The organism is Pseudarthrobacter sp. NPDC058119 (assembly GCF_042884655.1).
Classification (GTDB): domain Bacteria; phylum Actinomycetota; class Actinomycetes; order Actinomycetales; family Micrococcaceae; genus Arthrobacter.
The window spans coordinates 228,232-284,971 of record NZ_JBHVTN010000002.1 but is presented as its reverse complement, the minus strand read 5'-3'; the positions used below and the strand labels follow the sequence as shown (position 1 = coordinate 284,971).

54 protein-coding genes and 1 tRNA gene (2 of these 55 running past the window's edge) are annotated in these 56,740 nt (G+C 66.3%); 14 read left to right on the top strand and 41 right to left on the bottom strand.

Annotated elements, in window-relative coordinates; translation table 11 throughout:
- Both galT and galK read left to right on the top strand, forming a co-directional pair.
- Positions 1-185: the 3' end of a galactose-1-phosphate uridylyltransferase gene (gene galT / locus ACFVTD_RS06345; protein ID WP_387559740.1), read on the top strand. Its footprint begins 976 nt before the window's first position; 185 of the gene's 1,161 nt are visible here — the last part of the coding sequence; the start codon falls outside the window, past its left edge; it ends in the stop codon at positions 183-185.
- Positions 182-1,366, top strand: coding sequence for a galactokinase (galK, locus tag ACFVTD_RS06340; protein WP_387559737.1), 1,185 nt, complete (start codon positions 182-184; stop codon positions 1,364-1,366). Before galT ends, galK begins: the two co-directional genes overlap by 4 nt.
- Before the next feature lie 89 nt (positions 1,367-1,455).
- On the opposite strand, the gene ACFVTD_RS06335 is transcribed toward galK, so the two are convergent.
- The 28 genes from ACFVTD_RS06335 to ACFVTD_RS06200 form a co-directional block, all read right to left on the bottom strand.
- On the bottom strand, positions 1,456-2,388 hold the full coding sequence (locus ACFVTD_RS06335; RefSeq protein WP_387559734.1) for a Bax inhibitor-1/YccA family protein: 933 nt from the start codon (positions 2,386-2,388) through the stop codon (positions 1,456-1,458).
- 148 nt (positions 2,389-2,536) lie between these two features.
- On the bottom strand, positions 2,537-3,244 hold the full coding sequence (locus ACFVTD_RS06330) for an ABC transporter ATP-binding protein (RefSeq protein WP_387560511.1): 708 nt from the start codon (positions 3,242-3,244) through the stop codon (positions 2,537-2,539).
- A complete protein-coding gene (locus ACFVTD_RS06325) occupies positions 3,237-4,217 on the bottom strand; it encodes an ABC transporter ATP-binding protein (protein ID WP_387559731.1) in 981 nt (326 codons plus the stop codon). Before ACFVTD_RS06325 ends, ACFVTD_RS06330 begins: the two co-directional genes overlap by 8 nt.
- Positions 4,214-5,461, bottom strand: coding sequence for a branched-chain amino acid ABC transporter permease (locus tag ACFVTD_RS06320; RefSeq protein ID WP_387559728.1), 1,248 nt, complete (start codon positions 5,459-5,461; stop codon positions 4,214-4,216). The genes ACFVTD_RS06325 and ACFVTD_RS06320 overlap by 4 nt, the downstream gene beginning before the upstream one ends.
- On the bottom strand, positions 5,458-6,465 hold the full coding sequence (locus ACFVTD_RS06315; protein WP_387559725.1) for a branched-chain amino acid ABC transporter permease: 1,008 nt from the start codon (positions 6,463-6,465) through the stop codon (positions 5,458-5,460). Before ACFVTD_RS06315 ends, ACFVTD_RS06320 begins: the two co-directional genes overlap by 4 nt.
- 152 nt (positions 6,466-6,617) lie before the next feature.
- Positions 6,618-7,850, bottom strand: a complete 1,233-nt coding sequence (locus tag ACFVTD_RS06310; RefSeq protein ID WP_387559722.1) for a branched-chain amino acid ABC transporter substrate-binding protein — start codon at positions 7,848-7,850, stop codon at positions 6,618-6,620.
- Between the two features lie 247 nt (positions 7,851-8,097).
- Positions 8,098-8,171: transfer RNA gene (locus tag ACFVTD_RS06305), tRNA-Leu, on the bottom strand.
- A 107-nt stretch (positions 8,172-8,278) separates the two neighbouring features.
- Positions 8,279-9,745: an NAD(P)/FAD-dependent oxidoreductase gene (locus ACFVTD_RS06300; protein WP_387559719.1), complete on the bottom strand. Its 1,467-nt coding sequence runs from the start codon at positions 9,743-9,745 to the stop codon at positions 8,279-8,281.
- 34 nt (positions 9,746-9,779) lie between these two features.
- Positions 9,780-11,186, bottom strand: a complete 1,407-nt coding sequence (locus tag ACFVTD_RS06295; protein WP_387559716.1) for a S8 family serine peptidase — start codon at positions 11,184-11,186, stop codon at positions 9,780-9,782.
- A gap of 3 nt (positions 11,187-11,189) precedes the next feature.
- Entirely contained in the window at positions 11,190-12,137 is a 948-nt protein-coding gene (locus ACFVTD_RS06290; protein WP_387559713.1) for an exopolyphosphatase, read from the bottom strand.
- Positions 12,134-12,805: a DUF501 domain-containing protein gene (locus tag ACFVTD_RS06285; RefSeq protein WP_387559710.1), complete on the bottom strand. Its 672-nt coding sequence runs from the start codon at positions 12,803-12,805 to the stop codon at positions 12,134-12,136. Before ACFVTD_RS06285 ends, ACFVTD_RS06290 begins: the two co-directional genes overlap by 4 nt.
- Before the next feature lie 27 nt (positions 12,806-12,832).
- Entirely contained in the window at positions 12,833-13,498 is a 666-nt protein-coding gene (locus ACFVTD_RS06280; RefSeq protein ID WP_387559707.1) for a septum formation initiator family protein, read from the bottom strand.
- 146 nt (positions 13,499-13,644) lie between these two features.
- On the bottom strand, positions 13,645-14,928 hold the full coding sequence (gene eno / locus ACFVTD_RS06275; protein WP_387559704.1) for a phosphopyruvate hydratase: 1,284 nt from the start codon (positions 14,926-14,928) through the stop codon (positions 13,645-13,647).
- A 118-nt stretch (positions 14,929-15,046) separates the two neighbouring features.
- A complete protein-coding gene (locus ACFVTD_RS06270; RefSeq protein ID WP_387559701.1) occupies positions 15,047-15,637 on the bottom strand; it encodes a MazG nucleotide pyrophosphohydrolase domain-containing protein in 591 nt (196 codons plus the stop codon).
- Positions 15,638-15,716: 79 nt separating this feature from the next.
- Positions 15,717-16,853, bottom strand: coding sequence for an adenosine deaminase (locus tag ACFVTD_RS06265; protein ID WP_159632554.1), 1,137 nt, complete (start codon positions 16,851-16,853; stop codon positions 15,717-15,719).
- Between the two features lie 53 nt (positions 16,854-16,906).
- On the bottom strand, positions 16,907-17,632 hold the full coding sequence (locus ACFVTD_RS06260; protein ID WP_387559698.1) for a DedA family protein: 726 nt from the start codon (positions 17,630-17,632) through the stop codon (positions 16,907-16,909).
- A gap of 134 nt (positions 17,633-17,766) precedes the next feature.
- Entirely contained in the window at positions 17,767-18,396 is a 630-nt protein-coding gene (locus ACFVTD_RS06255) for a DedA family protein (RefSeq protein ID WP_387559695.1), read from the bottom strand.
- A gap of 5 nt (positions 18,397-18,401) precedes the next feature.
- Positions 18,402-19,718: a thymidine phosphorylase gene (locus ACFVTD_RS06250; protein WP_387559692.1), complete on the bottom strand. Its 1,317-nt coding sequence runs from the start codon at positions 19,716-19,718 to the stop codon at positions 18,402-18,404.
- A complete protein-coding gene (locus ACFVTD_RS06245; RefSeq protein ID WP_387559689.1) occupies positions 19,715-20,167 on the bottom strand; it encodes a cytidine deaminase in 453 nt (150 codons plus the stop codon). The genes ACFVTD_RS06250 and ACFVTD_RS06245 overlap by 4 nt, the downstream gene beginning before the upstream one ends.
- On the bottom strand, positions 20,164-21,684 hold the full coding sequence (locus tag ACFVTD_RS06240; RefSeq protein WP_387559686.1) for an ABC transporter permease: 1,521 nt from the start codon (positions 21,682-21,684) through the stop codon (positions 20,164-20,166). The genes ACFVTD_RS06245 and ACFVTD_RS06240 overlap by 4 nt, the downstream gene beginning before the upstream one ends.
- Positions 21,681-23,078: an ABC transporter permease gene (locus ACFVTD_RS06235; RefSeq protein ID WP_387559683.1), complete on the bottom strand. Its 1,398-nt coding sequence runs from the start codon at positions 23,076-23,078 to the stop codon at positions 21,681-21,683. Before ACFVTD_RS06235 ends, ACFVTD_RS06240 begins: the two co-directional genes overlap by 4 nt.
- Positions 23,071-24,666: an ABC transporter ATP-binding protein gene (locus ACFVTD_RS06230; RefSeq protein ID WP_387559680.1), complete on the bottom strand. Its 1,596-nt coding sequence runs from the start codon at positions 24,664-24,666 to the stop codon at positions 23,071-23,073. Before ACFVTD_RS06230 ends, ACFVTD_RS06235 begins: the two co-directional genes overlap by 8 nt.
- Positions 24,667-24,891: 225 nt before the next feature.
- Positions 24,892-26,004 (bottom strand): BMP family protein, encoded by a 1,113-nt coding sequence (locus ACFVTD_RS06225; protein ID WP_387559677.1) that lies wholly within the window; start codon positions 26,002-26,004, stop codon positions 24,892-24,894.
- Between the two features lie 267 nt (positions 26,005-26,271).
- Positions 26,272-27,288, bottom strand: coding sequence for an NADP-dependent oxidoreductase (locus tag ACFVTD_RS06220; RefSeq protein WP_387559674.1), 1,017 nt, complete (start codon positions 27,286-27,288; stop codon positions 26,272-26,274).
- Positions 27,285-27,716, bottom strand: coding sequence for an organic hydroperoxide resistance protein (locus ACFVTD_RS06215; protein ID WP_387559671.1), 432 nt, complete (start codon positions 27,714-27,716; stop codon positions 27,285-27,287). The genes ACFVTD_RS06220 and ACFVTD_RS06215 overlap by 4 nt, the downstream gene beginning before the upstream one ends.
- Before the next feature lie 43 nt (positions 27,717-27,759).
- Positions 27,760-28,194: a MarR family winged helix-turn-helix transcriptional regulator gene (locus ACFVTD_RS06210; RefSeq protein ID WP_387559668.1), complete on the bottom strand. Its 435-nt coding sequence runs from the start codon at positions 28,192-28,194 to the stop codon at positions 27,760-27,762.
- A 130-nt stretch (positions 28,195-28,324) separates the two neighbouring features.
- Entirely contained in the window at positions 28,325-29,542 is a 1,218-nt protein-coding gene (locus tag ACFVTD_RS06205; RefSeq protein WP_387559665.1) for an amidohydrolase, read from the bottom strand.
- Positions 29,543-29,641: 99 nt separating this feature from the next.
- On the bottom strand, positions 29,642-30,775 hold the full coding sequence (locus ACFVTD_RS06200) for a mannose-1-phosphate guanylyltransferase (protein ID WP_387559662.1): 1,134 nt from the start codon (positions 30,773-30,775) through the stop codon (positions 29,642-29,644).
- Positions 30,776-31,050: 275 nt separating this feature from the next.
- Here ACFVTD_RS06200 and sdhC point away from each other — a divergent pair, with 275 nt between their 5' ends.
- The 5 genes from sdhC to ACFVTD_RS06175 all read left to right on the top strand — a co-directional run bounded on the left by sdhC (position 31,051) and on the right by ACFVTD_RS06175 (position 35,536).
- Entirely contained in the window at positions 31,051-31,431 is a 381-nt protein-coding gene (sdhC, locus tag ACFVTD_RS06195; protein WP_387559659.1) for a succinate dehydrogenase, cytochrome b556 subunit, read from the top strand.
- 3 nt (positions 31,432-31,434) lie between these two features.
- The gene (locus ACFVTD_RS06190) at positions 31,435-31,896 is read left to right on the top strand and encodes a succinate dehydrogenase hydrophobic membrane anchor subunit (RefSeq protein ID WP_387559656.1); all 462 of its coding nucleotides are present in this window, start codon (positions 31,435-31,437) and stop codon (positions 31,894-31,896) included.
- Positions 31,897-32,004: 108 nt separating this feature from the next.
- Positions 32,005-33,804 (top strand): succinate dehydrogenase flavoprotein subunit, encoded by a 1,800-nt coding sequence (gene sdhA, locus ACFVTD_RS06185; RefSeq protein WP_387559653.1) that lies wholly within the window; start codon positions 32,005-32,007, stop codon positions 33,802-33,804.
- 1 nt (position 33,805) lies between these two features.
- Complete coding sequence (locus tag ACFVTD_RS06180) at positions 33,806-34,588, top strand: succinate dehydrogenase iron-sulfur subunit (protein WP_387559650.1); 783 nt, start codon at positions 33,806-33,808, stop codon at positions 34,586-34,588.
- 174 nt (positions 34,589-34,762) lie between these two features.
- Positions 34,763-35,536: an alpha/beta hydrolase family protein gene (locus tag ACFVTD_RS06175; protein WP_387559648.1), complete on the top strand. Its 774-nt coding sequence runs from the start codon at positions 34,763-34,765 to the stop codon at positions 35,534-35,536.
- A 35-nt stretch (positions 35,537-35,571) separates the two neighbouring features.
- Here ACFVTD_RS06175 and ACFVTD_RS06170 read toward each other — a convergent pair whose 3' ends face one another.
- From ACFVTD_RS06170 to glyA, 10 genes are all read right to left on the bottom strand, one after another.
- Positions 35,572-36,543, bottom strand: coding sequence for a YihY/virulence factor BrkB family protein (locus tag ACFVTD_RS06170; RefSeq protein ID WP_387559645.1), 972 nt, complete (start codon positions 36,541-36,543; stop codon positions 35,572-35,574).
- Between the two features lie 58 nt (positions 36,544-36,601).
- Positions 36,602-37,306 carry a 2'-5' RNA ligase family protein gene (locus tag ACFVTD_RS06165; protein ID WP_387559643.1) on the bottom strand — a complete coding sequence of 235 codons (705 nt, stop codon included), beginning with the start codon at positions 37,304-37,306 and terminating at the stop codon, positions 36,602-36,604.
- Between the two features lie 4 nt (positions 37,307-37,310).
- The gene (gene trpS / locus ACFVTD_RS06160; RefSeq protein WP_387559640.1) at positions 37,311-38,354 is read right to left on the bottom strand and encodes a tryptophan--tRNA ligase; all 1,044 of its coding nucleotides are present in this window, start codon (positions 38,352-38,354) and stop codon (positions 37,311-37,313) included.
- Positions 38,355-38,370: 16 nt separating this feature from the next.
- The gene (locus ACFVTD_RS06155) at positions 38,371-39,204 is read right to left on the bottom strand and encodes an exodeoxyribonuclease III (protein ID WP_387559637.1); all 834 of its coding nucleotides are present in this window, start codon (positions 39,202-39,204) and stop codon (positions 38,371-38,373) included.
- Positions 39,205-39,214: 10 nt separating this feature from the next.
- Entirely contained in the window at positions 39,215-39,778 is a 564-nt protein-coding gene (locus ACFVTD_RS06150; RefSeq protein WP_387559634.1) for a hypothetical protein, read from the bottom strand.
- Positions 39,779-39,878: 100 nt separating this feature from the next.
- Positions 39,879-40,208 carry an SHOCT domain-containing protein gene (locus ACFVTD_RS06145; RefSeq protein WP_387559631.1) on the bottom strand — a complete coding sequence of 110 codons (330 nt, stop codon included), beginning with the start codon at positions 40,206-40,208 and terminating at the stop codon, positions 39,879-39,881.
- A 150-nt stretch (positions 40,209-40,358) separates the two neighbouring features.
- Positions 40,359-41,024, bottom strand: coding sequence for a response regulator (locus ACFVTD_RS06140; protein WP_387559628.1), 666 nt, complete (start codon positions 41,022-41,024; stop codon positions 40,359-40,361).
- Positions 41,021-42,157 (bottom strand): sensor histidine kinase, encoded by a 1,137-nt coding sequence (locus ACFVTD_RS06135; RefSeq protein WP_387559625.1) that lies wholly within the window; start codon positions 42,155-42,157, stop codon positions 41,021-41,023. Before ACFVTD_RS06135 ends, ACFVTD_RS06140 begins: the two co-directional genes overlap by 4 nt.
- A 172-nt stretch (positions 42,158-42,329) precedes the next feature.
- The gene (locus tag ACFVTD_RS06130) at positions 42,330-43,232 is read right to left on the bottom strand and encodes a bifunctional methylenetetrahydrofolate dehydrogenase/methenyltetrahydrofolate cyclohydrolase (RefSeq protein ID WP_387559623.1); all 903 of its coding nucleotides are present in this window, start codon (positions 43,230-43,232) and stop codon (positions 42,330-42,332) included.
- Between the two features lie 3 nt (positions 43,233-43,235).
- Positions 43,236-44,534, bottom strand: coding sequence for a serine hydroxymethyltransferase (gene glyA / locus ACFVTD_RS06125; protein WP_387559620.1), 1,299 nt, complete (start codon positions 44,532-44,534; stop codon positions 43,236-43,238).
- Positions 44,535-44,809: 275 nt separating this feature from the next.
- Here glyA and purU point away from each other — a divergent pair, with 275 nt between their 5' ends.
- Entirely contained in the window at positions 44,810-45,670 is an 861-nt protein-coding gene (purU, locus tag ACFVTD_RS06120) for a formyltetrahydrofolate deformylase (protein WP_387559617.1), read from the top strand.
- Between the two features lie 71 nt (positions 45,671-45,741).
- Entirely contained in the window at positions 45,742-46,269 is a 528-nt protein-coding gene (locus ACFVTD_RS06115) for a gamma carbonic anhydrase family protein (protein ID WP_387559614.1), read from the top strand.
- Here ACFVTD_RS06115 and ACFVTD_RS06110 read toward each other — a convergent pair.
- On the bottom strand, positions 46,266-48,002 hold the full coding sequence (locus ACFVTD_RS06110; RefSeq protein ID WP_387559611.1) for a flavin monoamine oxidase family protein: 1,737 nt from the start codon (positions 48,000-48,002) through the stop codon (positions 46,266-46,268). The two genes, ACFVTD_RS06115 and ACFVTD_RS06110, sit on opposite strands and share 4 nt — an antisense overlap.
- Entirely contained in the window at positions 47,999-49,429 is a 1,431-nt protein-coding gene (locus ACFVTD_RS06105; RefSeq protein WP_387559608.1) for an amino acid permease, read from the bottom strand. The genes ACFVTD_RS06110 and ACFVTD_RS06105 overlap by 4 nt, the downstream gene beginning before the upstream one ends.
- A 260-nt stretch (positions 49,430-49,689) precedes the next feature.
- Between ACFVTD_RS06105 and ACFVTD_RS06100 the strand changes: the two genes are divergently transcribed.
- Complete coding sequence (locus ACFVTD_RS06100) at positions 49,690-51,294, top strand: PucR family transcriptional regulator ligand-binding domain-containing protein (protein ID WP_387559605.1); 1,605 nt, start codon at positions 49,690-49,692, stop codon at positions 51,292-51,294.
- A 7-nt stretch (positions 51,295-51,301) separates the two neighbouring features.
- Here ACFVTD_RS06100 and ACFVTD_RS06095 read toward each other — a convergent pair whose 3' ends face one another.
- Complete coding sequence (locus ACFVTD_RS06095; RefSeq protein WP_387559602.1) at positions 51,302-52,159, bottom strand: nitrilase-related carbon-nitrogen hydrolase; 858 nt, start codon at positions 52,157-52,159, stop codon at positions 51,302-51,304.
- Between the two features lie 227 nt (positions 52,160-52,386).
- Here ACFVTD_RS06095 and ACFVTD_RS06090 point away from each other — a divergent pair, with 227 nt between their 5' ends.
- From ACFVTD_RS06090 to ACFVTD_RS06075, 4 genes are all read left to right on the top strand, one after another.
- A complete protein-coding gene (locus tag ACFVTD_RS06090) occupies positions 52,387-53,577 on the top strand; it encodes an ROK family transcriptional regulator (protein ID WP_387559599.1) in 1,191 nt (396 codons plus the stop codon).
- Between the two features lie 131 nt (positions 53,578-53,708).
- On the top strand, positions 53,709-55,268 hold the full coding sequence (gene mmsA, locus ACFVTD_RS06085; protein ID WP_387559597.1) for a multiple monosaccharide ABC transporter ATP-binding protein: 1,560 nt from the start codon (positions 53,709-53,711) through the stop codon (positions 55,266-55,268).
- A 44-nt stretch (positions 55,269-55,312) separates the two neighbouring features.
- Positions 55,313-56,596, top strand: a complete 1,284-nt coding sequence (mmsB, locus tag ACFVTD_RS06080) for a multiple monosaccharide ABC transporter permease (RefSeq protein ID WP_387559594.1) — start codon at positions 55,313-55,315, stop codon at positions 56,594-56,596.
- Positions 56,597-56,644: 48 nt separating this feature from the next.
- Positions 56,645-56,740, top strand: partial view of a substrate-binding domain-containing protein gene (locus tag ACFVTD_RS06075; RefSeq protein ID WP_387559591.1) — the 5' portion only. 999 nt of this gene lie beyond the right edge of the window; only the first 96 of its 1,095 coding nucleotides appear in the window; its start codon is at positions 56,645-56,647; its stop codon lies beyond the right edge, outside the window.

Here is a 56,740-nt window from a genome sequence, read left to right as displayed (position 1 = left end):
CATCCCCGCGCAGGGCCGCCGATAAGCTGAAGTACCTGGCCGGGTCGGAAGCGGCAATGGGCGCCTTCATCAACGACACCACCCCCGAAATCGTGGCGGAACGGCTCCGCACTGTTGCCGTCCCGCCGTCGTCCACGCCTGCTGCTGCCGCCCTCGCGGCCAGCACGGAAGGAGCACACGCGTGAACACCCACGACCACGACCACGACGCCGGGGCCGCCGCGCCACAGGAACTGGCGGCCCGTTTCGAACAGGAATTCGGGGCCGTCCCCGACGGCGTGTGGCAGGCGCCGGGACGGGTGAACCTCATCGGCGAACACACGGACTACAACGAAGGCTTCGTGCTGCCCTTCGCCATCGACCGCACCGCCCGGGTAGCCGTGGCCGTCCGGCAGGACTCCGCAGTCCGCCTGTTGTCGACCTACGGCGACCAGGGCATGGTCACCACCTCGCTGGAGTCACTGCGGCCCGGAACTGCCAAGGGTTGGACCAAATACCCCTTGGGCGTCATGTGGGCCCTCCGGGAACGGGGGATCGACGTCCCGGGACTGGATCTCCTCCTCGGCTCCAACGTCCCGCTGGGTGCGGGCCTGTCGTCGTCGCACGCCATTGAATGCGCCGTCATCACGGCACTGAATGACCTCACCGGCGCCGGGCTGGCGGCCGAGGACATGGTGCTGGCAACCCAGCGGGCGGAGAACGACTTTGTGGGTGCGCCCACCGGAATCATGGACCAGTCCGCGTCGCTGCGCGGCTCGAAGGGCCATGCGGTGTTCCTGGATTGCCGGGACCAGGCGGCGCGCCTGGTCCCGTTTGAAACCGAACCCGCCGGCCTGGTGCTGCTGGTGATCGATACCAAGGTGTCGCACTCCCACGCCGACGGCGGCTACGCCTCACGGCGGGCATCGTGCGAGCTCGGCGCCGAGGTCATGGGGGTGAAGGCCCTGCGCGACCTCAAGGTGGCGGACCTTGAGGAGGCCAGCGGGTTGCTGGACGAGGTCACCTTTCGCCGGGTGCGGCACGTGGTCACCGAGAACGACCGGGTGCTCCAGACGGTGGAGTTGCTGGGCGGGCCCGGCCCGGGCGCCATCGGCCCCGTGCTGGACGCCAGCCACGCGTCCATGCGGGACGATTTCGAGATTTCATGCCCTGAGCTGGACCTGGCCGTGGACGCCTCCCGGGCCAACGGTGCCCTCGGTGCCCGCATGACCGGCGGCGGGTTCGGCGGGGCAGCCATTGCCCTGACCCCGGTGGACGCCGAACAAAACGTGCGTGACGCCGTCGTAAAGGCTTTCGCGGACGCCGGCTTTGCGGCCCCGGACATCTTCACGGTCTCCCCTGCGGCCGGAGCCATGCGGATCGCCTAGGCAGGCCTCGCTTTAACTGACCGTGGGCCCCACCGGTTCGGTGGGGCCCACGGTCAGTCAAAGTACGACGGCGGAAGTTGCCGGAGTGCCTAGTCGTCGCCGCGCAGGATGGCCAGCAGGCGGATGATCTCCACGTACAGCCAGACCAGCGTGACCGTGAGGCCGAACGCTGCGGTCCAGGAGAAGCGCTGCGGGGCGCCGCTGCGGACGCCTGCCTCAATGCTGGTGAAGTCCATGATCAGCGAGAAGGCGGCGAGGCCGATGGCCAGCAGGCCGATGAACACGCCCAGCGGGATGCCGAAGATCTCAACGGAGGTACGCAGGCCAAACGGGCTCTGCACGGCACCTGTCCACATCATGACCATGTTGATCAGCGCAAACACTGCATAGCCGATAACAGCGATCATGAAGAACCGCATGGCCTTCGGGGTGGCCCGGACCTTGCCGCTCTTGAAGAGGAGCAGGGTCACGGCGAAAACGGAGAGCGTACCGATCACGGCCTGCAGCCCGACGCCGGGGAACATGCCATCCAGGATCCGGGTCAGGCCGCCCAGGAAGAGGCCTTCCAATGCCGCGTAGGCCAGGATCAGCGCCGGCGACGGCTGCTTCTTGAAGGTGTTCACCAGGGCCAGGACGAACCCGCCCAGGGCACCGACCACCATCAGCAGCGAGGCCAGGCCCTGCGCCACCACCAGGGTGACTGCCGCGCCGGCAACCACCGCGGCGAGGCAAGCGGCGGTCTTCATGATGACGTCGTCGAAGGTCATCCGGCCGGTGTCCGCCGGGCCCGCCGACGGCTGGCTGTACATCTGCCGCAGCTGATCGTCCGTCATGCTCTGCGGCTGGGTGCCCCAGCCCTGCTGGCCGTAGGGTGCCTGGCCATACGGCTGCTGGCCGTAGGGAGCCTGGCCGTACGGCTGCTGGCTGTAGGGAGCGCCATAGGGAGCCTGCGGGACAGGCGGTGCCTGGGTGGCTCCACGGAAACTCTTTCCGTTGAAGATCGGGTTGCCGCCAAGTGCCATTGCGGTGTTCCTCCATGTGGGTGTGGGTGATGGGCTTTTTGTTACGCTACCAATTCCCACGCGGGGGCCGCCCTGAAAGTTCCCAGGGGGCCCGGTTGCAACCGAACCGTGACCGTCGCCATGGTTGGTACCGGGCCCCATCGGGGGCCTACCCTACGCCCAGGTACGCCTCCTTGATGGAGGGGTCCTCCAGCAACTGCTTGCCGGTGCCACTGTGGGTGATCTCCCCCGTTTCGAGCACGAAGGCCCGGTGCGCTCCGGCAAGGGCCTGGTTGGCGTTCTGCTCCACCATCAGCACCGTGGTGCCCTGGTTGTTGATTTCCTTGATGATCTTGAAGATCTGGCGGATGAACTGCGGCGCCAGGCCCATGGACGGCTCGTCGAGCAATAGCAGCTTCGGGTTTGACATGAGGGCGCGGCCAATGGCCAGCATCTGCTGCTCACCGCCGGACATGGTGCCGCCGAACTGCTTTTCGCGCTCCTTCAGGCGGGGGAACAGGTCGAAGACACGATCCAGGTCCTTCGATACGCCGCTTCTGTCCTTGCGCCCAAAGGTTCCCATATCCAGGTTTTCCATGACCGTCATGCCCGGGAAGATGCCGCGCCCTTCAGGTGCCTGGGAAATCCCATGGACCACCCGGATATGGGCCTTCATCCTGGTGATGTCCTGGCCGCCAAAGGTGATCTTTCCTTCGGTGCAGTTCAGGAGGCCGGAAATGGTGCGCATGGTGGTGGTCTTGCCGGCACCGTTGGCACCGATCAGGGCCACCACTTCACCTTCCTCGACGGTGAATGAAATGTCGCGCAGGGCCTGGATCCGGCCGTAGTGGACGGATACGCCCTCGAGCTCAAGCAACGTCATCTTCAGGCTCTCCTAGGTAGGCGGCAATGACGCGCGGATCCTCACGGATTTCGCGCGGCAGTCCGTCCGCGATCTTCTTACCGAACTCCAGCACGACGATCCGGTCTGTCACGCCCATGACGAGCTTCATGTCGTGCTCAATCAGCAGCACGGTGTAGCCCTCGTCCCTGATGGTGCGGATGAGCGCCATCAGTTCTTCTTTCTCTGCAGGGTTGAACCCGGCAGCGGGCTCGTCCAGGCACAGCACTTTGGGATCGGTGGCCAGCGCACGGGCGATTTCCAGCCGGCGCTGGTAGCCGTACGGCAGTTGCCGGGACAGGACGTGGGCGTGGCTGCCGATGCCCACGAAGTCCAGCAGGGCCATGCCCCGCTCGATGGCCGATTTTTCCTCCTTGATGTGGGTGGGCAGGCGCAGCAACGCGCCACCGACGCTGGTGCGGTGCCGTGCGTCCAGGCCCACCACCACGTTTTCCAGGGCCGTCATTTCGCCGAACAGCCGGATGTTCTGGAATGTGCGCGACAGGCCCAGCCGGGTGATCTTGTGCTGCTTGATGCCGTTCAGGACCTGGCCTTCCAGGACCACTTTGCCGCTGGTGGGCTTGTAGACACCGGTCATGGCGTTGAAGCAGGTGGTTTTGCCGGCACCGTTGGGGCCGATGAGCCCCAGGATCTCGCCCCGCTTGATGTTGAAGCTGATGTTGTCCAGGGCCACCAGGCCGCCGAACTTGATAGTCAGGTTCTGCACCTCGACGATGTTGTCGCCCACCTTGACCGCGATGTCGCGGTCGGGTGCCACTTTCTCCGCCAGGTCCTGGTCAACCCCTGCCTCGGCCAGGGCTTCCATGTCCATCTCGGGCGCGATGGGGGCCGCCGAGCCATCCTGGACCGTGCTTTCCTGGGCCGCGGCGTCGTGGTCCGGCTGCTCTTCAACACTGCTGGAGCCGGCGTGCCTTTCCTCGGAGCTCATGCCTCCGCTCCTCTCTGTCCGGCGACCGGTGTTTCAGGGCCGGCCGGTGGATTGTCTTTGTCTTTCGGCTCCGCACCCTCGCGGCTGGTGATCCTGTTCAACGCCGTCCTGCCGTAGGCGAGCAGCCGCTGCCGTGCCGGAAGCAGTCCCTGGGAACGGAAGATCATGATCAGCACCAGCGCGATCCCGAAGATCAGGTATTTGTATTCGGCGATGGCCGTGAACCTGAGCGGAATGTAGCTGACCAGGGCCCCGCCCAGGATGGCGCCCACCTTGTTGCCCGCACCGCCCAGGACGACGGCGGCGAGGAACAGGATGGACGTGGTGACGTCGAACTTCTGGTTGTTGACGAACCCTACCTGGCCGGCGAACAGGGCACCGGACAGGCCGCCGACGGCAGCGCCGATGGCGAAGGCCCACACCTTGTACTTGAAGGTGGGCACGCCCATGATTTCCGCGGCGTCCTCATCTTCGCGGATGGCGATCCAGGCCCGGCCCACCCGGCTGCGTTCCAGGTTGCCCACCAGCAGGGTGACGATGATGATGATGGTCAAGGTCAGCCAGTACCAGGGCACACCGTTGGAGTTGGAGAAAATCGGCTGGCCGTCAGCACCGTCCCCCGGCGGGTGGCCGACGTTCTGGAAGCCCACCTGGCCCTTCATGGCGGGGATGATCGTGGCAAGGATGCGGATGATCTCGCCGAAGCCGAGCGTCACGATGGCCAGGTAGTCGCCCCTGAGCCGGAGGGTGGGCACGCCCAGCATGACGCCAAAGAACATGGTCACGGCCATGGCCACGGGAAGCGTCCACAGGTAAGGGATGTGCAGGTAGGGCGAATCCGGGCTGGTCAGCATGGCGGCAACGTAGGAACCTACCGCGAAAAAGGCGACGTATCCCAGGTCCAGCAGGCCGGCGTAGCCCACCACGATGTTAAGTCCCACCGCGATCAGCGCAAAGCGTGCCATGTCGAAGCAGGCGAGGGCGAAGTTGTTGCCGGGTTCGGTAGTGAGGATCGGCGGATTAATCAGCGGCAGCAGGTAGGCCAGGACCACTACTATCACCAGGAAGGCCCACTGCTGCTGGCGGGACAGGGCGTGCCACCGGTCGGAGAAGTAGCCGGGCTTGCGTTTGCCCTGCTGCCGGAGGGAACTCCTGCCCGGGGATTTCGAGGAGGCTTCGCGGTCCTCCGCAGCCTGCGCGGCGGCGGCTGTCCGCAGCGGCGTGGGGCCGTCCGTCATGCTCATGCTTTGCTCCTTCCAAGGGAGGTGCCCAGGATGCCTTCGGGCCGCAGCAGCAGCACGAGCACCAGCACCACGAACGCCACGACGTCGGTCCACTGCGAGTTGCCCAACAGGATCTGGCCGTAGTTGCCGATCAGGCCCAGCAGCAGGCCGCCGAGCAGGGCGCCTCGGACGTTGCCGATGCCGCCGAGCACTGCGGCCGCAAACGCCTTGATGCCAAGGACGAAGCCGCCGCTGTATTGGACACCGGACGGAATCTTCATGACGTAGAACAAAGCGGCGGCTCCTGCGAGCAGGCCTCCGATGACGAAGGTGGTAATAATGATGCGCTCTTTGTTCACACCCATCAATGTGGCGGTGTCAGGGTCCTGGGCGACCGCGCGGATGCCGCGGCCCGTGCGCGACTTGCTGATGAACCTGTCGATGCCCACCATCATGATCACTGCGGCAATGATGATCACCAGCTGCTGGGAGTCGATGATGGTGCCGAACACATCGAAGATGGGCGTGGGACGGAACATGGTCAGGGCAAGCTCGGGGCTGGGACCGCGCCACAGGTAGATCAGGTACTGGATGGTGAAGGAGGCACCGATGGCCGTGATCAGGAACACCAGGCGCGGGGCGTTGCGCTTCCGCAGCGGTTTATAGGCGATGCGTTCCAGAAGGAAGGCCGTGACCGCAGAGGCAACCATCGCCAGGACCAGTGCAAGCAGCAGGTTGAGGATGATGGCCCAGATGTCCAGCCTCGGAACCGAGGGGCCAAAGCCCAGGCTGCTGAGGGTGAAGAAGACGGCGTAGCAGCCGACGATGAAGACTTCCGAGTGGGCGAAGTTGATCAGGTTAAGCACGCCGTACACCAGGGTGTAGCCGAGTGCTACGAGTGCGTAGATGGCTCCGAACGTGAGGCCGTCAAAGGTGGCACTCCAGAAGTTCTCGGCCAGGGACGGTATGTCGAAGGTGATCCAGTCGTTTTCCGTCGGGAGTAGTGGGACAAGAGTGGAAAGCATGGGAACGTCCTGATCCAGTTGCACGCGGCCTTGTGGGCCCGGCCGTGGGACTTGTGTCTAGTGACCTGGGTTGGTCGTGGGATGCTTCCAAGCGAAGAAAAGGCTGTGGGGGCCGCATCTGCTGGCCCCCACAGCCGATTCCTGCCGGAATGCTACTCCCCGATGGGGCCGACGGGAACGATCTTTCCGTTCTCCACCTTGTAGCCATAGACGGTCGGGGCCTGAAGCTCGCCCTTGGCATCCCACTTGTAATGCTTGCTCAGGCCGTCCTTGTCGTAGGCCTTGACCCAGGCCAGCAGGTCCGCACGGCTCTGCTTGCCTGCGTCGATGCCGGACAGCAGGACCGTCGCGGCGTCATAGCCCTCAATGGAGTACGTTCCGGGTTCGGCTCCCTTGGAAACGTCCTTGTAGGCCGTGGCGAATTCCGGGATCAGCTCACCCGGGAGGCAGGGGCAGGTGAAGTACGCGTTGTTGGACGCGTCACCGGCCTGCTTGATGAACTGGTCGTCCTTGACGCCGTCAGGTGCCACGAACGTTCCGGTGAAGCCCTTTCCAACCAGCTGCTGGTCGAACGGTGCACCCTCGGCGTAGTAGCCGGAGTAGAACACAGCGTCAGCTTTGGCGTTCATGATCTTGGAGATCACCGCGGAGAAGTCCTTCTGCCCCGTGGTCACCTTTTCCGTCCCGGCCAAGGCACTGCCAAGGCCGGCCGATGTGGAGGTTCCCAGGCCGATGCCGTAATCGGAGTCGTCCTGGACCAGGTAGACCTTCTTGGCCCCGAGCTTCCCGGTGAGGAACTTGGCGGCGGCCGGGCCCTGCACGGCGTCATTGCCGAGGCCCCGGAAGAAGGTGGTCCAGCCGTTGCCGGTCAGGCCGGGGTTGGTGGCCGACGGCGTGATGTGGACCAGGCCCTTTTGTTCGAAGATGTTGCCTGTGGCCTTGGATTCACCCGAGAACGGGAGGCCGATGACACCCACGATGTCAGTTTCGCTCACCAGCTGGGTCACGGGGCCGGTGGCCTTGTTGGGGTCGCCTTCGGTGTCGAACTTCTTGAACTGGACCTGGCAGCCGGGGTTGGACTTGTTGTGCTGGTCGATGGCCAGCTGGATGCCATTGAAGATGTTGACGCCGAGCTGGGCGTTGGGCCCCGTCTGCGCGCCTGCGTAGGCCAGCGTGGTGGTCGCGGGGCAGGTTGCCTTGCCGTCACCGGCCGGCTTCACCGCACCGGCGGGGACATCGACTTTCGAAATGGCGGGGATGTTCACCTTGCTGGACGAGCCAGAGCTTTCGGTGGTGCCGGGGCCCGCCTGGTTGGCACAGCCCGACAGCAGCATGCTGAATGTGGCTGCCGCTGCCAACGAGGTGAGGACTTTCTTTCGGTACATTTGTCTGCCTTCCGAAACAGGGCCATGCGATGCGCGTGCGGATCAATGGGGCGCCTCGGCGCCCCGAATTGGACCAGGAATTCCTGATTTAGGTTCAAGCTAATGCATAGACCGCAGCGAAACTAAGTGACAGAGGTCACAGCCTTATAACAGTCGTTTCCTATGTGGAATTAAACGCAGGAAGACGCCTGCTGTGCAGGCGTCTTCCTGGTTCCGGGCCCGTGGCAGGCCCGGAAGGGACGATCTGTACCCCAGGTGGGACTCGAACCCACAACACGCGGATTTTAAGTCCGCTGCCTCTGCCAATTGGGCTACTGGGGCGCCGGGTCAATGATACCTGCCCGGGGCCTGTTGGCTGGAAACGCCGACGGCGGCCGGCCCCGAGAAGGGGACGGCCGCCGTCGAACGGGGTGAAGGGGCTGGACGCCTTACTTGGCGTTGGCAGCCACCGCTTCCTTGGGAGCGGCGGAGGCGGTTGCGCTGGAGCCGCCGGCCGGCACTGCTGCGGGAGCAGCGGCGGGCTTGGGGGCCGGAGTGGCCGCCGAGACGAATGCGCCGCGGGGGTTGTCCAGGTCCATGAGCTGCGTCGTGTCGCGTCCGGCGAAGAACCCGATGATCCAGTTGAGGATTACGCGGAACTTACGCTCCACCGTTGGCATGGCCATGCCGTGGTAGCCGCGGTGTGCCAGCCAGGCGAGGCCGCCCTTGAGTCCGATCCGGCCGAGCAGGTTGATGTTGGCAACACCCTTCCACTCGCCGAAGCCGGCCACAGCACCGAGGTTCTTGTGCTTGTAGTCCTTCAGCGGCTTGTCCCAGCGGGAAGCCCACAGGTTCTTGGCGAGGCGCTTGGCCTGGCGCAGGGCGTGCTGGGCGTTGGGGACGCAGGTGCCGTCCGGCAGGCCCTTGCCGGTGAGGTCCGGAACAGCGGCGATGTCGCCGGCTGCCCAGGCGTTCTCCACAATGCCTTCGTCGCCGGAGATGCGCAGGTCCGGCAGGACGCGGACGCGGCCGCGGGGCTCGAGCGGGAAGTCGGTGGAGCGCACCATCGGGTTCGCCTGCACACCGGCGGTCCACACCAGGGTGTCGGCCTCGAATTCCTGCGCGGGGGTCTTGTCCGGAAGGTTGATCAGCTTCAGGGTGCCTTCGGCGCTGTCCAGCGAGGTGTTCAGGAGGACCTCGATGCCGCGGCTGCGCAGGTGCTCAACCACCCAGTCGGCCTGCTTGGCGGTGACCTCGGGCATGATGCGGCCCATGGCTTCGACCAGGACGAAGCGGACTTCCTCCTGCTTGATGCGGGGGTTGTTGCGCACGGCTGCGCGGGCAAGGTCTTCCATTTCCGTGATGCACTCGATGCCGGCGAAGCCGCCGCCAACCACCACGAAGGTGAGGGCACGGGCGCGTGCGGCGGGGTCCGTCATGGTGGAGGCAACCTCGATGCGCTCCAGCAGCTTGTTGCGCAGGGCAACGGCTTCCTCGATGGTCTTCAGGCCGATGCCCTTGTCCGCCAGTCCCTTGATGGGGAAGGTGCGGGTAATGGCGCCGGCTGCGAGCACGACGTCGAAGTAGGGAACCTCGAAGTTTTCGCCGCCGTCGGCAGGAGCCACCACGGCCGTCCGGTTGACGTGGTCGATCGACGTGACGCGGCCCTGGATGAGCTCGGTCTGCTTGAGGTGCTGGCGGTGCGAGACCACCGCGTGGCGGGCCTCGATGTTGCCGCCGGCAACCTCGGGGAGGAAGGGCTGGTAAGTCATGTAGGGCAGTGGATCAACGACGGTGACGATGCCACCGGCATTCGCGATCTTCTTCTGCAGTTTCAGTGCTACGTAGAGGCCGACGTACCCGCCGCCGACGACGAGTACCCTGGGACGGTCCTGGAGCTGTGGGGTGGTTGCCATTATTCAAGGATACAGGAGTTTGTGAAAATCTTCACTAGCCGTCGGACGGCTCCGTAACCTGCGGATTCCGGCGTGGTTGCACGCTTTCCATCACCCCGGTATCAGGTTCTTCAACGGCCGGTGGACCGTTGCGGGCGGCCCTGCGCAACTGGATGGCAGCGGCGGCGATAATCACCACGAACAGGACGGCAAAACCGATCACGACGGCGGCGCCAATGGCACTGTCCCGCTGCGAGGGGGCCTTGGCTGCCGGAACGGTGGCTTCCGGCAGCGTGGGTGCGGCGCTGGGCACCGGCGTCGCGGTTGGCGCCGGGGCTGCCGGAGCGGCATTGCCGCGCCTGTGCACGCGGATCCACTCGGCGATGGTGCCCAGCGGGTTGCCGGTGGCCTCCGGAACGTCGGCCTTGAGCGCTGCCTCGGCATTGAGGATGCCGTAGCCGTACAGCGGGTCCTTGCCGGGGGCCCCGGCGTCCTTGGCCGTGGAGACGATCCTGTTGATGACCTGTTCGGCGCTCATGTCCGGCCACTTGGACCGGATCAGGGCGGCCACACCGGCCACGATGGGGGTGGATCCGGACGTTCCGGCCCATTCCGCGTAGCCGCCGCCGGGGAGCCCGCCCAGGAGGTTCTCGGCGGGGGCAGCCACCCCGATGCTGATGCCCTGCGACGATGCGTCCACACTGGCCACGTTCTTGCGGTCCAGGCCGGCGACGGTGAGCACGCCGGGAATGGTGGCCGGGGCGCCTACCTGGGTGTTGCCGCCTATCCGGTTTCCGGCGGCGGCCACTATGACCACATCTTTCTGTTCGGCGTAAAGGAAGGCGGCGTCCCAGCTTTGCGGCCACTGCGGCGTGGTGCTGCCGAGCGAAATGTTGATGACCTTGGCGCCGTTGTCCACAGCCCAGCGGACCGCCTCGGGAATCTGGTCCTGGTCGCTTTTGCCGGACGGGTTGGCCGAACCCAGCCACGTGGAGACGGAGAGCAGCTGCGCTTCGGGTGCCACGCCCATGATGCCGTCCGGGGGAACTACCGGTCCCGGGCTGGGACTGGGGCTGGCGCTGGCAGGTTGGTGCCCGCGTCCGGCCAGCATGGTGGCCACCAGGGTGCCGTGCTCGGGCTTGGAGCCGACACTCTTCTGGCCGTCCGGCTGGCCCGAGCCGGATGCGTCGTAGCCGCCCATGACGGCGCCTTTGAGGTCCGGGTGCTGGGCGTCGATGCCGCTGTCGATGACGGCCACTTTCACGCCGGCGCCCTTGGACACCTCCCAGGCTTTGGTGATGCCCGAGTCCGCCAGCCAGTATTCCTTGTCCCGCCATTCATCGGCATGTGCGGACGGGGCGGTGAACAGGCCGGCGCAGAGGCAGCAGGCGGCCAGGAAGACCGCCATTGCGGCGGCCGCGGCACGGGAAACAAATGGGGTTGAAGCTGGGGTGGAATGCATGGGCTACCCGATGCTCAGTGCGATGCCGTCAAGAATGTCGTGCTCGCTTGCCGTGGCTGCGGTGATTCTCCCGCTGCTCAACTCCCCCATCCGTTCCAGGATGCGCCGCCACACCAGTCCCCCGGCACCGATGACGTCGACACGCCCCGGGTGCATGTACGGCAGGGCCGCCCGGCGGGCACGGGTCATGTCCAGCAGGTCGGTGGCGGCATCGCGGATTTCCGCGATGGGCAGCTCCGCCCCGTGGATGGCGTCCGGCGAATATTCCGGCAGGCGGAGCGCATGGGCGGTGATGGTGGTGACGGACCCGGCAACACCGACGACGGCGGTGGCCTGTTCCAGCGGCACGTCACGGCCGGCGCGGGCCATGGCTTCGTCCACGTCGGCTTCGGCTGCGGCGATCTGCCCGGCGGTGGGCGGATCGTTGCGCAGGTGCCGTTCGGTCAGCCGGACACAGCCGATGTCCACGGATTTGGCGGCCGTGACGCCCGCGGCGGTGCCCACGACGAACTCGGTGCTTCCCCCGCCGAGGTCCACCACGAGCACCTGCTGGCCATCGAGGACCGGCAGGACGCTGCTGGCCCCGGCAAAGGACAATGCCGCTTCCTCGTCGCCGGAGATGACCTCCGGTTCCACTCCCAGAAGATCCCTCACGCCGTCCACGAAGACATCGCGGTTGCGCGCGTCGCGGCTGGCGGAGGTGGCGACGAAGCGGACCCGCCCGGCGCCGTGCTCCTTGATGAGGCGGGCATAGTCGGCTGTTGCGGCAAGGGTGCGCTCCAGCGCCTCCGGGGCCAGCTCACCGGTGGCGTCCACGCCCTGCCCGAGCCGGACTACGCGCATTTCGCGGTGGACGTCGGTGAGGGCCGTGCTGCCGTTGCTGCGGTCGATGTCGGCAATCAGGAGCCTGATGGAATTGGTACCGCAGTCAATGGCGGCCACGCGGGTCACTCGGGCACTCCTGTGGTTCCGGCGGATTTCCGGACCGGGGCGGGACGGCCCACGATCTCCGGCAGCCCTTGGGGCCCGTGGCGGCTCAGGTCGCGGGACGGTGCCTCACCGGCGGTGTCCCAGGCGCCGTCGCAGTAGCACTTGTCAGCGGTCCACCACTCGCTGATCATGCCGATGGCCTGGTCGCCCAGGGGGTTGACGCCGCTGCCCGCTGCCAGGGAGTGGCCCACCAGGACGTGCAGGCACTTGACGCGGGTGGGCATGCCGCCGGCGGAGACGCCGTCGATTTCCGGAACCGGGCCGATGCCCGAACGCTGCCCGATGGCTTCGCGGGCGGCCAGGTACTCCTCATGGGCTGCCCGGTAGGCGGCGGCGAGCCCGTCGTCACCGGCCAGCTGGTCGTTCATGCTGTTCATGACCCCGGCAGCTTCAAGCCTGGAGACCGCGGACGTGATCACGGGGTGCGTCAGGTAGAAGGTGGTGGGGAACGGGGTGCCGTTGCTGAGGCGGGGCGCGGTGGCCGCCACAAGCGGGTTGCCGCAGATGCAGCGGGCCGGAATTTCCACGACGTCGCGGACGGGGCGTCCCAGCTGCCTGCTCAGTACTTCAAGGTCGTGTGCTGTTGGTTGGCGGGATTCGTCCCGGGCGGCTGCCGTGTTGTGTTCCACTGTCGCGGGCCGTCCTTCCTGTGCGGTTCAGTCTGTGGCCGCGCGCCTGATGGACTCCCACAGGGAATCCACCCACGGCAGATCGGCGGGGTCTTGTGCTGCTGCGCCGGCGGGGCTACTGCTTTCTCCGGCCGGCTCATCGCTGCCAAAAACCCAGTAGCCGGTTTCGCCCGGCATAACCATGTTAATGCGGTCGCGGGCCTGCTGCTTGACGTAGTTGGGGTCCTGCCAGCGCGAGACCTGCTGGCGAAGGGCGTCGCCCTGCGCCGTGCGTGCGGCGATATCGGCGTTGAGGGCGTCGATTTCGGCCTTCTTGTCGAAGAAGATCTTGACCGTGGGCGCCAGCATGATGGTGATGGCCACCATGACTACTGCCAGAGCCAGCATGCGGCCGGAAAACGCCTTGGCGGGGACGGGATGCTGTTCCTCGTCGGCGCGGTCCGGATCCTTGCCGTCAATGACGTTGCTGCCCTTGCGCCCGGGGGCGGGCTTCGGCGCCTTGGCCCCTCCGGCCTTCCCGGTGCGCTGCCCGTGCTGGTCCTTCGATGGTGCAGGGGCCGGCCCGGCATTGCCCTTGGCCGGCCGGAAATCCGCCCGGATGACGTCGGCACCGGCGGAGGGTCCGTCGTCGGCCGTGTCCTTGGCTGGACGGTTTGGGGCGACCTTGGGAACTTTGGGGCGGCGGGTAGCCATGACACTCCTGAAACGCAGCCTGCCGGGCCGCCACTATCTGTGCTGGACAGTCCCAGCAGGCGAACTTTGCTGGAACAAATGCTGCTGTAAACAACAGCGGTGGCTATGGTCTTTCAACCATAGCCACCGCTGAAGGGTTTAGGCCGTTACTGGCCCTTGAAACGCGGGAACGCGCTGCGGCCTGCGTAGCGTGCGGCGTCGTCGAGTTCCTCTTCGATGCGCAGCAGCTGGTTGTACTTGGCCACGCGCTCGGAGCGGGCCGGGGCGCCCGTCTTGATCTGGCCGGCGTTGGTGGCCACCGAGATGTCGGCGATGGTGGTGTCCTCGGTTTCGCCGGAACGGTGCGAGGTGATGGTGGTGTAGCCGGCACGCTGGGCCAGGCTGACGGCGTCCAGGGTCTCAGTCAGCGAACCGATCTGGTTGACCTTGACCAGCAGGGAGTTGGCGGTCCGGGTGTCGATGCCGCGCTGCAGGATGGCGGGGTTGGTGACGAACAGGTCGTCGCCCACCAGCTGGACCTTGTCGCCGATGGCGTCGGTGAGGGTCTTCCAGCCGTCCCAGTCGTTCTCGTCCAGCGGGTCCTCGATGGAGACCAGCGGGTAGGCGTCGACGAGTTCTGCGTAGTAGGCGCTCATCTCGGTGGCGGACAGGGCCTTGCCCTCGAACTGGTAGGCGCCGTCCTTGTAGAACTCGGAGGAGGCAACGTCCAGGGCCAGGGCGATGTCCTTGCCCGGGGTGTAGCCGGCGTTCTTGATGGCTTCCTGGATCAGGTCCAGTGCAGCGCGGTTGGACGGCAGGTTGGGAGCGAAGCCGCCTTCGTCTCCCAGGCCGGTGGACAGGCCCTTTTCCTTGAGGACGGACTTGAGGTTGTGGTAGACCTCAACGCCCCAGCGCAGGCCCTCGGAGAAGGTCTCGGCGCCGATGGGGGCAATCATGAATTCCTGGATGTCGACGTCGGAGTCGGCGTGGGAGCCACCGTTGAGGATGTTCATCAGCGGCACGGGCAGGACGTGCGCGTTTGGGCCGCCCAGGTACTTGTAGAGCGGCAGGTCGGCGGAGGCTGCTGCAGCGTTGGCGACGGCCAGGGAGACGCCGAGGATGGCGTTGGCGCCCAGCTTGCCCTTGTTGGGGGTGCCGTCCAGGTCCAGCATGGCCTGGTCGATGCTGCGCTGGTCGGTGGCGTCGAAGCCGGTCAGGGCGGGGGCGATCTGGTCGATCACGGCGTCGACGGCCTTCTGCACGCCCTTGCCGAGGTAGCGGCCCTTGTCGCCGTCACGCAGTTCAACGGCTTCGTGCTCACCGGTGGAGGCGCCGGAGGGAACCGCCGCGCGGCCAATCTGGCCGTCCGACAGCAGGACTTCAACTTCAACGGTGGGGTTGCCGCGGGAATCAAGGATCTCGCGGGCGTGGATGGCATCGATAAGCGCCATGAATTTGCTCCTTATGGGCGATTAACGGGGGGAATCAGGCAGAAAACTCGACGTACTCGTCACGGTCCAGCCTAGTCGAGAGTGCTCCGGGTTACTCAAACCGGTCACGGCCGGGACGTCATGATGGCGCGTGGTCACTTTGGTCCCGCTGGCCACGCTGGTAGCGGCGGACGGCGTCCCGCAGGGCGCGCTCGGCGTCCATGCCGCTGTCCCGGGCAGAACGGACGACGGCGAGCAGCAGGTTTCCGAGCTCCTCCTCGCTTTCAGGCACGGGAGTCCCCGCGGGGAGCCCAAGGCCCGCCCGCGCGGCACGGTCCAGGGACTTCTGCGCCCTGGCCAGGGCCGGGAGGGCCTGCGGGATGCCCTCGAAGGGATCCTGCCGTTCCGGCTTTTCGGCCCGCTTTACGGCATCCCACTTCTGCTCGATCTCCGCCACGGTGGCCGGGAAGGTGTCCTGCAGGGATCCGTCGGGCCGGAAGACATGGGGGTTCCGGCGGATCATCTTGGCACCCAGGCCGCGCGCCACGTCGTCGAACGTGAAGGCGCCGCGCTCCTCCGCAAGGCGTGCGTGCAAAACCACCTGGAGCAGCACGTCGCCCAGCTCTCCCTGCAGTTCGGCGTCGGGGTGGCCTTCCTCGATGGTCTCGGCCACTTCGTAGGCTTCCTCGAGGAGGTACGCCACCAGGGAAGCGTGCGTCAGGGCGCCCATCCAGGGGCAGTGTTGGCGCAGCTGGGCAATTCGGCCCAGCAGTTCTTCGGTTGGAGAACTGCCGGGCCGGGAATCCGGATCAGCCAAGGTTGGCGTAGGCGTCGTTGATGTACTCCACCAGCGCTTCCTTTTCCTCCAGGGGCAGGAAGGATGCCTCGGCGGCGTTCAGCGTGAGCTCGAGCAGGTCGTCGAGGTCGTAGTCGAAGGTTTCCACGAGCAGGTTGAACTCATCGGTCAGGGTGACCCCGCTCATCAGGCGGTTGTCGGTGTTGATGGTGACGTTGAAGCCCAGCTGGTAGAGCATGTCCAGCGGGTGGCTTTCGATTCCTTCACCGAACTCCGCAATGGCGCCGGTCTGCAGGTTGGAGGAGGGGCAGATTTCCAGTGCGATGCCGCGGTCGCGGACCCAGCTGGAGAGGTCGCCCAGGGTCACCAGCCCAACGGTGTCGCCGGCTTCCTCGTCGTCGTCGAACTCCACCATGATGTCCTCGGCGATGCGCACCCCATGCCCCAGGCGGAGGGCGCGGCCGTCCACCAGCGCGGACTGGATGCTCTCCAGCCCGGCTGCTTCGCCGGCGTGCACGGTGGCGGGGAAGTTGTGCTGGGCGAGGTAGGTGAAGGCGTCCCGGAAACGGCTGGGCAGGAATCCGTCCTCGGCGCCGGCGATGTCGAAGCCCACTGCGCCCTGGTTGCGGTGGCGCACGGCGAGTTCGGCGATCTCCTGGCCGCGGTCGGCGTGGCGCATGGCGGTGATCAACTGGCCCACCTGGATTTCGCGTCCGGTCTCGGAGACGGCCTCGACGCCGGCTTCCAATCCGTCCTGGACTGCTTCCACGGCCTCATCGAGGCTGAGTCCCTTCTGGAGGTGCTGTTCGGGTGCCCAGCGCACTTCGCCGTACACCACGCCGTCATCCGCGAGGTCCTCGACGAATTCCTTGGCCACCCGGAACAGCCCGTCGTAGGTCTGCATGACGGCCACCGTGTGGTCGAACGTCTCCAGGTAGCGGACCAGGGATCCGGAGTCGGCTGATTCGCGGAACCACTGTCCCAGGGCGACCGGGTCCGTCGACGGGAGCGTGTGGCCAACGGCTTCCGCCAATTCGATGATCGTGGCCGGCCGGAGTCCGCCGTCCAAGTGGTCGTGGAGGGAGACCTTGGGAAGGCTCTTCAGGTCGAAATCGATGGCAGGGGCAGCGTCAACAATAGGCTCAGTCACGTTCCCACCTTAGGGTGGGCCGCAGTCCAAAGCCAGCCGTTCGAAGCCGGCCGCTATTTGGCGGCGGGACCGGGCTTAGCCGAGGGCACCACGAGGGCCTGCGTGCCTGGCCTGCCTTCCCCCGCTGACGCGGACGATTCGTCGGTCCGTGCCTCAGTTTCCGGTGCGTCATGCCGGCCCAGCCGTTTGTGCCACCAGCGGAGCAGGTGGTCGATGACGACGCCCAGGACAATGGCGAAGACGACGGCGATGCCGGCGCTCAGCAGCGGGTTGTGGTGCAGCCACGGGAACGAACTGGCCAGCAGGCCGATGCCAAGGGAATAGCCCACCCAGGTCACGCAGGCAAAGGCGTCGAAGACGAAGAACCTGCGGTGGGAGAAGCCGGTGCTTCCGGCCACGTAGTTGACGGCCACGCGGCCCCAGGGGATGTAGCGGGCGGTGAAGATGAGCACAGCGCCGCGCTTTTCGAGTTCATAGCGGGCCCAGGCAAAGACTTTCCGCACCTTGGGCCGGCGCATCCACCCCCACCGGTCCAGGCCGATCTTGCGGCCCAGCATGTAGGCCATGTTGTCGCCGGCGATTGCCCCCACGAGTGCCGTGACACCGAGGATCCACAGGTTGGGTTCGCCGCTGTGCCGGGAAAAGGCTGCGAGGGCTACGATGAGGGTCTCGCTGGGGACCACCATGGCGAAGCCGTCCACGAAGAAGAACACCAGCAGGACGGGGTAAATCCACCACTGGCCCGCTGCATGGAGCACGGCCTCATTAATAAACTCCACGCGGTGTTGCTCCTGTATGAAAAATGACACAGCCAAAGTGCCGCAGCCAAAGCGGAAATCGTTCCTAAGTGTCCCATGCGCCGGGGCATGTCCGCTACGCCCCAATGCCCGGAATTACCCCTTAAACGCGCCGGTCATGTCCCGGGTTCCCGGATGCGCTCCACCACGTTGGGTTTGCCGCGGAATTTGTTGATCAGCAGGTCCACCAGGATGCCCAGCGCTACGGCGCAGACAATGGCAATTGCCGCGCCCAGGAGGTGGTTGTCCTCGAACCACTGCCCAAAGAAAAGCCCGATCGCCACAGAGTAGCCGGCCCACAGGCTGGCCGACAGGACGGTCAGGCCCACGAACCGCAGGTGCGGGTAGTGAGTGACGCCGGCGGTCAGGTTGACCGCCACCCTGCCGATGGGGATGAACCGGGCCACCAGGATCAGCGAAGCGGGCCGCTTGCGCAGCTCCTGGCCGGCCCAGCGGAACGCGCTTTGCATGCGGGGCCCGCGCATCCACCCCCAGCGGCTGGTGCCCACCCGGCGGCCCAGGAGGTAGGCGATGTTGTCCCCGAGGAAGGCTCCCGCTGCTGCGACCAGGATCAGCAGAAGCGGGTGGGGAACATCCGCGGTGGCGGCGACGGCGGCGAGGCCCACCACCACGGATTCGCTGGGAACGGGCGGAAAGAATCCGTCAATGATGCAGCAGGCCAGCACCAGGACCAGCACCCACGGCTGGCCGGCCGCGGCAAGGATGAAGTCGTTGATGGCCTGCATGGGCTCTACGCTATGCGGTCGATGATGAGCTGCTGGGCGGGCCGCGAACCTTCCGGCGCGATGACCACGGCGTGTTCCAGGGCTTCCCGGGCGCGGGCAAACCGTTCCGGGGTGTCGGTGAGCAGCGTCATCAGGGGTTCCCCGGCCCTCACGGTGGCCCCGGGCTTGGCGTGCATGCGCACTCCCGCCCCGGCCTGGACGGCGTCCTCCTTGCGGGCTCGGCCGGCACCCAGCCGCCAGGCGGCCACCCCCACGGCAAGCGCGTCCAGTTCCACCAGCACTCCGTCGGCGGGAGCGTAGACGACGTCGGATTCCCTGGCCACCGGCAGCGCGGCGCGGGGGTCGCCGCCCTGGGCGGTGATCATCCGGTTCCAGACGTCCATGGCGCGGCCGTCCTTGAGGGCGGCTGCAGGGTCGGCGTCGTGCACCCCTGCGCACGCGAGCATCTCTTCGGCGAGCCGGACGGTGAGTTCAACAACGTCCTCCGGCCCGCCGCCGGCCAGGACCTCCAAGGACTCCTCCACCTCGATCGCGTTGCCGGCGGTCAGGCCCAGGGGCGTGTCCATGTTGGTCAGCAATGCAACGGTGTTGACCCCTGCATCCTTGCCGAGCGCCACCATGGTTTCGGCGAGTTCGCGGGCCCGGGCCTCATCCTTCATGAAGGCTCCGCTGCCGACCTTGACGTCCAGCACCAGCGAGCCGGTGCCCTCGGCGATCTTCTTGCTCATGATTGAGGAGGCGATCAGCGGGATGGCCTCCACTGTTCCGGTGACGTCCCGCAGTGCGTACAGCTTCTTGTCTGCCGGGGCCAGCCCTGCACCGGCGGCGCAGATGACCGCACCGACGTCCTGCAGTTGGGCCAGCATGTCCTCGTTGCTGAGGTCCGCGCGCCAGCCCGGGATGGACTCCAGTTTGTCCAGGGTGCCGCCGGTGTGGCCCAGGCCGCGTCCGGAAAGCTGCGGGACGGCGACGCCGAACACCGCCACCAACGGGGCCAGCGGGAGCGTGATCTTGTCCCCCACCCCGCCGGTGGAGTGCTTGTCGGTGGTGTATTTCAGGCCGCCGTCGGGACGCCGGAGGCTGGAGAAGTCCATCCGCTCCCCGGAGGCGATCATCGCGGCCGTCCAGCGGGCGATTTCGGCGCGGTCCATCCCGTTGAGCAGGATGGCCATGTTCAGGGCTGCCATTTGCTCGTCCGCGATGGCCCCGCGGGTGTAGGCGTCAATGGTCCAGTCGATCTGTTCCGGGCTCAGTGTCCCCTTGTCCCGCTTGGTGCGGATGATGTCGACGGCGTCGAACGCTTCGGCTTTGGTGTCGGTCACCGGGTCTCCTCGAGGTGTTCGGGACCAAAGGCGTCGGGCAGCACCTGGTCTATGGTTTTAATGCCTTGGCCGGTCATCAGTTGCATGCCGGGGGCGCTGAATTCGTACAGCAACTGCCGGCACCGGCCGCAGGGCATGAGGATGGCGCCCTCCCCATCCACGCAGTAGAAGGCACGCAGCAGCCCGCCACCGGTCATCTGCAGTTCCCCCACCAGGACGCACTCCGCGCAAAGGGTCAGTCCGTAGCTGGCGTTCTCCACGTTGCAGCCGCTGACAATCCGGCCATCAACCGTCTGTGCCGCGGCTCCCACCGGGAACTTTGAATACGGGGCGTAGGCATTCTTCATGGCGGCTGCCGCGGCGGCCTCAATGGCTGCCCAGTCCACGGGCTGTGTGCTGTCCACGGGTTGAGTGCTGTCCACGGGTTGGGTGCTGTCCACGGCGGTCATCCCTTCACGTACGGGATGCCGTCGGCCGCGGGCGGCCGGGACCGTCCCACCAGGCCCGCCACCGCGACGACGGTCAGGGCGTAGGGCAGCATCGCCATGAACTGGCTGGGGACGGGTGAACCGATGATGGTGATGATGCTTTGCAGGTTGTCGGCGAAGCCAAACAGCAACGCCGCCAGGAACGCTCCGATGGGATTCCAGCGGCCGAAGATCATGGCTGCGAGGGCGATGTAGCCGCGGCCGCCGGACATGTCCTTGCTGAACGCGTCCACAGACACCAGGGTGAAGAAGGAGCCACCGATTCCTGCGATGGCCCCGCCCATGAGGACGTTGATGAAGCGGGTCCGGTTCACGTTGATCCCCACGGTGTCGGCCGCCTGCGGGTGTTCACCGACGGCGCGAACGCGCAGGCCCCACTTGGTGTGGAACAGCCCGACGTACACGACGATGACGGCCACGTACATGAGGTACCCCACCACGGACTGGCGGAACAGGATGGGGCCGATGATCGGGATGTCGGAGAGGAACGGAATATCCACGGCCTGCAGACGGCCGGGCTTATTGAGGTGTTCCGGGTCCGCCGTGAGCAGGGTGGAGAACAGGAAGCTGGTAAGCCCGCTGATCAGCACGTTGAGGACTACGCCGACGATGATTTGGTTGACGAGGTACTTGATGCTCACGATGGCCAGGACCAGGGACACGAGCGCGCCGGCGACTGCCGCCGAGATGAGGCCCACATAGACATTCCCGGTCACTGTGGCGACGACGGCGGCGGAGAACGCACCGAGCAGGAGCTGGCCTTCGATGGCAATGTTAACCACGCCGGCCCGTTCGCACAGGACACCCGACAGTGAGCCGAACACCAGGGGCACGGCGAGGGTCACGGCACCGGCCATGAGTCCGCCGAGGGAGATGGAGGGTTCGGGGTCACGGCCGCCGGCGACGATCCAGATCATGAAGCCGACCAGGAAGACCACCGCGAAGAGGCCGCCCAGCCATCCGGGGGTGCGCCGCCGCTGCACGGTCAGGAAACAGGAGTACCCGGCCAGTGCGAGCAGCAGGACCGAGCAGATCCAGCCCAGTGCCATCGAGGGCACAGTAATCTTTTCCACCCTGGCGACGCCCAGGGCTGCCAGCCCCAGGACGGCGACGGCAGCGACGGTGGTGGCGGGAATCCAGCGGTCCACTCCCCCGCCCTCCCGCCGCTGGCTGATCCAGCGGTAGCCGACGTAGGCGGCGGCGGCCAGCGCCACGGCCAGGGTGACCCACGCTGCGGCGGAGGAGGCGTTCGGATCGCGGGCTTCGGCGATCTGGAAACCGGCAGATTTCGGGTTGGCCAGGAAGCCGAACAGCACGGTACCCAGAACGGCGAGGAGGCCAAGGCCGATGCCGGCCTTCCAGCTCACCAGTCCGGCCGCGCCTGTCCGGCCTTCGGCGCGGTTGGCTCCGGCTGTCCTGCCGGTTCCGTTTCCGGTGCCCGGCTGTTTGCCGGTGGGAGATTGTGTGGTGGCGCTCATGCTGCCGCTCCGCTCTTGACGCCGCCGGCACGCGAACCTGCGGTACCACGTGTGGTGGTTTTCTTCTTACGGGGGTTGAGTCCGAATATCGCACGGACCAGCGGCGGCGCTGCGATGAACAGCACGATCAGGGACTGGATGACGAGCACAATGTCGATCGGTGTCTGCGTCTGGGCCTGCATTGCCACGCCGCCGGCGCGGAAGGCGCCGAAGAGCAGGCCCGCGAAGAAGGTTCCCCACGGGGTCGAGCGTCCCAACAGAGCCACCGTGATCGCATCAAAACCGATGGAGGCGGCGACACCCCCGGAGAGGTACTTTTCCGTGCCGGAGACCTGGGCCACGCCGGCCAGGCCAGCCAGCGCACCGGCGATCGCCATCACTAGGATGGTGCTGCGGGCGACATTGATGCCGGCGGTGCGGGCGGCGCTGGGGTTCGCACCAACGGCGCGGAACTCAAAACCGATTGTCGAGCGGTTCAGCAGCCACCAGACGAAGGCGGTCGCCGCTATCGCGGCCAGGAAGCCGGCGTGCAGGCGGAATTGCGGTCCGAGCAGCTCGGGGAACAACGCGGTGGAATCGAGGAACGGCGAGATGGGGTTCGTGGAACCCTTGCGTTGGAAAGCGGGGGTGGTGAGCAGGAACAGCAGCAGGAAGTTGGCAATGTAGTTGAGCATGATGGTCACGATCACCTCGTGCGCGCCGGTGCGTGCCTTCAGCAGGCCCACCACGCCGCCCCAGACCGCGCCGCCTACGAAGCCGGCCAGGATGACCACCAGCAGGTGCAGGCCGATCGGCAGGTGCCACGCGAACCCTGCGTAGGCGCCGAAGAGCGCGCCGAAAATGATCTGCCCTTGGGCACCGATGTTGAACAGGCCGGCGCGGAACGCCAGCGCGACGCCAAGCCCGGCGCAGATCAGCGGGGTTGCAACGGTCAGGGTCTCGGTGATCGGGTACAGCTGGGCTGCCGGGTCGGCGCCGGCCCAGTTGAAGATGGACCCCTGTACCAGGGCAATGTAGGGACGGATGACCTCGCTCAGGAGGTCCCCGGGCTGCGCGAAGAAGTAGCCGGCGGTGACCGCTACCTTGGGGTTGGTCACTGCCATCAGGATGCCGCCGAGCACGATCGCCAACAGGACGGAGAGGAAGGAGACCATGGCGTTGCCGGTGAAGATCTGGTGGAGGACGGATCCGCGGCCTTCCCGGTCATGATCCCGGCCGCGCCGCTGGGTGGCTGCCGGAACGGCTGACGGCGGCATCTGGCCGCCGGCGGTGTCCAGGACGACGTCGAAGGCGACGGCATCGGCAGTGGTACCGCCAGGCGGCTGGTTCGGGGCGGACTGCACGGAGCCGTTGTGGCCGGTAGCCTGCGGTTCCGGGGTTGTCTTTTCAGACATGGGACTCTCCTTCGTGGCCGGCAGGCTCCGATACCGCCGCTGTGGTGGTGGCGCCGGAAGCATGCGCGGCGGCGTTGGCTTCGGCTTCTGTAGCGGGGACACCGGCCATCATCAGGCCCAGCACGTCGCGGGACGTGGTGGCCGGTACGATTCCCACCAGCCGGCCACGGTAGAGCACGGCGATCCGGTCTGCCAGCTGCAGTACTTCATCCAGCTCGGTGGACACAATCATGACCGGCGTTCCGTGGTCACGTTCGGCGATGACCCTCTTGTGCACAAACTCAATGGAGCCGACGTCGAGCCCGCGTGTGGGCTGCGAGGCGATGAACAGGCGCAGCGGGCGGGAAAGCTCACGGGCCAGGACGACCTTCTGCTGGTTGCCGCCGGAAAGGGTTCCCACCGCGGCGGACACAGAGGGCGTGCGGACGTCGAATTCCTCGACCTTCCTGGCGGCGTTTTCCGCGATCACGCCCGGCTTCATTCCCACGCCGCGTGCGAAGGGCGCCTTGTCGTAGAGGTCGAGGATCATGTTTTCGGAGATGGTGAACGTGCCGACCAGGCCGTCAAGGGTGCGGTCCTCGGGGACGAAGCCCACACCGGCACCGAGGATATGCTTGACGCTCCTGCCCAACAATTCCTCGCCGTCGAGCGTAATGGACCCGGCCACGTGCGGCTGCACGCCGAGGATCGCCTCGGTCAGCTCCGTCTGGCCGTTGCCTTGAACCCCCGCGATGGCGAGGACTTCGCCCTTGGCGATGTCGAATGACAGATCATCGACCACGTGCTGGCCGTTGTGGTCCGTGACGGTCAGGTTGCGGACCTTGAAAGTCACGTCACCGGCCTTGGCGGGAGCCTTGTCGAGTGTCAGGCTCACCGTGCGGCCTACCATCGCGGACGCCAACTCCGTGGGGGAAGCCGTGGGATCCGCTTGCCCCACCACCTTGCCGCGGCGGATCACCGTAATGGTGTCCGAGATGGCTTTGACTTCACGCAGTTTGTGGGAGATGAAGACGATCGACTTACCGTCGCGCTTCAGCTGCCGGATGATGTCCAGGAGTTCATCGGTCTCCTGGGGCGTCAGCACGGCAGTGGGTTCGTCAAGGATGAGCACCTCGGCATCACGAACCAGCGCCTTGATGATCTCGACCCGCTGCTGGACGCCGACGGGCAGGTCCTCCACCATGGCGTCGGGGTCGACGTCGAACCCGTATTGGTCCGAGATCCGGCGGATCTTCTCGCGGGTGGCTTCCAGGTTGAGCAGGCCGGCGGCCTTGGTGGTCTCATTGCCCAGCGCCACATTCTCGGCCACGCTGAAGACCGGGATGAGCATGAAGTGCTGGTGGACCATTCCGATGCCGGCCGCCATGGCCTCGCCGGGGTCTTTGAAGACGACGGGCTTGCCATCGACCAGGATTTCGCCTTCGGTCGGATCGTAAAGGCCATAGAGCACGTTCATCAGGGTGGATTTCCCTGCGCCGTTCTCTCCCAGGAGGCAGTGCACCTGCCCCGGTTCGACGACCAAATCGATGTGGTCATTGGCTACCAGGGACCCGAATCTCTTCGTGATCCCCTTCAGTTCGAGTTTCAAAACCCCAACCAATCTGTGTGTGTATTGATCTGCTCCGCCGCGCTGTCGGCGGCAAGGCAGCGGGTAGTCCCAGCCTAGTGTCACGGGTGGTTCCTGGGCAGGGCACGCAGGCGGCAATGAGGACCGCCGGCATGGTGCTGGCTGCGGTAAGGTGCCAGCAAAGCAGAACGCGCTGCCCTCCGGCCGGGGTAACGGCGGAAGGGCAGCGCGCCCCGGGGTTCGGTGCTACTTGGTGGGGCTGGACTTCGACTCGACCTTGACGGTGCCGGAGACGATGTCCTTCTTGAGCTGGTCCAGGTCGCTCTTCAGGTCTGCCGGCACGGCGGAATCGAGATCGTGGAACGGAGCCAGGGCCACGCCGCCGTTTGCAAGGGTTCCGATGTACGGCGATGCGTCGAACTTGCCGTCCTTATCGTCCTTGATGACCGCCTCGACTGCGGTGGACATGGTCTTCTGGACGGAGGAGAGGATCACGGACTTGTAGTCCGGAGCGGTCAGGTAGCCATCGGAGTCAACCCAGATGAGCTTGGCGTCCTTGCCCTTGGACTTGGCGTCGAGGATCGCGCTGCCCGCGCCGCCACCAACGGGTCCAGCCACGGGAAGGACAATGTCCGCGCCCTGGTCAAGGAAACCCTGGGTCAGGACCTTGCCCTTATCCACCTGCTTGAAGTCACCGACGAAGGTGCCGTCCTGCTTGTCCTTGTCCCAACCGATGAGCTGTACGCTCTTGCCCTTCTTCTCGTTGTAGTACTTCACGCCATCGGCAAAGCCGTCCATGAAGATGGTCACCGTGGGGATGTTGATGCCGCCGAAGGTTGCGACCTTCCCGGTCTTGGAGGTTCCTGCTGCCAAATAGCCCGCCAGGAACGCGGCCTGGGCCGTGTCGTAGACGATCGGCTTGACGTTCTTGGGGAACGCGGGGTCATTGTAGTCGATGATTGCGAAGTGGCTGTTCGGGTTGGCCGTCGCGATGGACTTGGTGGCGTCGCCGAGCAGGAAGCCGACGGTCACGGTCAGCTTGCAGCCCTGCTGGACCATGGATCGGAGGTTGGGGTCGTAGTCCGTGTCAGCCTTGGACTGGACGTGCTTTTCCTTGATGCCGAGGTCCTTAACGGCGCTCTGCAGGCCCTCGTAGCCGGACTGGTTGAACGATTTGTCATCGAATCCTCCGGAGTCGGACACCATGCAAGCGGTGTAGTCGGAGGCGGTCGCTGAACCAGAGGGGCCTGACGCGGTCGGAGCGGCTCCGCAACCGGTGAGCAGCAAGGCGGACGCACCGAGGGTGGCCACACCGGCCATTGAACCGCGCTTGAAGCCGGCACGCAGTGATTTCTTCAATTTTCCTCCAGGGATGATGCGAGTGGCACTACGGGCGGAATTCAATGAGTGTCCGTTTCGGCGCTGAAATTCTGTTTTCACTGAAGGCACGCAGCACTGCGCCGGAGCGCACTGATGGCACTTACTTTAGTGGCCTGCGCCACGTCCCCATAGCACGTCGGGAGCTGACCCCGGAGATTGTTTACAAGTTGTTACCAAGCAGTAGGGGCGCCTCCAAGGGAGGCGCCCCTACTGCTTGTGGTTGTTCGGTTGTGATCAGTGCCTGGGTTACAGCCGGACCAGCATCTTGCCGGTGTTCGCCCCTTCCAGGAGGTCCATGAAGGCCTTTGGCGCGTTCTCCAGCCCATCAACGATTGTCTCGTCGTAGCGCACCGTTCCGTCCGCCAGCCAGCCTGCCATCTTCCCGGCGAACTCGGCCGCATGTTGCCGCTGGCCGCCCACCAGGAAGCCGCGCAGGGTCAGCTGCTTGCCGATGGCCTGCATCAGGTTGTGCGGAGCGGGAGTGGGCTCCGTGGAGTTGTACTGCGCGATTGCGCCGCACATCGCCACCCGGCCGCCAACGTTGAGGACCGCCAGGGCGGCCTCCAGGTGTTCACCGCCAACGTTGTCGAAGTAGACGTCGATGCCGGCCGGGCCTGCCGCCTTCTCCAGTTGCTCCACGACCGGACCGTCGTGGTAGTCGAATGCGGCGTCGAAGCCGAGCTCCAGGAGGCGGGCCACCTTGGCGGGCGAGCCGGCGGAGCCGATGACCCGTGACGCGCCCATGGCCTTGGCGATCTGGCCCACCAGGGAACCCACCGCACCGGCGGCACCGGAGACGAACACCGCGTCCCCCGGCTTGAATTCTGCAACCTTCAGCAGGCCGGCGTAGGCCGTCAGCCCGGTCATGCCCAGGGCGCCGAGGAAGGCCGAAGGCGGCGCCAGGTCGGTGCGGGCCGGGGTGGCGGTGCTGCCGTCCACCACCGCGTACTCCCGCCAGCCCAGGGAATGGACGACGACGTCGCCCTCCTGGTGTGCCGACGAACGGGACGCGACCACCTCACCCACGGCGCCGCCGTCGAGCGCTTTGCCCACGGCGAAGGGAGCGGAGTAGGACTTGGCGTCATTCATGCGGCCCCGCATGTAGGGGTCCACGGACATGAAGAGGTTGCGCACCAGGATCTGGCCGTCTTCGAGGGCGGGCAGTGCCGACTCCGCCAGCTCGAAGTTGTCGCCGGTGGGGCGGCCCACGGGGCGGGAGGCCAGGCGGATTTCGCGGGTGGTGGTTGCCAGGGCTGTGCTCATGCTGCGTACTCCAGGATCTTGAGGTCGACATTGATGTTGCCGCGGGTGGCGTTCGAGTAGGGGCAGACCTGGTGCGCCTTGGCCACCAGGTCTTCTGCGGTGGCAAGGTCCAGCGCGGGGAGGGCTATTTCCAGTTCGGCGGCCAGCCCAAACCCGGCGCCCCCATCCAGTTGCCCAAGATGGATTTTTGCTGCGACGGCCGAATCGGTCAGGTCTGCGCCTGCCTTGCGGCCAACCAGCCGCAGCGCGGAATGGAAGCAGGCGGCATAGCCGGCGGCGAAGAGCTGTTCGGGGTTGGTGCCCTGTCCGCTGCCGCCGAGCTCGGCGGGGCTGGCCAGGTCCACAGCCAGCCTGCCGTCATTACTGCGTGCGGTGCCGTCACGCCCTTCGCCCGAAGCCAGCGCCTCGGCGGTATAGAGAGTCTTCACGAAAAAGTCCGTCCTGTAGATGGAATGGTGCCTGGTTCAGCGGTCAGAGGGATTCATGCAGCGCGGCCGTGAGCTTGCCCAGGGTGGAGCGAAGCTGTTCCAGCTCGTCCAGGGAGAGCCCGGCGGCGTCAGCCAACCGCTGCGGGATGGCCCGGGCCGGCCCACTGAGGCTCCGCCCGGCCGGCGTGAGGTGGATCGCGACGCGGCGTTCGTCTTCGCCGGAGCGCCGGCGTTCCACCAGCCCGAGCACCTCCAGGCGCTTTAGCAGGGGCGAGAGCGTACCCGAATCAAGGCCGAGTTCTCCACCGAGCTCCTTGACGCCCCGGGGCTCGCTCTCCCACAGCACCAGCATGACCAGGTACTGCGGATAGGTGAGGCCCAGCTCGTCCAGCACCGGCCGGTATACGGCTGTGGCGGCCCGGGACGCCGAGTAGAGCGCAAAACATACTTGCCGGTCCAGGCGGGGTGCTTCGGTCATGAAACAACGGTAACGCACAATTCAATTGTGCACAACTTAACTATGCCGGCGGCACCCATGGCTTGCCCCGCCGTCGTGCTTTCCCGACGGCGGCCCGGCACCACCGGCAGTGCCCTGGCGGGCGGCGCGGCTAGGAAAGGGGGGCCGGCTCCAGGTCGCGGATGGTGCGCAGGGCGGCCGCGGTGAGCACCCTGATGCCGAGGCCCAGGGCGCGCTCATCCAAGATGTAGTCGCCGCGGTGCAGGTCGTAGTCCTCGCCGCCGGGCGTTTTGGTGCCCAGGCGCATCATGGCGCCGGGAAGCTCCGCGAGGAACCAGGCAAAGTCCTCCCCGCCCATGGACTGGGGCGTCAGGACCACGGCGCTCTCACCGATTTCGGCGCGGGCGGCTGCCTCGATGATGGCTGTCTCGTGTTCGGAGTTGACCACGGGCGGCACTCCCCTGGTGTGTTCGAGGTGGACGTCGACGCCGTAGGGTGCGGCCACCTGGTGCACCACTTCGTCCAGCAGTTCACCGGCGGCGTGCCACGCGTCCCTGTCCAGGCAGCGCATGGTGCCCGCCATGTAGCCGGTGCCGGGGATCGCATTGGGGGCGGAGCCCGCCGTGATCTGGCCCCACACCACTGAAACGCCACTCCGGACATCAACCCGCCGGGACAGCACGGCCGGAACATTGATGGCGATCTGCGCCAGCGCGAACACCAGGTCCTCGGTGAGGTGTGGCCGCGACGTATGGCCGCCGCGGCCGGAGAGTTCGATCCGGATGGTGTCCGACGCGGACGTGATGGCCCCGATCCGGGTCCCGACCTTTCCCACTTCGATGCGGGGGTCGCAGTGCAGCGCGAGGATCCGGGGGACGCCGTCCAGGACACCCTGCTCGATGCAGGCGTGGGCGCCGCCGGGCATGGTTTCCTCGGCGGGCTGGAAGATGATCCGGACCGTGGCGCCGAGGGGCGTGTCCTGGTGCATCCGGTGCAGCACCAGGGCGATGCCAAGCATGGTGGTGGTGTGCACGTCGTGGCCGCAGGCATGGGTGACGCCATGGTTCTTCGAAGCGAAGGGCAGGCCCGTCTCCTCGATGATGGGCAGGGCATCAATATCGCCGCGCAGTGCCGTGGCGATGGGCCCCTCGCCCACGTCCACCGTCAGGCCCGTTCCCTCCAGGCGGCGGGGGCTCAGCCCTGCGGCTTCGAGCCGTTCGGCGAGCTTGTCCGTGGTGCGGAACTCCTTGAAGGACAGTTCAGGGTGCGCATGCAGGTCCCGGCGGAATTCGATCAGGTCCGGCAGGAGCGGTTCGAGCCAGGGGGCCACCAGTGCAGTGGGCTCGGCTTCAGTAGTGTAATTGCGCACTGTTTCACTCTAGCGAGGGTGGCGGGTTTAGCGCCCATTCCCTGACGACGCATTACATTCCGGTCCTGCCGGCACTGTCGGTGCCGGCAGGGTTGCCGGTCATAGGACGTCCGTGTCCCCGCTCGCCTTGAGCGCATCCACGGCGGCCTTCACGCGCTGGGAATTGGCCATGGTGGTCACCAGGAGGGCATCGGGCGTATCCACGATGACAACATCCTGGATGCCGATCAGCGCGATGACGCGCTTGGTGTCGGTGACCACAACGCCGCTCGAGTTCTCGGTGAACACGCGGGCGCCTTCGCCAAGGACGGTGACGTCGTCCACTTCCTTGGCGCTGTTAAGGCGGCCAACCGAGGCGAAGTCCCCAACGTCGTCCCAGCGGAAAGTACCGGGTACGACGGCGACGTCCCCGGCTTCGGCGGCGGGCTCGGCCACTGCATAGTCGATGGCGATCTTGGGCAGGGTGGGCCAGATCCGGGCCGTCACCTCATCACGCTGGGGCGTATCCCAGGCCCGCGCGATTTCCTGCAGGCCCTGGAAGAGTTCAGGCTGGTTGGCCTCGAGGTGCTTGAGCATCAGCGACACGGGCGCCACGAACATGCCGGCATTCCAGACGTAGTCGCCGCTGTCCACGTACTGCTGTGCCACAACCTCATCCGGCTTTTCCACGAACTCCACCACGTCGTGGGCGCTGGGTGCGCCGTCGATGTGCAGGGCTTTGCCGGAACGGATGTAGCCGAAGCCGGTGGAGGGGTGGGTGGGCTTGATGCCGATGGTAACGATCTTGCCTGCGGCAGCGGTGTGGATCGCTTCCCGGACCGCCTGTTGGAAGAGGTCGTCCGGGCTGATGACCTGGTCGGCGGCGAACGACCCCATGATGGTGTCGGGATCGCGTTCGTGCAGGATCGCGGCCGCGAGGCCGATCGCCGCGCCGGAGTCCTTGGGTTCCGATTCCAGGACCAGGTCCGAGTCGCGGACCTCAGGGAGCTGCCGGCACACTGCTGCGCGGTGCGCCTGCCCGGTCACCACCAGCATCCGGTCGCCCGCGAGGGGGTGCAGCCGGTCGTAGGTGGCGCGCAGCAATGTGCTGCCCGATCCCGTGAGATCGTGAAGGAACTTGGGAGCTGCTGCTCGTGACAGGGGCCAGAGGCGGGTCCCCACTCCGCCTGCCGGAATCACCGCAATGAAGCGGTCAAGGGGTGAAGCCGGGCTTGTCACTTTGTCTGTACTCATCACGGCTACTTTAGCCGAAGGGCTGCCGCCGGCTCCTGTGGCGGCGGATGGGCCCGCGATTTGGGCAGCCCACGGGCCCGGGCGTCCGCAATGATGTGGTGTTTGTCTCATTTCCCCGCAAAATCCGCTCCAGCACTGGGCACCAACAAACGACTAAATTGAATAAGCTGTTAGCGAAGCCTAGATTTAGGCCTGAGCTACGAGTGCTCTCGCAGCAGGCGTTCCCCCCGCATGGATCTCATGCCAGCGCCGCTGTGTTGCAGGGAGGTTTATCAGTGCCGACAAAACCAGCTGGCACCTTGTACCGCGGCCGTGAAGGCATGTGGTCCTGGGTAGGACACCGTATTACCGGTGTAGTGATCTTTTTCTTCTTGTTGGTCCACGTCCTGGACACCTCCTTGGTGCGTGTGTCACCGGAGGCCTACACCGCCGTGATCGGCGCCTACAAGAATCCGCCGATGGCGCTGGGTGAGACCGGCCTTGTTGCCGCCATCGTCTTCCACGCCTTCAACGGCCTGCGGATCATCGCGGTCGACTTCTGGAAGAAGGGCGCCAAGTACCAGCGGCAGATGCTGTGGGCAGTCCTGGCCCTTTGGCTTGTGACCATGCTTGCCTTCTCCATCCGCCACCTGTCCCTCGCCCTCGGAGGTCACTAAGCCATGACTGCAACGATCGAGAGCCCCCGCAGCGGGCGCGTCGCCCCCCAGTACCGCCGCAGCGGCGGTTCCAAGGGCAACTTCGAGATGATCGCCTGGCTGTTCATGCGCCTCTCCGGCGTGGTGCTGGTGGTGCTGATCTTCGGCCACCTGTTTGTGAACCTCATGGTCGGCGAGGGCATCCATGCCATCGACTTCGGCTTCGTGGCCGGCAAGTGGGCGGATCCGTTCTGGCAGTTCTGGGACCTGGCCATGCTCTGGCTGGCCATGCTGCACGGCACCAACGGCGTGCGGACCATCATCAACGACTACGCCGAGAAGACGTCCACCCGGCGCTGGCTGAAGACGGTCCTTTACGCGGCCGCAGTGGTCATCATCCTCTTGGGCACCTTGGTGATCTTCACCTTCAACCCGTGCCCCGTGGTGAACGGCGTCGCCCTTCCGGGTGGCTTCTGCCCTGCCTAGCACTGGCACATCCCCGGGCCCGCGGGCTTATCCGCGGGCCCTGTTTTGCGGAGCAGGCAAAGCCGCCCCGTTGTTTCATAGCGAATTTTGAGAGAAAGAGCGTCTGGTATGCAGGTCCATAAGTACGACGTCGTCATCGTCGGTGCCGGTGGCGCTGGCATGCGCGCCGCGATCGAATCCGGTCAGCGCGCGCGCACAGCAGTACTGACCAAGCTCTACCCCACCCGCTCGCACACGGGTGCGGCGCAGGGTGGCATGTGTGCAGCCCTTGCCAATGTCGAGGAAGACAACTGGGAATGGCACACGTTCGACACCGTCAAGGGCGGCGACTACCTGGTTGACCAGGACGCCGCCGAGGTCATGGCCAAGGAAGCCATCGACGCCGTGCTGGACCTGGAAAAGATGGGCCTGCCGTTCAACCGCACGCCCGAAGGCCGCATCGACCAGCGCCGCTTCGGCGGCCACACCCGCGACCACGGCAAGGCCCCGGTCCGCCGTGCATGCTACGCCGCCGACCGCACCGGCCACATGATCCTCCAGACCCTGTACCAAAACTGCGTCAAGCACAACGTGGAGTTCTACAACGAGTACTACGTGCTGGACCTGCTGACGGTTGAAGAGGACGCTGTCCGCGAAGACGGCACCCCCTACAAGCAGAAGCGCGTGGCCGGCGTCGTCTCCTACGACCTCGCCTCCGGTGAACTGCACGTTTTCCAGGCCAAGTCCGTAGTGTTCGCCTCCGGTGGCGCCGGCAAGGTCTTCAAGACCACGTCCAACGCCCACACCCTGACCGGCGACGGCATGGGCATCGCGTTCCGCCGCGGCATCCCCCTGGAAGACATGGAGTTCTTCCAGTTCCACCCGACCGGCCTCGCCGGCCTGGGCATCCTGCTCTCCGAGGCCGCCCGCGGTGAAGGCGCAATCCTCCGCAACTCCGAGGGTGAACGCTTCATGGAGCGCTACGCCCCCACCATCAAGGACCTGGCGCCGCGCGACATCGTGGCCCGCTCCATGGCCAACGAGGTCCGCGAAGGCCGCGGCTGCGGCCCGAACAAGGACTACGTCCTCCTCGACCTGACCCACCTGGAGCCGGCCCACATCGACGCCAAGCTCCCGGACATCACCGAGTTCGCCCGCACCTACCTGGGTGTGGAACCGTACACCGAGCCCGTGCCGGTGTTCCCTACCGCGCACTACGCCATGGGCGGTATCCCGACGAACATTCAAACCGAGGTCCTGCAGGATAACGACACTGTGGTGCCAGGCCTCTACGCCGCCGGTGAAGTGGCCTGCGTGTCCGTCCACGGCTCCAACCGCCTGGGCACCAACTCCCTGCTGGACATCAACGTGTTCGGCAAGCGGGCCGGCGTGGCCGCCGCCGAGTACGCGAAGACGGCCGAGTTCGTGGAACTGCCGGAGAACCCGCTGGGCTACACCACCGAGCTGCTGGACATTGCCCGCAACGGCACCGGCGACGAAAAGGTGGCCCAGATCCGCAAGGAACTGCAGGACACCATGGACGCCAACATGCAGGTGTTCCGCACGGCCGATACCCTGAACCAGGTGCTGCGCGACATCGCCTCCTTCGAGGAGCGCTACAAGCGCATCAACGTCCAGGACAAGGGCAAGCGCTTCAACCTGGACCTGCTGGAGGCCGTTGAGCTCGGCTTCCTGCTGGAACTGGCCAAGGTAATGACCGTGGCCGCCCTGCACCGCGAGGAATCCCGCGGCGGGCACTTCCGCGAGGACTTCCCCGAGCGTGACGACGAGAAATTCATGAAGCACTCCATGGCGTACAAGGATGACCATGCGCCGGCCGACGGATCGGCGGAATCAATCGCCGGCATCCGCCTCGCCACCAAGCCGGTTGTCTTTACCCGCTACGAGCCGATGGTGAGGAAGTACTAAGATGACCGCTGAAATCGCTGAGCCAGCCTCAAAGGTTGAACTGCCTGCCGGCGTTGGCGGGGGTGGGGAAATCCCCACGTTCGATGTCCACCTGCGGGTCCGCCGGTACAACCCGGAAGTTTCCGAGGAAGCAACCTGGGACGACTTCCACCTGACGATGTACGGCACGGACCGTGTCCTGGACGCCCTGCACAAGGTCAAGTGGGAAACGGATGGCACCCTGTCCTTCCGCCGCTCCTGCGCGCACGGCGTATGCGGCTCGGATGCCATGCGCATCAACGGCCGCAACCGCCTTGCCTGCAAGACCCTGCTGAAGGACCTGGACACGTCCAAGCCCATCACCGTGGAACCCATCAAGGGCCTGCCGGTGGAGAAGGACCTGATCGTGGACATGGAGCCGTTCTTCCAGTCGTACCGCGAAGTCATGCCCTTCCTCATCAACAAGGGCCACGAGCCCACCCAGGAGCGCCTGCAGTCCGCAGAGGACCGTGAGCGCTTTGATGACACCACCAAGTGCATCCTCTGCGCCGCTTGCACGTCCTCCTGCCCGGTGTTCTGGACGGACGGGCAGTACTTCGGCCCCGCCGCAATCGTGAACGCACACCGCTTCATCTTCGACTCCCGTGATGACGCCGGCGACATGCGCCTGGAAATCCTCAACGACAAGGAAGGCGTGTGGCGTTGCCGCACCACCTTCAACTGCTCGGAGGCATGCCCCCGCGGCATCCAGGTCACGCAGGCCATCGCAGAGGTCAAGCAGGCCATCCTGGCCCGCAAGATCTAGCACCTTCAACTCCAGGTAAACGGCCGACGGCGTCCCTCACCACATGCGGTGGGGGGCGCCGTCGATCGTTTCAGCACTTATTCACCCCGGATGCCCTATCAGCTTTGGTCCCCAAACCGGGGGTTTGGGACCAAAGCTGATAGAGCAAGCTGTCCGTCCGCAGAAAGGGCCCCCATGTCCCACACCGAAAGAGTGTCCTTCACCGGTTCCACCGGCGAAATGCTGTCCGGCATCATCGACCTGCCCGAAGGTCCCGTCAAGGGCTGGGGTGTCTTCTCGCACGGCTTTACGCTCGGCAAGGACAGCCCCTCCGCATCCAGGATGTGCAAGGCGCTGGCGGACAGCGGAATCGGCATGCTGCGCTTCGACAACCTGGGCCTCGGTGGCTCCGCCGGTGAATGGTCCGCGGGATCGTTCAGCCACAAGGTGGCTGACACGGTGAAGGCGGCGGAGTTCATGCGCGGTGAGGGCAAGGAAATCTCACTGCTGGTGGGCCATTCGTTCGGCGGCGCGGCGGTCCTTGCCGCTGCGCGCGAAATTCCCGAACTCGATGCCGTGGCCACCGTGGGGGCGCCCTTCTCCCCGAAGCACGTGGCCCACGTGTTCGATGCGGCCCTGGACCGGATCCTGAGTGAGGGCAGCGCCGAGGTGGACCTGGGCGGCAAGCGGGTGGAGATCCGCCGGCACTTCGTGGAGGACCTGGAGAATGCCGACTTGACCGACTGCATCAGGCAGTTGCATAAGCCGCTGATGGTACTGCACTCCCCCACCGACAACACCGTGGGGATCGAAAATGCCAGCACCATCTTCCAGACCGCCCGGCACCCCCGGAATTTCGTCTCCCTGGAGGGAAGCGACCATCTCCTGACCGGCAAGGGCCAGGCCGCCCGTGCAGCGAGGATCATCGCAGCGTGGGCCGACCAGTACCTGGACGCAGCCACTGCCTGAACCCGGCGCCTGCCGCCCCCTGAGGGGCTCCAGGATCAGGTCTGGGGCGTTGCCCGCCGGGCCCCGAGGATCGCCTTCCGCGGGGCTGCCCCGGACTCCAGGTCGGCTTCTCGGACGGCGGACCACCCTGCCGAGACAAGGTAGACCTGGCTGACCAGGTTGAACCAGATGAGCAGGCCGATGATGATGGCGAACGGCGCCAGGATGGGGTTCCGGCTGGCGCCGCCCAGCAGCTCGGTGCTGAAGATCTGCAGGACAGTGGTGCCCACGGCCGCCAGGATGGTGCCTTCGAGCAGCGCCTGGCGGGACAGCTTCAACCCTGCGGCCAGCCGGAACATGATCAGTGCCGTGACCCAGTTCAGGACCAGCGGCACGACGATCTTCACGGAGGTGGTGAGGGGACCGGCGAGGGCATCGCTGAGGTGCAGGAAGTCCGAGACCCATCCGGCAGCGGTGCCGAAGACCAGCGAGGCGCCGGCACTGATGACCAGGGCCGTGCCCAGCAGCAGCAGCGTGCCGGAGTCGCGCAGCTTCATCAGGATGGGGTTGACCATCAGCGGCGGCAGCTGCAGGACGCCGCGGAGGCCGTCCCGGAGGCCGTTGATCCAGCCCAGGGACGTGATGATGGTGACGACGGCACTGATCAGCGCAGTCCAGCCGAGCCCGTTGGGATCGAGCAGGTCCTTGGGGTCCACCAGTCCCTCCCCGCCGTTGACCTTCAAAAGGCCGGGGGCGCTGGTTGCCACGCTGCTGATGATGGTGTCCAGTAGTGCCGGCTGGCCGCGCAGCACCAGGCCGGCAATCGAGAACCCGGTGGCCAGCAGGCCGGTGATGGAAAAGAACATGTTGAAGCCGATGCCGGCGCTCATCAGCGGGCCGTAGTGGAGTGTGTAGTGCTTGAACGCGCGCATTGGCCGCAGGACGTTCAGCCGGGCGGTCAGCCACTGCACCAGCGCCATCAGGGCCCCAAACTTCCCGCCGGACCTGCGGGCCCGGTTCCACTCCATCCGCTTCTGGATGACCTCCAGCTTCAGCTTGGCGTGTTCGGTGGGCAGCGGCTGTTGGTTACCCTGCGTCGGTTGGGGCGTCCTGGACGGCGTCCGTGGTGCGGGTGCCTTCGTGGTTGTCAGTTTCGGTCCCAAAGTCCAGCTCTTCCCGTAGCTGCCAGATGCCGTCGGCATCATGCTCATAGAGTCCCATGCTAACCACGGGGAAGGTGGCCCTGTAGTTTTTCAGCACCGTTTCGGCCTCATCCAGGCTTTCCGGGGCAACATCGTGGGCGATGGTGACGTGGGGATGGTAGGCAAAGGGCAGCTCGCGGTGCAGGGGACCCTGCTGCAGCTTGCGGTGCAGGTCCACGCAGTGATCGAACCCGTCTTCGACGTTGATGAAGACCACGGGTGAAACGGGCCGGAAGGTTCCGGTCCCGGCAATGGTGACCATGAAGGGGCTCTGGCAGCGGGCCACCTCGCGGACATGCCGGCGGGTGGCCTCCCAGTCCTGGGTGGGAGTGGTGGTCACCAGCGTGATGTGCGCCGGCACGACGTCGGCCAGCGGATCGCCAAAGGACGCCCGCCAGCGCTGCAGTTCCCCCGCGACCTCGGCCGGAAAGCCCAGGATGACGCCCACACTGATTTCTTCGCTGCGGCCCGGGTCATGGCCGGCCGCGGCAGCGTGGCCGGCCCCGTCTTCGAAGCGGTCGGCCAGGGTCCGCTCCACCTGGCCGGCAGAGCAGGCACCTCCCCTGGCGGTGGCGTTTCCCGAAGACATGGCGCTAGCGGACCCCTGCGAGGCTGAGGGAAGGCAGGAAACCCATGCGCTGGTACACCTGGCCCAGGGTGGCCGAGGCGATCTCCCGGGCACGTTCCGCGCCGAGGGCCAGCAGCCGGTCCAGCTCGGCGGGATCGGCCATGAGCTCGTTGGTCCGGTTGCGGAGCGGGGTGATGAAGTCCACCACCACCTCTGCGAGGTCCACTTTGAGGTGCCCGTACATCTTGCCCTGGTACTCCGCTTCGAGTTCCGCCACCGATTTTCCGGTAAGGGAAGAGTAGATGGTCAGCAGGTTGGAAACCCCGGGCTTCTCCTCGGCGTCGAAGCGGATGTCCGTGCCGGCGTCGGTCACTGCGGACTTGATGCGCTTTGCGGCGATCTTGGGATCCTCCAGCAGCTGGATGGCACCGTTGGGGGACTCCCCCGTCTTGGACATCTTGGCGCTGGGGTTCTGGAGGTCGTAGATCTTGGCGCTTTCCTTCACGATCGTAGCTTCCGGAACCGTGAACGTGTGGCCGAACCGGGTGTTGAAACGCTGCGCGAGGTTCCGGGTCAGTTCCAGGTGCTGCCGCTGGTCCTCGCCCACCGGCACCAGGTCGCTCTGGTAAAGGAGGATATCGGCGGCCATCAGCGTGGGATAGGCGAAAAGGCCCAGCGTGGCGGCGTCGGCGCCGGACTTCTGGGTCTTGTCCTTGAACTGCGTCATCCGGGACGCCTCACCAAACCCGGTGATGCAGTTCAGCGCCCAGGCGAGCTGCGCGTGCTCCGGGACGTGGGACTGGACAAAGAAGATGCTCTTGTCCGGGTCGATGCCGGCAGCAATGTACTGCGCCGCCACAATGCGGGTGCGCTTGGCCAGTTCGGCGGGGTCGAAATCCACCGTGATGGCATGCAGGTCCGGGATGAAGAACACGGCGTCGTATTCCGCCTGCATGTCCACCCAATTGCGCACGGCGCCGATGTAATTGCCGAGGTGCAGGGAGTCTGCGGTGGGCTTGGCGCCGGAAAGGATGCGCTTCTTGGCGGTGGGGGCAGTCTGGGTGGTCATGGAAAAACTTTCGTGCTCAGAGCTGGTAGTCGACTACCAGCGGGGCGTGGTCGGAGAAGCGGGTGTCCCAGGAGGCTGCACGGTCCACCACGGCGGAAATGGCCGATGCTGCCAGTTCCGGTGTCGCCATGTGGTAGTCGATGCGCCACCCGGTGTCGTTGTCGAACGCTTTGCCGCGCCAGGACCACCACGTGTACGGCCCGTCGACGTCGCCGGCAAGGTTCCGGTGGACGTCATGCCAGCCGATTTCCTCGCCGAAGAAACGGTCGAAGTAGGCGCGTTCCTCCGGCAGGTGGCCCGCCTTCTTGAGGTTGCCCTTGGAGTTTTTGATGTCCCGGGGCGTGTGGGCGACGTTCAAGTCCCCCACCACCAGCGCGTGGTCGCTGTGCTTGGTCAGCTCCGGAAGCCGGGTGCTCATGACGTCAAGGAAGCGGTACTTGTCGTCCTGCTTGGGAGTCCCTACCTCGCCGGAGTGCACGTAGGCGCTGGCAACAGTGAGTTGGACAGGGTTTCCCGCAGCGTCAGGGACGCGGAAATCGGCCTCCACCCAGCGCCCGGCGGTAGCGAAGTAGTCATCGCCAATGACGTTCCTGGTTTCGAGCGGCTCCTGGCGGGAGGCAATGGCGACGCCGGCACGGCCTTTTGCTTCGGCTTCGGCGTGCAGGATGTGCCAGCCTTCCCCGAGCAGCTCCCGGACGATCGCGTCAGGGGCGCGCACTTCCTGCAGGCAGAGGATGTCCACTTCGCGCGGCTCCAGCCACGCCGCCATGCCGTTTTTGTAGGCAGCCCGGAGGCCGTTGACGTTGACTGATGCGATGCGAAGGTGGTCCTTGTTCAATGCCGAGCTCACCCGTTCCACTCTAGTCGATGATGGTTCCGGTCACCGGCTCTCCGCTGCCGCCGGAGGACTTGATCATGTCGCGGGCATTGGTGGCTGTGATTTCGATGGTCTCGAGGGCGCGGTTGATGGTGTCCTGGTTGGCGGCCGCGCCCTTGACACGTTCCTCTTCGACCACGCGGATCTGCACCTGGACGATCTTGAAGGAGTGGTCCAGTTTCAGGTCGCGCACCTCGTCGGCCTCGGTGCGTTCGTAGACCACCCGGGTGCCGCCGTGATCGGCTGGGGCCTGCGCCGGGCCGCGGCCGGTTGCGGTGTGGAAGGCGCTTTGGGCCTCGGACAGCTTGGCGCCGGCCTTTTTTGCGGCCCGTTGGATGCTGAAGACCACGAACGCGGCCAGGGCAAGCCAGAAGGCGGCGATGACGGCAACAACCCAGCCGACGACGTCGTTCTGGTTGGCGGCGAAGATGACGGCCACGATGAACGCCGTCACCAGGACCATCAGGCCCGGCCCACTGATCCGGAACATCGAGAAACCGGCCCTGGCGGGTTTGGCGGATGACGAGGAGCTGCCCAAAGTTCGCATGCAGCCATTGTCTCAAACGCCGGCCCGTGCTCCGGCCGCCTTCCACCCCCGGCGAACAGCCCCACCAGCCTCCCCGGGGGACGGCATCGGGCGGACCCGGTCACTTCTGCCGGTGGTCTCCGTTGCGCAGGACCTCCAGCCGCTGCCGGTACTCGGTCTCGTCAACCTCGCCCCGGGCATAGCGCTCACGCAGCACTCCTTCGGCACCCTGGGCGGCCGCCCAGTGCTGGTTGCGGCGCCAGGTCCTGCGGGCCACGAAGATGAACAGCGCGATGACCAGGATCCAGAACAGGGGGAACAACAGGAACCAGGGGGAAAAGGCACCGTGCCAGGGTCCGTAGACGACCGTATCGGCGGGTACCTGCGCAGCGGTGGACAGGGCTGCAGTGGTCGGGCCTGCGGAGGACAGTGCGGTCAGTGAGGGCAACATTTCGATTCTCCAGACTCTCTTGGCAGGCCGGGGATCCGGCCTGGTATCGAGTCTCGCTGCCGCACCGCGCTGCCGCGTCCGGCGGCGGGAGTCACCTGCACGGGCCCGCGTACTCCCCCGGGAGGCCGGCGGCTGCACCGGGTACCGGTTTCAGCCTGCCCAGCCCGGCCGGACCAGGCCCGATTCGTAGGCCAGCACTACCAGCTGCGCCCTGTCCCTGACCATCAGCTTCGCCATGATCCGCGAGACATGGGTTTTTGCCGTCAGCGGGGTGATGAACAGCCGCCCGGCAATTTCGGCATTGTTCAGCCCCTCCCCCACAAGCTGCAGGACTTCCCGCTCGCGTTCGGTGATGCGGTCCAAGGCCACCGGCGGTTCGGCGGCGCGGGAGTGCCGTGCAAGCTGGGCCATGATCCGCCGGGTCACCGACGGCGACAGCAGCGCATCACCGTCGTGGACTATGCGGACGGCGCGCAGCAGCTCGGCCGGTTCTGTGTCCTTGACCAGGAACCCGGCGGCCCCGGCCCGCACGGCCTCGGCAATGTACTCGTCCAGTTCGAAGGTCGTCAGCATGACCACCCGGGTGGCCGGCAGCGCAGGGTCGGAAAGGATCTGCCGCGTCGCCTCCAGGCCGTCGCCGTCCGGCATGCGGATATCCATCAGGACCACATCGGGGCGCCACTGCCGGGCCAGCCGTACCGCTTCGCGCCCGGTCCCGCACTCGGCCACGACCTCCATGTCCGCTTCGGCGTCCAGCAGCGCCCGGAAGCCCGCCCGGATCAGGTTCTGGTCATCGGCCAGCAGGATGCTGATCATCCCGCCTCCAGCCCTGCACCGGCGGCCAGCGGGAGGACCGCACGGACCCGCCAGCCCCTGCCGGACGGCGCCGGACCGAGCTCAAGCCTGCCGCGCAAAGCCGCCACCCGCTCCCGCATGCCGGTGATGCCGTTGCCTTCGGCCGCTGTGCCGGCCCCGGCGCCGTCGTCGTCAATGGTCACCAGCAGCTCCCCTTCCACCGCTTGGATGGTCACGCCGGCCGTCCGCGCCCCGGAATGCCGGACCACATTAGTCAGCGCCTCCTGCACGATCCGGTATGCCGCTTCCTGCACAGCAGCGGGAACGTGTTCCGTATCCGGGCCGGCCTGCAGCTGGACCTCGAGTCCGGCCCGCCGCGCGTTGTCAACGATTTCCGGGACCCGCGCCAGGCTGGCCCGGCTGGTGGGGCTCAACGGCGCATCTTCCCGCAGCACGCCAAGCAACTGGCGGACTTCAGCCAGTGATTCCCTGCTCGCTGCCTTGATGGTCTCCAGGGCAGGGCGGAACTGCGCCGGATCCTTCTCGCCCAGATGCAGCGCCACCGAGGCCCGGACATTGATCAGGGACAGCGAATGGGCCACCACGTCGTGGATGTCCCGCGCCAGGGCGAGCCGGTATTCGTCGCGGGCAGCCTGCTCCGCCGCGGCCTCCTGGCGGCGCCGTTCGGCCACCCGTTCGCCGCGGAACCGCACCCCTTCCCCGATCAGGACCAGGATGGCCAGCCAGGAGGACCCGGCGAAGGCGCGGATGAAAGCCGCTTCATCGCCGCTGCGGGCGGCGGCAAGGAACAACGCCAGGATTCCCGCCGCGGCCCCGGACCATGCCACAGCGCGCTTTCCGGCCGCAGCCGTCAGGATCAGTGCCAGCGCAAAGGAGAGGACCACCGGGCCCCATGCGTAGCCCCGGGCAAGGTAGGCTGCGGTGGCTGCGGCAGCAACGGGCAGCATCACCAGCGGCGCGCGCCGGCGAAAAGCCAGCGCGGCGGGGCCGAGCAGCAGCAACGCCACTGCCAGGGGGTCCAGGGGCGTGTGGCCGGGCTGCCTCGCCGCAGCGAACGCCGAGCCCGCCACCTGGATCACGGCGACCACCACCACAATGACGGCGGTGGGCGGTCCCCTGAAACGGCGCTGCATGGTCCGAGCCTATTCCCGTGCGCTGCCAAAGTCGTCAGATGGGCGGCGTACCGCTTGTACTCCCCCGGGAGTAGGGGCACGGAGCAGCCTGCGCTGCGCTTAACGGCCGACGGCGGCACGGCACCTTCCATGCGAAAGGCACCGTGCCGCCGTCGTACGCCTTGGGGCGGGACTACCCCGCGACGCCTGCTGCGCGTTCCGCGGCTTCCACCACGTTGGTCATCAGCAGCGCCACCGTCATGGGGCCCACTCCGCCGGGGTTCGGCGAAATCCAGCCCGCCACCTCCGCGGCGGCGGGGTCGATGTCGCCGTAGACGCGGCTCTTGCCGGTCTCCGGATCGGTCTCGCGGGTGACGCCGACGTCCAGCAGGGCGGCGCCCGGCTTCACGTCAGCGGCCTTCACGATGTGCTTGACGCCGGCCGCACCCACGATGACGTCCGCCTGCCGCAGTAGCTCGGACAGGTTGGTGGTGCCGGTGTGGGTGAGGGTCACGGTGGCGTTGACGTCCCGCCGCGTGAGCAGCAGTCCGATCGAGCGTCCGATGGTGACGCCGCGGCCCACCACCACCACGTGCTTGCCGGCGAGGTTGTAGCCGTTGCGCTCGAGCAGCTCGATGACTCCCCGCGGGGTGCACGGCAGCGGCGTGGTGATCTTGTTGTTGACGTTGAGCACCAGCCGGCCCAGGTTGGTGGGGTGCAGCCCGTCTGCGTCCTTGGCGGGGTCGATGCGCTCCAGGATGGCGTCCGTGTCCAGGTGCTTGGGCAGCGGCAACTGCACGATGTACCCGTGGCAGGAGGGGTCCGCATTGAGTTCGTCAATGAGGGACTCCACCTGTTCCTGGGTGGCGTCAGCCGGAAGCTCGCGCTGGATGGAGTTCATTCCGATCTGCACCGACTGCTTGTGCTTCATGGAGACATACAGCTGCGAGGCGGGGTCAGCGCCCACCAGCACAGTGGCGATCCCTGGGGTGACGCCCTTGGCCTTGAGTGCGGCCACGCGTTCGGTCAGCTCGGCCTTGATGGCAGCGGCGGTGGCCTTGCCGTCGAGGATCTGTGCGGTTGTGGTGTCAGTCATGGGTTACCACTGCTCGTGCTGCGGGTACAGCGGGAAATCTGCGGCCAGCTTGTCCACGCGGGACTGGAGGGCCTCGACGTCGGCGCTGGTGCCTGCCTTGAGCGCGGTGGCGATGATCTCTGCCACCTCGGTGAACTCGGTGGCGCCGAAGCCGCGGGTGGCCAGGGCCGGGGTGCCGATGCGCAGGCCGGAGGTGACCATCGGCGGGCGCGGGTCGAACGGCACGGCGTTGCGGTTCACGGTGATGCCCACGGAGTGCAGGAGGTCCTCGGCCTGCTGGCCGTCCAGCTGCGAGTTGCGCAGGTCAACCAGGACCAGGTGCACGTCGGTGCCGCCGGTAAGGACGGAGACGCCGGCCTCGGCGACATCGGCCTGGTTCAGGCGGTCGGCGATGATCTTTGCGCCTTCCAGGACGCGCTCCTGGCGCTCCTTGAATTCCTGGCCGCCGGCGACCTTGAAGGCTACGGCCTTGGCAGCGATGACGTGCATCAGCGGGCCGCCCTGCTGGCCGGGGAAGACGCTGGAGTTCAGCTTCTTGGCCCACTGCTCCTTGGCGAGGATCACACCCGAGCGGGGACCGGCGAGGGTCTTGTGCACGGTGGAGGTGACGACGTCGGAGTATGGCACCGGGCTCGGGTGCAGGCCGGCGGCAACCAGGCCGGCGAAGTGTGCCATGTCGGTCCAGAGGAGCGCGCCCACTTCGTCGGCGATGGAGCGGAAGGCGGCGAAGTCCAGGTGGCGCGGGTAGGCGGACCAGCCGGCGATGATGACCTGGGGCTTCTCGGCGATGGCCTGCTCGCGGAGCTTGTCCATGTCGATGCGGAAGTTGTCCTCTTCCACCTGGTAGGCAGCGACGTTGTACAGCTTGCCGGAGAAGTTCAGCTTCATGCCATGGGTCAGGTGGCCGCCGTGGGCCAGCGACAGGCCCAGGATCTTGTCGCCGGGGGTGATCATGGCGGACAGTGCCGCTGCGTTGGCCTGCGCGCCGGAGTGCGGCTGGACGTTGGCGAACTCGGCGCCGAACAGGGCCTTGACCCGGTCGATGGCCAGCTGCTCAGCAACGTCAACGTATTCGCAGCCGCCGTAGTAGCGGCGGCCCGGGTAGCCCTCGGCGTACTTGTTGGTGAGGACCGAGCCCTGGGCTTCCATCACGGCGCGGGGGGCGAAGTTCTCGGAAGCAATCATTTCCAGGGTGCCGCGCTGGCGGCCAAGCTCCTGCTCAAGGACTGCTGCGATTTCGGGGTCAAGCTCAGCCAGCGGCTGGTTGCTGACGGCTGTGGTTGAGGTGGCTGTAGTAGTCACGAAGAACTCCTGGCTAGGGATACGGGCACTGCTATAGGTCAGGCTACCGGCTGGCGTGCTTCCGCACCGCGTTGATGGCAGGCGTGGAAGCCCGGCATGGTGCTGCTGCACTGACGCAGGGGCAGCCCCAATTCCGGCAAAACATGACCCTCGGCCCAGGCGTACGATCCGTGGTCTTCGTGATTGCCGCTCCCTGGTGGTTAGCCACCCAACGCCAGTTGCGACCCTTCCAGCCTACCAAAACCGGCACCCGCGGCGCGGGTAGGCTGTTACGCGTGAATCATGAGCAGCTGAACCAAGCGTACGTCGTCACCCTGTCCTGCCCGGACCGCCCCGGAATCGTCCACGCCGTGGCCGGAGCCCTGCTCGTGGCAGGGTGCAACATCATGGACTCGCAGCAGTACGGCAGCCCTTCCACCGGCAACTTCTTCATGCGGGTGGAAGTGACCACGGCAGCCCCGAAGTCCGAGCTGCGCGCCGCGCTGGAACCGGTGGCGGAAGCATTCTCCATGCAGTGGAACCTCGACACCGTCGGTGACAAAGTGCGCACCCTGGTGATGGCCAGCACCTCGGCCCACTGCCTCAATGACCTGCTCTTCCAGCAGCGCTCCGGGACCCTTCCCATCGACATTCCCGCCATCGTTTCCAACCACCAGGACCTGGCAGGCCTCGCCGAGTTCTACGGCATCCCGTTCCACTACATCCCCGTGACCAAGGACACCAAGGTCCAGGCGGAGGACAAGCTCCGCGCCCTCATCGCCGAGCACGACATCCAGCTGACCGTCCTGGCCCGCTACATGCAGATCCTCTCCGACGAGCTGTGCACCGACCTGACCGGCAAGGCCATCAACATCCACCATTCGTTCCTGCCGTCCTTCAAGGGCGCCAAGCCGTACCACCAGGCGCACGCCCGCGGCGTGAAGCTGATCGGGGCCACTGCGCATTATGTGACCGCGGCCCTGGACGAGGGGCCGATCATCGAGCAGGAAGTCATCCGCGTAGACCACGCCCGCACGGCCGAACAGTTTGTCCAGATGGGCCGGGACGTGGAGGGCCGCACCCTGGTGCAGGCCGTGCAGTGGCACGCCGAGCACCGGGTGCTGCTTGACGGCAACCGCACGGTGGTCTTCAACTAGGCCTTCCCCGGCGGCGGCAGTCGCATTCGGCATGGATGCCGCCGCCGCGAGGGGTGGCTTAGGGTGAAGCCATGGTTCCTCTCTACCCTTTCGCCGGCAGTTCCCCGGCTGTCCATGAATCAGCGTTCGTGGCCCCGTCGGCCTCGATCATCGGCAATGCCACCCTGGGCCCGGACTCCAGCGCCTTCTACGGCGTCTCCGTCCGCGCCGACACCGCGGCCATCACCGTGGGCGCCGGGAGCAACCTGCAGGACAATGTGGTGCTGCACGCCGACCCCGGCTTCCCCTGCACGGTGGGCGAACGCGTCAGCGTGGGGCACGCCGCCGTCGTGCACGGCTGCACGGTGGAGGACGACTGCCTGATCGGCATGGGCGCCACCGTCCTCAATGGTGCAGTGATCGGCGCCGGCTCGCTGGTGGCGGCCGGCGCCGTCGTGCTGGAAGGAACGGTTGTTCCGCCACGCTCCCTGGTGGCGGGAGTGCCCGCCAAGGTGCGCCGCGAGCTCAATGATGAGGAGTTCGACGGCGTCCGCGCCAATGCGGCGCGCTACGTGGAACTCGCGGCGAAACACCGCGAGCTCCACGCGTCTGAAGGCTAGTCCAGGCTGATCGGCCCGAACTCGTCCAGCAGATCACCCGGCCCGGGGTTGCCGGGGGCGGATGAGCCACCCAGGTGCTTCACCACGCCCCAGACTGCGTTCAGCCCGGTGGTGACGGCGCCCTCGGCCCAGCCGGCGGTGAACGAGACGTCGTCGCCGGCCAGGAAGATGCCGCGCTGGGATTCCGGCAGCTTGTCCTGCTTGAAGTGCGTGAACAGCCGCTGCTGGTAGCGGTAGTGTCCGGGCAGGTTGGCCTTGAAGGCGCCCATGAAGTTCGGGTCGGCCTCCCAGGACACGGTGATGGGCTGGCCCACGATGTGCCCGGCGATGTCCACGCCCGGGTAGATCTGCTCCAGCGAGTGCAGCATTAGCTCCACCCGTTCGTCCGCGTCCAGGGCAAGCCACTTCAGCGCGTCGTCGTTCCAGGTGTAGGACAGCAGGATCACGGCGGGCTGGTCCGGGCCATTGTCCAGCAGGTACGTAGCCCGGTTCAGCCTGTCCGTCAGGGTCATGGACAGGACCTCGTTGCCCGTTTCGGCATCGATGTCCTTCCAGAACGGCCGGTCCACCATCACGAACGTCTTGGAGGACTGCATGTAATGCGACTTCTCCATGGCGGTCCACAGCTCGGCGGGAAACAGCGCCTCCTCGGTGTGGATGCGGGTAGACAGCAGCCACGACTGGCAGGTGGTCACCACCGCCGGATAGCTGGCCTCGCGGCCCCAGCGCTCCCGGACCCGCAGGTTGCCGTCAGGGTCCCGGCTGATCCTGCCCACGGCGCCGCGGGGCGAGCCGGAGTGCAGCGAGGCCAGGGAGGTGCCGGCGGGCCAGTGAACCAGGTCCGACGGCGCGTGCTGCCAGAGTGCCTCGGGCAGCCGCTGCGCTCCCCCGCGGATGAGCCGGTGCTGGTCGTCCGCGTCCGTATAAACCACGCGGAGGATCTCCAGGATGGAGTTGGGGAAGTCGGTATCCCAGCCGCCGGTACCGAACCCCACCTGGCCGAAGGCCTCACGGTGCGCGAACCCTGCCTTCTTAAAGGACTCGCTGGCCGCGATGAACCCGTAGAAAGTCTGCTCATCCATGAGCGGGAGCAGTTCGTTCCAGAGTTCCTTGATCATGGGCATGTCCCGCGCCTTGATGGCGTCCTGCATCTGCACGAACTTGGCGCCGTCGTTGACTGCTGCCTTCCAGGCGTCGGCCACCTCACGGAAGAACGGCGGCAGGTCGCTTGGCTTTTCGGCATAGTGCTTCTTGCCGGCTAGCTCGATCACGGTGCTGGATGTTACGTCAGCGAGGGGGTTGGGGAAGTCCTGGGTCTCCAGCCCGAGCAGGTCCACGTAGTGGTAGAACGCCTTGCCGGAGACCGGGAACCGCATGCCGCCCAGGTCCGCCACCACGCCCGGCGCTGCGGGGAAGGCAGCCGTGCGCAGCCGCCCACCGATCTGGTCCGCCTCGTAGACCACCGGACGGAGTCCCAGTTTCATGACTTCATAGGCGGTCACCAGGCCGGAGAGCCCGGCGCCGATGACGGCCACCTCCGCGCCGTACAGTTCCGGCGGGACGGCGCCCAGGCCTTCCGGGTGGGCCAGGTAGTGGTCGTAGCTGAACGGAAAGTCGGGGTTCAGCATGGTGATGGGCGCTGACTGCCCGCCTGCGCCGCGCCCGGCTGCGTCCGCCGGCGGCGTGGAGGTGCTGGAGGGGTCGAAGGCGGGCAATTCGGTGGCGATGGTCATGAGAGTTCTGCTTTCACAGGTTCCTGGCTCGGGGCCTTGGCGGTCAGTTCACGGTAGTCGAGCTCACTCAGCGCCGCTACCTTGGAGTTCCGGCGTCCATAGCCGAAGTAGATGGCGATGCCCACCAGCATCCAGGCCCCGAAGACGACCCAGGTATCGGCTCCCAGGTTTGCCATCAGGTAGGCACACATGAGCGTGCCCAGGACGGGAGTGACGGGGTACAGCGGCACCCGGAAGCTCCGCGTCAGGTCCGGGCGGTTGCGGCGCAGGTGGATAACGGCGACATTCACCAGCGCGAAGGCGAACAGCGTTCCGATGCTGGTGGCATCAGCCAGGGCGCCGAGGGGCACCAGGCCTGCGGTGAGGGCGACGGCGGTACCCACAATGAGGGTTCCGGCGGCCGGGGTGCCGGTTCGCCGGGAGACCCGGCCGAAGACCTTGGGGACCAGCCCGTCCCGCGACATGGACAACAGGATCCGGGTCTGCCCGTACAGGACCGTGAGGACGATGCTGGCGATCGCAAGGACAGCGCCGACGGAGAAGACCAGGGCGATCCACGGCTGGTGGGTGGTCTCCTCCAGGATCTGGACCAGCGCGGCCTCGGTGCCGTCGAACCAGCCCCAGGGGCGGGCGCCGATGGCAGCAACCGCCACCAGGACGTAGATGCCGGTGACGATCACCATGGACAGCAGGATGGCGCGGGGAAGGTCGCGCTTGGGGTTCCGGGCTTCCTCGCCGGCAGTGGAGGCGGCATCGAAGCCGATGTAGGAGAAGAACACCCTGGACGCGGCGGCGGAGACACCGGCCGCGCCCATGGGCAGGAGCGGCTGGAAGTTGCCTGCGTTGAAGGCGGTGAAGGCAACGGCGCAGAAGAACAGCAGGATGCCCACTTTGACGATGACGATGGCCGTGTTGATCCGGGCGCTCTCCCGGGCTCCGCGGACCAGCAGGACCATGGCCAGCACCACGATGGCCACCGCCGGAATGTTGACCAGTCCCCCGTCGCCGGGTGGCTGGGCTACTGCGTCGGGCAGCACCTGCCCGAACGCCGCCAGCGTCTCATTGACATACTGGCCGGCGCCGACCGCCACGGCAGCCACGGACACCGCGTATTCCAGGACGAGGCACCAGCCGCAGATCCACGCCATGCCCTCGCCCAAGGTGGCGTAGGAGTAGGAGTAGCTTGAGCCCGCCACCGGGACCAGGCCCGCCATCTCGGCGTAGGACACCGCGGAGAGCAGGGCGGCGAGGCCGGCAATAACGAAGGAGATCCAGATGGCGGGGCCGGCAAGGGGCACCGATTCGCCGAGGATCACCAGGATGCCGGTGCCCAGGGTGGCCCCCACGCTGATCATGGTCAGGTGGAGGACGCCGAAGCTGCGGAGCAGCCTGGGGGCGCCTTCGCCGCCGTCGGCTTCGCCGACCATTTGTCCTATTGGTTTGCGCCGCAGCAGCTGGGCCCGGAGGCCGGGGCGTCCTGCGCTTGGCGCAATGGGCTTTTCGGTGGTCACAGGCACAGTCACCGTTGACGTCCCTTCAGAGTAGTTGTTGGTTTCCCCTCACCAACACTGGCATGTGAGCCAACTCTCAACCTGGTGCAAAATGACTTATAGTGATCCACCGTGAGACTTTATGCACAAACACGGCGGATCCCGCAATCCGGCACTTACGGCTCCCGGACGCAACCATGACGACTGGGCCGGCCGAGTCCGGACCGCTGAGTTTTGTCACCCTCCAGCAGTTCCTTGACCAGCTGCCGCCGCTGCTGAAAACGCTCCATGACGGCGGCAGCGGTGGCCGGCTCCTGCGGTGGGTTGAACCCAGCGAACTGGAAGACCCCACGCCCTATTTGCCCGAGGGCGAGTTCCTGCTCACCGCCGGGCTTCCCTTCCTGGGCGACGGCGGCACGCCGGCCAGGGTGGATGCGTATGTCCGGCGCCTGGTGGAGGCCAAAGTGGCGGCCCTGGGGTTCGGGATCAGGCCCTACTTCGATGCCGTTCCGGACGTGGTGCTGGACGCGTGCCGGCAGCATAACCTCACGTTGTTCGAGGTGCCGGAATCCCTGCCCTTTGCCGCGATCGGCCTCCAGTTCTCCCAACTCCTGGAAACCGACAATGCCCGGGTTTTCCGGCAACTTGCAGAGACCAACCGGCAACTCATGCGTGCAGTCCTCTCTCCCCGGCCTGAGCATGAACTCCTGGCCGCGCTGGTCCAGCGCGTCCCCGTGTGGGCGGTCATGGTGGGCGCGGACGGGCGGGTCCGGGCCCGGGGCACCAGCGCCGGCGGCAGCACCGCCGTCGACCTTTCCCTCCTGGAACCCATGCTCGACCGGCTGCTGTCCGGCCGGGGGCCAAGGGTGGAGATGGACAGCTTCGACCAGCCGCGGTCGGCGCTGGTGGTTGGCCATCCCCTGCGCAGCACCAAGGACGCCAACCTCGGCGCCCTGGTTCTCGGCGCCGACGCTCCGCTGACGCCTGCGCAGAACAACGTGGTCCAGTCCGCCGTCGGGCTGCTTGAACTGCTGGTGCGGCAACGCACCAGCGGATCGCTGGCCCCAAGCCAGCTGGCTACCGCCGTCCTCCTGCATCCCGAAAGCCTTACCGCAGGCAGCACCCGGCACCTCAACGGCCTCAAGGACCTGATGGCACAGAGCCTTTCCTCCACCCGGTCCGCGCCCATGCGCGTCGTGCAGGGCATCAATGTGGAGGCGCCCCAGTGGCCCGCGGGCGACAGCCCGGTCCGGGAGCTGCTGCAATGGCGCCGGATGCTCGACACCAAGCTCGTGGAGGTCACGGACTATGGGTTCGCCGCCGTGACCCGGCTCAGGGTGGACGATGCCTTGCTCGCAGATGTGGAGAAGCTGGGGTGGCGCCTGGTGGTCGGCGAACCGACCGAGCTCACCGGCTTGTCAGCCGCTTACCAGCGCGCCTCCTCCCTCCGCAGCCAGGTCCAGCGAAGTGGCCGGAGTATCCGGGCTGATGAGGTGTCCTGGTCCGTTACCGGGTTGCTGGGCAGGGAGGCCGGAACACTGCTGGCCGAACGCCTCCTCCAGCCGGTCCTGGCACTGGAACCGGACCGGCGCCTCCCGCTGCTGGCCGTCCTCCGCGGCTGGCTCAGCGAGAACGGGAGCTGGGACGCCTCCGCCAAACTGCTCGGCCTGCACCGGAACAGTGTGCGCCGGCAGATCGGTGTCCTAGGCGAACTTTTGCAGATGGACCTAAACCAGGCCCAGGTGCGCGCAGAGCTGTGGATCGCGCTGCAATACACGGACGGCGTGGCAGGGGCCGACTGACCGCAGCCTAGGGCCGGCCGTCCCCGGGCAGGCCCCGCTCCTGCGGCAGGTCCGCCTCCCACTCCCGGTACACCCGTGGCCGGCGTTCCCGCAAGTACGGCACCACCTCCCGCGCGGCGCGGACCGCCTCCGCATCCACCTCGGCAAACAACAGCGCCTGGCCGTCCCCCGCCTCGGCGAGCAGCGCACCGTCAGGTCCTGCCACCACGCTTCCGCCACCGAAAACGTAGGCGTCCTCGGTTCCGCAGTGGTTCGCATAGGCCACGTTGAGCTGGCTTTCCAGCGCCCGGGCACGGATGAGCACCTGCGGTACCGCCTCGAAGCCGGTTGACAGTGCGGTGGGCACCAGGAGCAGCTCGGCGCCCCGGGCCGCGGCCGCCCGCGCAGCCTCGGGGAACTCGATGTCATAGCAAATCAGCAGGGAGGTGCGGATGCCGTGGAAATCCACCACGGCGGGAGGTTCCGAGGCTGCGACGAATGCCCTGCGTTCCTCGTCGCCGAAGAGATGCACCTTGGCGTAGGTGAGGATCTCCCTGCCTCCGGCATCCACCAAGGCGGCTGATATATGCCATCCGGTGCCACCGGCGGACTCCGTCTCACTGCTTGCCGGGGCCGGAAGGCTGTACACAAGCGCGATCCCATGGCTGCGGGCAATTCCTGCCAGCCGTTCACGGATCGCGGGGATCGCGGCCGGATCCAGTTCGCCGCGCAGCCGCAGCGGCGCGTAGCCCACGGGAAAGAGCTCCGGCGTGAGCAGGAGGTGGGCGCCGGCCTGCGCGGCCTGGCGGGCGGCCTGGTCCACGGTCCGGAGATTGGCTTCGATGTCCAGGACCACTGCGTTGGCCTGCAGGACGGACAGCAGCATCGTTACCACCTTCGTTGTGCCGGTCCACGCGGAGGTGGAGGACCGGGATTGGTTCCGTCCTCCAGCCTAGCCAGCCGCAAACGGTGGTTGACGGGTCGTTTGGACCTGCAAGGCGCCCCGGCGGGTCGGAATGCACGCCAACCAGCTGCACCGCCTACCACCGCACCCCGCCACTCATTGCGTTAACTTCTTGACTACAAGAGCTGACGTAGGGCAATCTTCTTAGCATGTCCGCAACCACGCGCTCAACGAGGAGCAAACCCAAAAACCCCGGATCGCAGTCCGCCCTGCGGCAGCTGAACCAGCAGCGGATCATCGAGACCTTGATGGGCGGGCCGGCCACCCAGGCGGAACTGGCACGGCAGACGGGATTGTCCACCGCAACGGTCTCCAACATCGTCAAAATCATGCTGGACTCGGGCCTGGCGTCGACCGAACCCATCACCAGTTCCGGGCGGCGCGCATTGAATGTGCGGCTGAACAGCAACGGTGCCGTGGCGGTGGGGATCGACTTCGGCCGCCGGCACCTGCGGGTGGTCCTGGCCTCGCTCAGCTACCACGTGATCGCCGAGGAATCGGTCATGCTCCCACTGGGCCACCAGGCGGATGACGGCATCCAGGCCGCGGTGTCACTGCTGGAGAAGCTGCTGCGTGAAAGCGGCGTCGAACGCACTTCCGTGGTGGGGGCCGGCGTCGGCATTCCGGGCCCCATAGACCGCCGGACGGGGACGGTGGCGCAGGGCGCCATCCTGCCGGAATGGGTGGGCATCAACATCCTGCAGCATCTTGAGGAAACCTTGAGAATCCCTGTGTTTGTTGACAACGACGCCAATCTGGGCGCCTGGTCCGAGGTGACCTGGGGACAACACTCGGGGGTCAGCAACCTGCTGTTCCTGAAGATCGGATCGGGCATCGGTGCCGGCCTCATCCTCAACGGCGCCCCCTACTACGGGAATGTGGGAATCACCGGCGAAATCGGCCACGCCACCATCCATGAGCAGGGGCTGGTGTGCCGCTGCGGCAACCGCGGCTGCCTGGAAACCATCGCCTCCACCACCACCATGATCGAGCTCCTCAGCCGAGGTGAGGACCGGCCCCTGACGCCTGCGGACATTGTCCGCAAGGCACTGAACCGGGACTCGGCAACGCTTCGCGTCGTGGACGATGCGGGGCTGGCGGTAGGACGCGCCCTGGGGAATGTGGCCAACCTGATCAACCCCGAGGTCATCGTGGTAGGAGGCCCACTGGCAGGCTTGGGGGACATCCTGCTGGACCCCATCCGGCGCGGCCTAATCCGTCATGCGGTACCGGTCATTGGCGAGACCACCACCCTCACCATGTCCTCGCTCGGCGACAGGGCGGAGGCCCTCGGAGCCGCCGCCCTGGTGTTCCAGCATGCCGGGATTCGCAAGTCCTAGACCATTTCGTTATCCAGCAATTGCGTTAAAGACTTGACGACAACAGCTGTGATCCAGTTTACTTTTGGTTCAGACGGCCCTGCGCTTTGCCGGCCGGACAAAGAAGTCATTGCATTGGAGGGTTAGGGCTCATGACGTCCCAGACCACGCAAACGGATCCGATCATCCTCGAGATGCGGTCCATTACCAAGGAATTCCCCGGCGTTAAAGCATTGTCGAACGTGAGCCTCCGGGTGAAGGCAGGCGAGATCCACGCCATCTGCGGCGAAAACGGGGCGGGCAAGTCCACCCTCATGAAGGTCCTGTCCGGCGTGTACCCGTACGGCAGCTACGACGGCGACATCGTCTACCAGGGGCAAATCCAGCAGTTCCGGGACATCCGGGCCAGCGAGCACGCCGGCATCGTGATCATCCACCAGGAACTGGCGCTGATCCCCGAACTGTCCATCATGGAGAACATCTTCCTGGGGAACGAGCCCACCAAGCGCGGTATCATCGACTGGGGCGAGGCCCGCCTCCGGTCGCTGGACCTCCTGGCCCGCGTCGGCCTGCGCGACGATCCCGACACCCCCATCAAGGAAATCGGCGTCGGCAAGCAGCAGCTGGTGGAAATCGCCAAGGCACTGAACAAGTCCGTGAAGATCCTCATCCTGGACGAGCCCACCGCGGCCCTGAACGAATCGGACTCCCAGCACCTGCTGGACCTGATGCTGGGCCTGAAGGCCAAGGGCATCACGTCGATCATCATCTCCCACAAGCTCAACGAGATTGAGCAGATCGCCGATTCCATCACCATCATCCGCGACGGCAAATCCATCGAGACACTGGACGTCAAGAAGGACGGCGTGGACGAGGACCGCATCATCAAGGGCATGGTGGGCCGCACCCTGGAATCCAGATTCCCGGACCACACCCCCAAGATCGGCGAGGTGTTCTTCGAGGTCAAGAACTGGACCGTGGGCCACCCCACAGTGCAGGACCGGCTGATCTGCAAGAACTCCAGCTTCTACGTCCGGCGCGGGGAAATCGTCGGGTTTGCCGGGCTTATGGGCGCCGGCCGCACTGAACTGGCCCGTTCCGTCTTCGGCCGCTCCTACGGCCGCTTCATCGACGGCCACATTTACAAGGACGGCAAGGAAGTGGTCCTGAAGAACGTCCGCCAGGCCATCGACGCCGGGCTGGGCTACGTCACCGAGGACCGGAAGACCCTGGGCCTGAACCTCCTCGACGACATCAAGACCACCACTGTGGCAGCGGCCCTGAAGAAGATCAGCCACAACTCGGTGGTTGATCCCAACCAGGAGTTCACCGTGGCTGAGCAGTACCGCAAGTCGCTGCGCACCAAGACGCCCTCCGTGGAGGAAGGCGTAGCCAAGCTGTCCGGCGGCAACCAGCAGAAGGTGGTCCTGGCCAAGTGGATGTTCACCGACCCGGACCTGCTGATCCTGGATGAGCCCACCCGCGGCATCGATGTCGGGGCCAAGTACGAGATTTACGGGATCATCCAGCAGCTGGCCAACCAGGGCAAGGGAGTCATCGTCATCTCCTCCGAACTGCCTGAGCTGCTGGGCCTGTCCGACCGTATCTACACCATCTTCGAAGGCGCCGTCACCGGTGTCCTTAGCAAAGACGAGGCCAGCCAGGAAAACCTGATGAAGCTGATGACCTCCGCCACCCGAAAAGCCGCCTGACCCTCTGGCCCCTCCAGAACCTTCCGGACACAAGGACTGACACCATGAACGCCCTCAAAAAGCTGTTTGGCGGCAACACCCGCCAATTCGGCATGATCTTCGCCCTCGTGGCCCTGATCATCTTCTTCCAGTTCGCCACCGAAGGCCGGACGCTGACGCCCGGCAACGTCATCAACCTCTTCAACGGCAACTCCTACATCCTGATCCTCGCCATCGGCATGGTGCTGGTGATCATCGCAGGCCACATCGACCTCTCGGTCGGCTCCGTTGCCGCGTTCGTCGGCGTCACGGTGGCCCTGGCCATCCGCGACTGGGGTATCCCGTGGTGGGCCGGCGTCCTGCTGGGCCTCGTGCTGGGTGCGATCATCGGCGCCTGGCAAGGCTGGTGGACCGCGTATGTGGGCATCCCCGCCTTCATCGTGACCCTCGCCGGCATGCTCCTCTTCCGCGGCTTCAACCAGTTCGTGGGCAAGTCCAACACCATCCCCGTCCCCAGCGACTTCCAGTACATCGGCTCCGGCTACCTGCCCGAGGTGGGCCCGGACACCGGCTACAACAACCTCACGCTCCTGATGGGTGTCGCCGTCGCGGTCTTCGTCGTGGTGGGCGAACTCCGCTCCCGCGCCCGGGCCAAGGCACTCGGCGCCGAGGTCCCCGAAATGTGGGTCACCGTACTGAAGCTGGTACTCATCTGCGCCGCCATCCTCTACGCCACGTACCTCTTCGCCACCGGCCGCCCGGGTACGTCGTTCCCCATCCCCGGCCTGATCCTGGCCGTGCTGGTCCTGATCTACGGCTTCATCTCCTCCCGCACCATCCTGGGCCGCCACGTCTACGCCGTCGGTGGCAACCGGCACGCGGCCGAACTCTCCGGCGTCCAGTCCAAGAAGGTCAACTTCCTGGTCATGATGAACATGTCCATCCTGGCCGGCCTGGCCGGCATGATCTTCGTGGGCCGCTCCACCGCCTCAGGCCCGTTCGACGGCGTGGGCTGGGAGCTGGACGCCATCGCCGCAGTCTTCATTGGCGGCGCGGCAGTGACCGGCGGTGTGGGCACCGTGGTCGGCTCCATCATCGGTGGCCTGGTCATGGCAGTACTCAACAACGGCCTGCAGCTGCTCGGTGTTGGCGCCGACCTTACCCAGATCATCAAGGGCCTGGTGCTCCTGATCGCCGTCGCCTTCGACGTCTACAACAAGTCCCAGGGCAAACGCTCCATCATCGGCATGCTGACCCGGAACATGAACCGGCCCTCCGGCGGCCCCAGCAGCCCCATCCAGCCCGACGAAACCACCTCCACCAAGGAAGCGATCGCCAGGGAAGCCTGAGTTTGCAGCCTGAATACCGTTCCATCACACAAAGAAAGAGAACCAACAATGCGAATGTTTGGTAAAGCAGGAAAGGCCGCAGCGGTAGCTGCCATCGCAGCACTGGCGCTGACGGGCTGCGGCCGCTCGGAGCCGTCCGGCGGG

Coding starts and splice junctions, on each gene's coding strand:
- ACFVTD_RS06335 (WP_387559734.1), bottom strand. CDS start 2,388: ATGGCACTTGGCGGCAACCCGATCTTCAACGGAAAGAGTTTCCGTGGA.
- ACFVTD_RS06325 (WP_387559731.1), bottom strand. CDS start 4,217: ATGAGCTCCGAGGAAAGGCACGCCGGCTCCAGCAGTGTTGAAGAGCAG.
- ACFVTD_RS06320 (WP_387559728.1), bottom strand. CDS start 5,461: ATGAGCATGACGGACGGCCCCACGCCGCTGCGGACAGCCGCCGCCGCG.
- ACFVTD_RS06315 (WP_387559725.1), bottom strand. CDS start 6,465: ATGCTTTCCACTCTTGTCCCACTACTCCCGACGGAAAACGACTGGATC.
- ACFVTD_RS06310 (WP_387559722.1), bottom strand. CDS start 7,850: ATGTACCGAAAGAAAGTCCTCACCTCGTTGGCAGCGGCAGCCACATTC.
- ACFVTD_RS06300 (WP_387559719.1), bottom strand. CDS start 9,745: ATGGCAACCACCCCACAGCTCCAGGACCGTCCCAGGGTACTCGTCGTC.
- ACFVTD_RS06295 (WP_387559716.1), bottom strand. CDS start 11,186: ATGCATTCCACCCCAGCTTCAACCCCATTTGTTTCCCGTGCCGCGGCC.
- ACFVTD_RS06280 (WP_387559707.1), bottom strand. CDS start 13,498: ATGGCTACCCGCCGCCCCAAAGTTCCCAAGGTCGCCCCAAACCGTCCA.
- eno (WP_387559704.1), bottom strand. CDS start 14,928: ATGGCGCTTATCGATGCCATCCACGCCCGCGAGATCCTTGATTCCCGC.
- ACFVTD_RS06270 (WP_387559701.1), bottom strand. CDS start 15,637: ATGGGCGCCCTGACGCACGCTTCCCTGGTGGCGTACCTCCTCGAGGAA.
- ACFVTD_RS06255 (WP_387559695.1), bottom strand. CDS start 18,396: ATGCAGGCCATCAACGACTTCATCCTTGCCGCGGCCGGCCAGCCGTGG.
- ACFVTD_RS06245 (WP_387559689.1), bottom strand. CDS start 20,167: ATGACCGCCGTGGACAGCACCCAACCCGTGGACAGCACTCAACCCGTG.
- ACFVTD_RS06240 (WP_387559686.1), bottom strand. CDS start 21,684: ATGAGCGCCACCACACAATCTCCCACCGGCAAACAGCCGGGCACCGGA.
- ACFVTD_RS06235 (WP_387559683.1), bottom strand. CDS start 23,078: ATGTCTGAAAAGACAACCCCGGAACCGCAGGCTACCGGCCACAACGGC.
- ACFVTD_RS06220 (WP_387559674.1), bottom strand. CDS start 27,288: ATGAGCACAGCCCTGGCAACCACCACCCGCGAAATCCGCCTGGCCTCC.
- ACFVTD_RS06210 (WP_387559668.1), bottom strand. CDS start 28,194: ATGACCGAAGCACCCCGCCTGGACCGGCAAGTATGTTTTGCGCTCTAC.
- ACFVTD_RS06200 (WP_387559662.1), bottom strand. CDS start 30,775: ATGAGTACAGACAAAGTGACAAGCCCGGCTTCACCCCTTGACCGCTTC.
- ACFVTD_RS06190 (WP_387559656.1), top strand. CDS start 31,435: ATGACTGCAACGATCGAGAGCCCCCGCAGCGGGCGCGTCGCCCCCCAG.
- sdhA (WP_387559653.1), top strand. CDS start 32,005: ATGCAGGTCCATAAGTACGACGTCGTCATCGTCGGTGCCGGTGGCGCT.
- ACFVTD_RS06180 (WP_387559650.1), top strand. CDS start 33,806: ATGACCGCTGAAATCGCTGAGCCAGCCTCAAAGGTTGAACTGCCTGCC.
- ACFVTD_RS06175 (WP_387559648.1), top strand. CDS start 34,763: ATGTCCCACACCGAAAGAGTGTCCTTCACCGGTTCCACCGGCGAAATG.
- ACFVTD_RS06170 (WP_387559645.1), bottom strand. CDS start 36,543: ATGGAGTGGAACCGGGCCCGCAGGTCCGGCGGGAAGTTTGGGGCCCTG.
- ACFVTD_RS06165 (WP_387559643.1), bottom strand. CDS start 37,306: ATGTCTTCGGGAAACGCCACCGCCAGGGGAGGTGCCTGCTCTGCCGGC.
- trpS (WP_387559640.1), bottom strand. CDS start 38,354: ATGACCACCCAGACTGCCCCCACCGCCAAGAAGCGCATCCTTTCCGGC.
- ACFVTD_RS06150 (WP_387559634.1), bottom strand. CDS start 39,778: ATGCGAACTTTGGGCAGCTCCTCGTCATCCGCCAAACCCGCCAGGGCC.
- ACFVTD_RS06145 (WP_387559631.1), bottom strand. CDS start 40,208: ATGTTGCCCTCACTGACCGCACTGTCCTCCGCAGGCCCGACCACTGCA.
- ACFVTD_RS06140 (WP_387559628.1), bottom strand. CDS start 41,024: ATGATCAGCATCCTGCTGGCCGATGACCAGAACCTGATCCGGGCGGGC.
- ACFVTD_RS06135 (WP_387559625.1), bottom strand. CDS start 42,157: ATGCAGCGCCGTTTCAGGGGACCGCCCACCGCCGTCATTGTGGTGGTG.
- ACFVTD_RS06130 (WP_387559623.1), bottom strand. CDS start 43,232: ATGACTGACACCACAACCGCACAGATCCTCGACGGCAAGGCCACCGCC.
- ACFVTD_RS06115 (WP_387559614.1), top strand. CDS start 45,742: ATGGTTCCTCTCTACCCTTTCGCCGGCAGTTCCCCGGCTGTCCATGAA.
- ACFVTD_RS06110 (WP_387559611.1), bottom strand. CDS start 48,002: ATGACCATCGCCACCGAATTGCCCGCCTTCGACCCCTCCAGCACCTCC.
- ACFVTD_RS06105 (WP_387559608.1), bottom strand. CDS start 49,429: ATGGTCGGCGAAGCCGACGGCGGCGAAGGCGCCCCCAGGCTGCTCCGC.
- ACFVTD_RS06100 (WP_387559605.1), top strand. CDS start 49,690: ATGACGACTGGGCCGGCCGAGTCCGGACCGCTGAGTTTTGTCACCCTC.
- ACFVTD_RS06095 (WP_387559602.1), bottom strand. CDS start 52,159: ATGCTGCTGTCCGTCCTGCAGGCCAACGCAGTGGTCCTGGACATCGAA.
- ACFVTD_RS06090 (WP_387559599.1), top strand. CDS start 52,387: ATGTCCGCAACCACGCGCTCAACGAGGAGCAAACCCAAAAACCCCGGA.
- mmsA (WP_387559597.1), top strand. CDS start 53,709: ATGACGTCCCAGACCACGCAAACGGATCCGATCATCCTCGAGATGCGG.
- mmsB (WP_387559594.1), top strand. CDS start 55,313: ATGAACGCCCTCAAAAAGCTGTTTGGCGGCAACACCCGCCAATTCGGC.